We start from the raw sequence: 57,671 nt of genomic DNA, 5'->3' as shown, positions 1-57,671 counted from the left end.
GGCGTGGATATTCAGGAGATGGATATCACAGATGCGGCCAGCGTGGAAAAGGTGATCGGAGAGGCAGCACCGGACGCTGTGGTACACTGTGCAGCCTATACCGCAGTGGATGCAGCGGAGGACAACGTGGAAATCTGCCGTAAGGTCAATGCGGACGGCACACAGAACATTGCGAATGTCTGCAAGAAGCTGGACTGCAAGATGGTCTATATCAGTACCGATTATGTGTTTGACGGCGAGGGCACCAGACCCTGGGAGCCGGAGGACGAGCGTCATCCGCTGAATGTATATGGACAGACTAAATACGAAGGAGAACTGGCAGTACAGAATACACTGGAGAAATATTTTATCGTAAGAATCTCCTGGGTATTCGGAGTCAACGGCAAGAACTTCATCAAGACCATGCTGAATCTGGGCAAGACCCATGATCATCTCACAGTGGTGAATGACCAGTTCGGATCTCCTACCTATACTTATGATCTGGCAAGACTTCTGGTGGATATGGTCCTGACGGATAAATACGGTATCTATCATGCTACCAACGAAGGTATCTGTAACTGGTATGAATTTGCCTGCGAGATATTCCGCCAGGCTGGCATGAAAGTGGATGTGGCTCCTGTACCGGCTTCCGAGTATCCGACGAAAGCCAAGCGACCGGAGAACAGCCGCATGAGCAAAGCCAAGCTGACAGAGAACGGATTCGTAAGGCTTCCTTCCTGGAAGGATGCGTTAGAGAGATATCTGAAAGAAATCCTGTAAACAGACTTTGTGTAAGCAGGAAAATAACGGGAAATACTTCAGGGAGCGGTATCGGAAACGGTACGGCTCCCATTTTGGCGAATGTACATCATCGAGCTTTTAAGCGAGATGGTGTACAAAGTATACAAATCGAGTAGGAGCCAGCCTGCTCGACTTATAATATATGAAAAAGTCATGAAAAACCCTGTAAATTTCACGAAAAACCTGTTGACAACGGAAGTCGGAACAAGTATACTGTTAAAGCGTGCCAGAAAAGGTGCGTCTATTATACTATTAAGAAAGAGGTGAAACAGAATGCCAACATTTAACCAGTTAGTAAGAAAAGGACGTCAGACTTCTGTTAAGAAGTCTACTGCACCTGCTCTCCAGAAGGGTTACAACTCTCTTCACAAGAAAGCAACAGACGTTTCTGCTCCCCAGAAGCGTGGTGTATGTACCGCTGTTAAGACAGCAACTCCTAAAAAGCCTAACTCTGCTCTTAGAAAGATCGCCAGAGTACGTCTTTCCAACGGAATCGAAGTTACCAGCTACATTCCCGGTGAAGGTCACAATCTGCAGGAGCACAGCGTTGTTTTGATCCGTGGTGGTCGTGTTAAGGACCTGCCCGGTACCAGATACCACATCATCCGTGGTACCCTTGATACTGCCGGTGTCGCTAACAGAAAACAGGCTCGTTCCAAGTACGGCGCTAAGAGACCTAAGGATGCTAAGAAATAAGTAGTATCCGGGGCGTTTTGAACGTCGGACCGAGAGGCCGATGAAAATCCGCAAGGATTTTTGGAGATGTCAGTGAGACATCTTTGTACCACAAAAACGAAACTAAGAAAAGTGTTGGAATTCTGTGATACAGATATAACAGCGCGAACACTTGGGGAAACACATGTGAGTACCGATGATTTAACGTAACTAGTGAGAAGGCAAGACCGACATGAAAAGAGAGCGTAAGCTTGCTTACGAGCGAACTTTTTATGGAGGGATTGGTCGGCGAACAGCCGACATCGAGGCATCTTTGATGCCGAGATAACGTAATCTCACGAGAACAATTTGTTAAGGAGGGAAGAACCGTGCCACGTAAAGGACATATTCAGAAAAGAGATGTATTAGCAGATCCTTTATACAACAACAAAGTGGTTACCAAGCTTGTCAACAACATCATGCTGGATGGCAAGAAGGGTGTAGCCCAGAAGATCGTATACGGAGCATTTGCTAAGGTTGAAGAGAAGAGCGGCAAGCCTGCTCTGGAAGTATTCGAAGAGGCTATGAACAACATCATGCCTGTTCTGGAAGTAAAAGCAAGACGTATCGGTGGTGCTACCTATCAGGTACCTATCGAGGTCAGACCTGAGAGACGTCAGGCTCTGGGCCTTCGTTGGTTGACCATGTTCTCTCGTAAGAGAAGTGAGAAGACCATGGAAGACAGACTTGCTAACGAAATTCTTGACGCAGCCAACAATACCGGATCTGCAGTTAAGAGAAAAGAAGACATGCACAAGATGGCAGAGGCAAACAAGGCTTTTGCTCATTACAGATTCTAGTAGGAGGGAAAAATCTTGGCTGGAAGAGAATATCCATTAGAGAGAACCAGAAATATTGGTATTATGGCTCATATCGATGCGGGTAAGACCACACTGACCGAGCGTATCCTGTATTACACTGGTGTTAACTACAAGATTGGTGATACTCACGAAGGTACTGCTACCATGGACTGGATGGAGCAGGAACAGGAGAGAGGTATTACCATCACCTCTGCTGCTACTACCTGTCACTGGACTCTTGAAAAAGAGACCAAACCCATGCCCGGAGCTCTGGAGCATCGTATCAACATCATTGATACCCCGGGTCACGTAGACTTCACCGTTGAGGTTGAGCGTTCCCTTCGTGTACTGGATGGCGCTGTCGGCGTCTTCTGTGCAAAGGGTGGTGTAGAGCCTCAGTCCGAGAACGTATGGCGTCAGGCTGACACCTATAACGTACCTCGTATGGCGTTCATCAACAAGATGGACATCCTGGGTGCTAACTTCTACGGCGCAGTAGAGCAGATCAAGACCAGACTTGGTAAAAATGCTATCGTTCTTCAGCTGCCTATCGGCAAAGAAGACGATTTCAAGGGAATCATCGATCTGTTCGAGATGAAAGCTTACATCTACAATGACGATAAAGGTGATAACATCACTGTTACCGATGATCTTGGCGATATGAAGGATGATGCAGAACTGTATCGTTCCGAGCTGATCGAGAAGATCTGTGAGCTGGATGACGATCTGATGATGATGTACCTGGAAGGTGAAGAGCCTTCTGTAGAAGAGATGAAGAAGGTACTGCGTAAGGCAACCTGCGAGTGTACAGCAATTCCTGTATGCTGCGGTTCCGCATATCGTAACAAGGGCGTTCAGAAGCTTCTGGATGCAATCGTTGAGTATATGCCCGCTCCTACCGACATTCCTCCCATCAAGGGTACCGATCTGGATGGCAACGAAGTTGTAAGACATTCTTCCGATGAAGAGCCTTTTGCAGCTCTGGCATTCAAGATCATGGCTGACCCGTTCGTAGGTAAGCTTGCATTCTTCCGTGTATATTCCGGTACCATGAATGCTGGTTCCTATATTTTAAATGCTACTAAGGATAAGAAGGAGCGTGTTGGACGTATCCTGCAGATGCATGCTAACAAGCGTGCAGAGCTGGATAAGGTTTACTCCGGTGATATCGCAGCAGCAGTTGGTTTCAAGTTCACCACTACCGGTGATACCATCTGTGATGAGCAGCACCCTGTAATCCTGGAGTCCATGGAGTTCCCTGAGCCCGTTATCGAGCTGGCTATCGAGCCTAAGACCAAAGCTGGTCAGGGCAAGATGGGTGAAGCTCTTGCAAAACTGGCAGAAGAAGATCCTACCTTCCGTGCTCATACCAATCAGGAGACCGGTCAGACCATCATTGCTGGTATGGGTGAGTTGCATCTGGAGATCATCGTTGACCGTCTGCTTCGTGAGTTCCATGTAGAAGCTAACGTAGGTGCTCCTCAGGTTGCTTATAAGGAAGCGTTCACCAAGGCTGTTGAAGTTGATTCCAAGTACGCTAAGCAGTCCGGTGGTCGTGGACAGTACGGACATTGTAAAGTTAAGTTTGAGCCCCTGGAGGCTAACTGTGAGAAGTTCGACTTCGATCCGAAGGCAAACATTCTGATCAACGATCCTCCTACCCTGTTATTCGAATCTACTGTTGTCGGTGGTGCTATTCCTAAGGAATACATCCCTGCAGTAGGTGAAGGTATCCAGGAAGCAGCTCAGGCTGGTATTTTGGGTGGATTCCCTGTACTGGGTGTTCATGCGAACGTATATGATGGATCCTATCATGAGGTCGATTCCTCCGAGATGGCATTCCACATTGCAGGTTCCATGGCATTTAAGGAAGCAATGCAGAAGGCAGCTCCTGTACTGCTTGAGCCGATCATGAAGGTTGAGGTTACCATGCCTGAGGAATACATGGGCGATGTAATCGGTGACCTGAACTCCCGTCGTGGTCGTGTAGAAGGTATGGAAGACATCGGCGGTGGTAAGATGGTTAAGGCCTTCGTTCCCCTTGCTGAGATGTTCGGTTACTCCACAGACCTGCGTTCCAAGACCCAGGGTCGTGGTAACTACTCCATGTTCTTCGATAAGTACGAGCCCGTTCCTAAGAACGTTCAGGAAAAGGTTCTTGCTGCAAAGGCGAAATAAGCGCTAAATCAATAAAAATAACTTGAAAAACCTCTGATTATTTAATATAATCAGAGGTAGCGAGTTAAAAAAATAAAACTACGAAACTGTTTAATTATTTTAAGGAGGACTTAAATAATGGCTAAAGCTAAATTTGACAGAACAAAGCCCCATTGTAACATTGGTACCATCGGTCACGTTGACCATGGTAAAACTACTCTGACCGCTGCAATCTCCAAGGTTCTTTCTGAGAGAGTACCTGGTAACGAGAAGGTTGACTTCGATAACATCGATAAGGCTCCCGAAGAGAGAGAGCGTGGTATCACCATTTCTACCGCTCACATCGAGTACCAGACCGAGAAGAGACACTATGCACACGTTGACTGCCCGGGCCATGCTGACTACGTTAAGAACATGATCACCGGTGCTGCACAGATGGATGGTGCTATCCTCGTTGTAGCTGCTACTGATGGTGTTATGGCTCAGACCAAGGAGCACATCCTTCTGTCCCGTCAGGTAGGCGTTCCTTACATCATCGTATTCCTGAACAAGTGTGATATGGTTGACGATCCCGAGCTGATCGAGCTGGTTGAGATGGAAGTAACCGAGCAGCTGGAAGAGTACGACTTCAATGACTGCCCTATCATCAAGGGTTCCGCTCTGAAGGCTCTGGAAGATCCCAGCAGCGAGTGGGGCGACAAGATCATGGAACTGATGGATACTGTAGATTCTTATATCCCTGATCCTCAGCGTGATACTGATAAGCCTTTCCTGATGCCCGTCGAGGACGTATTCACCATTACCGGTCGTGGTACCGTTGCTACCGGTCGTGTAGAGCGTGGTGTTCTGCATCTGAATGATGAAGTTGAAATCGTTGGTATCAAAGAAGAGACCAAGAAGACTGTTGTAACCGGTATCGAAATGTTCCGTAAGATGCTGGATGAGGCACAGGCTGGTGATAACATCGGTGCTCTGCTTCGTGGTATCCAGAGAACTGAAATCGAAAGAGGACAGGTTCTGGCTAAGCCCGGTACTGTTACCTGCCACAGAAAGTTTACCGCTCAGGTTTACGTTCTGACCAAGGATGAAGGTGGACGTCATACTCCTTTCTTCAACAACTATCGTCCTCAGTTCTACTTCAGAACCACCGACGTTACCGGCGTTTGCGAACTGCCCGCTGGTGTTGAGATGTGCATGCCTGGTGATAACGTAGAAATGACCATCGAACTGATCCATCCTATCGCTATGGAGCAGGGTCTTACCTTCGCTATCCGTGAAGGTGGTAGAACCGTAGGTTCTGGCCGTGTAGCTACCATCATTGAGTAATTTCGAGTGATTGTTCACAAAACTAGTATTTAAAAGGCTTCCGAGGTTTTCCTCGGGAGCCTTTTTACGTCTGTGTAACAGTGAAAGTGTAGTCAGCGGTGCCAAAACAGTGCCAAAAACTACGCAAGTAAATTTTAAAGTAAATACTACAACTGTAATGGAATAGACCATATGTTCCGACTGTTCAAAAATGCAACGGAGATGTAAAATAACAATATCATATTTTACGGAGGTGTATTATGGGGTCTTCTGGTAATGGAATGTTTGGAACGTATCGTGGTGGTGGAGCAGGTTCAATTGTTAGAGGAGGAAATAATGGAGGCGATGAATGTCCATTAGCTATTGAAAATATTCTATTGGAGGATGTGGCTATATCAGAATATTTTCAGAATCATAAAGATGTGCCTTCCACTGGACAAGCAGTTGAATTATCAATGCAGTTAGTTAACAAGAGATTGGCTGTTGTTTTGTCCAGTACTCAAGAGGTTATTGGAAATCTGCCAGTATCTTATAACTATTTGAATTTGTGTATAAAAAAGGGAAAAAGATATTCAGGAGAAATTAAGTCGTCTGGATTATCACCTGTTCCTTTTATTGTGGTAAATTTGTATGCATAACAGAAAAATATTGATAATTGGAGAGGTATATGTAGACCAGCATCTTGATATTATAGAGAATGGATACAGTACATCAAGACTTGGCGGGATTTTTCATGCCGCAAGAAGTTGTGATGCGCTGAATATAGAATATGCATTGGCATATTATGCACCAGATTATCTTGTAAAGGATGTTGAAAAGTTTGGGATTGATGTGTTAAGAGCAAGTAGTATATTTCGTTTAGGTAAAGTGGATAAGGCACCCAACGTAATGTTAATTGGTCAGTCGGATGAGAGTGGTAATCAGCTATATGAGAACATATTAGGTAGGCAAGCAGAATATGTCAGCATGTTACCATTTATGCAGGTATTAGACGATTTCGATCCGACAGATATAATTATCTTTCCGGGAAGGTATGGGAATGCAGGAATTTTAAGTAACCTTTCAAATTATGAAGGAAAAATTCATATAGATATGAATTATGACTGTGATGATATTTTGGATTTAGATACAATAAAAATTCAGACTGTATTCTTATCGACATCATCCACCTCATTTGAAGAGTTTTTTAAAGAAATTAGTTATGATAATTTAATAAAATATTTTGACAAAAAGAATGTCAGTCAGTTATTAATAAAGGAAAATAGAGGTGGTTCATGGCTTTATGATTTCAAGGAAAAAACAAGTTATGAGGCACCTGCTCATATCGGAGAGATTATTCATTCTGTGGGAGTAGGAGATGTATATGATATAGCATTTATGTCTGAAATGGTTGGAACTAATATTGCAGGTAATATGGCATTTGCAGCGTGGATGTCAAGTTTATATGCACAAACAATTCAACAAGAAAAATTTAAAGAAAATGTAGAGCTCATTGTTCAGAATATTGAAGATTTTGTTGAAATGGAAGGAATAAGAGTTCCATGGAATGAAAGAGTAAACTATCCAATTTATATGGCAGCTCCAGATTTTGATTATGTAGATACAGAGAAATTGGATATTTTAGAGGATTCTCTTTTATATCATAATTTTAAACCTCGGAGACCAATCCAAGAAAATGGACAAGTGAATAAAGAGATGGACATGAATGAAGAACGTGCTATATTTGCTAAAGATATGGAATTGTTATCGGAATGCAAGATAATGATAGCAACATTACTCTACAACGACCAAGGAACGTTGGTAGAAATCGGGAATTATCAAGCAAATGGAAAACCAATAATACTTTATGATCCGTATCTCAAACTGGATAATATGTTTTTAAAGAATTCATGTACATATTATTGCAAGACGAAGAGTCAAGTAATTGATGCAGTATTTACTGTGGTTAGTAGGATGGTGAAAAATGGAGAATAATTTTGATTGTCTTTTGCTTGCTTCTGGTGGAATGGATTCTACCGTTTTGGCATATAAGCTTGCTAAAGAAAATAAAAATGTAGTAATTTTATTTATTGATTACGGTCAACACTGTAAGGATAAGGAATATCAAACACTTTTACAAGTACTTCCTGAAGAATATGTAGATAATGTGCGTGTTATAAAAATTGGTGATGTTTATAAGGAATCAAATTCGAGAATGATAATAGAAGCCAATTTGTGGGAAGATAATGTTGTGGCAGAGGATATGTATCTCCCGTATAGAAATATTTTGTTTATTTCATTGGCATCTGCATATGCGCAATCTATGGGAATAAAAGATGTGTATACCGCATTTATTAATAGCAACCATGCAAAAGAGATAGATTGTTCTATGGAATTTTTTACAAAATTGGAAAGTTTGTTATATGAATATGGCTCTATTAGGATTAATATGCCATTTCGTGAAATGACAAAAACAGAGGTGGCAAAGTTAGGATTAGAACTAAATGCTCCTATTGAGATAACGTATTCATGTCAGGTAAATTCAGATATGCCATGTGGAGCGTGTCCAAACTGTGTTGATCGCATTAATGCGATAAATAATATACTAGAGGAAAAGATTAATGGATAATATAGATAACTCAGTTCAAAAGGTTATAGACCTTTTGGAAAGAATTCCCCATAATTATGCTGAAATTACACAAAGAACACCATATTATAATATGGCAGCAACATTGACAGATTCAGTATTGCAAGCAGGAATGAATTACAAAAGTGTGGTGTATCCAAGAGTTTATAATATTCTGAGCAAATATTCGGATTATAGGACAACATGTGATTTTATAATACTATTTCAGACAATACCAATTGAGGAAATAATACAATGGAAAAATAAAAGAAAGCAAAACACAATCTGTAATTTGGCTTTGTATTTGTATAATTGTAATATAAATACAGAAGATGATTTGGCGGAGTGGATTTTGGATGATGGGAATGCGGAGAGCTTATTAGAAATTAATGGAGTAGGAAGAAAGACTATTGATTATATGAAATTACTATCTGGTCAGCAAGCGATTCCGATTGACAGGCATATGTTTCAATTTCTTGAAATAGCAGGTGTTTTGACAGCCGATTATAAGGAAGCAAGTAGAATATTGCGAAAGACTGCATCTGTATTAGAAGTGGGTGAAAGTGTGTTAGATAAAACTATATGGAATTATATGTCACAAAAAAAGTCAGATGGACAGATGTCGATTTTTGATATATTCGGAGATATTATGGTATAATATTTCGGAAAGCTTAAATTACCAAACAGAAAGCATGAGATTGACCTTGAAAATTATGAATAGACGTGATATAATGTGCATAGAATAAAGCTGTAATGCATTACAGTTTGGGCTGGTCGAAAGACCCGGGTCCATCAGCGGATGGGGAGGTTCCCCATTATTGGCGGGTATATACCCGCCATTTTTTTTACAGAATTTGAAGTAAGAAGGCGCTATATGAAAGAACTAAGTATTTTTATTGATGAGTCTGGGGATTTTGGTGAATATGATTATCATTCTCCTTGGTATATAGTTACAATGGTATTTCATGAACAAGAAGCATCCATTCAAGAGCCAATGGAATATTTAAATAGAGAATTATCACTTTTGGGATTAGAAAATCATTGTATACATACAGGCCCTATTATTCGAAAAGAGGAAGAATACTCTGAAATGGATTATATAGAACGTAGAAAGATATTTAATAAGATGGTTACGTTTATGAGACAGAGTGGGGTAAAATATAAAGCTTTCCATATAGAGAAAAAGCATATTGAAGATATTGTTGAAGCAACGGGTAAACTTTCAAAGCAAATATCTGTTTTTATTAGGGAGCACTATGACTTCTTGCTTTCGTTCGACTTGGTTAAAATATACTATGATAATGGACAAGTAGAGTTAAACAAAATATTATCGACCTTGTTTAATGCATTTTTGCCAAGAGTGGAGTTTCGAAAAGTAAAACCATCGGATTATAGGTTGTTTCAGGTGGCTGATATGATATGCACTTTTGAACTGTTAAAGCTAAAAATACAGAATCATTCCTTTTCGAAATCAGAGCAAATATTCTTTGGCTCAGTAAATGATTTAAAGAGAAACTACTTGAAGATTGTCAAAAGACAGGATATTGATCATTAGGCAATAACTCCAGTGAATTCAACGATTCACTGGAGTTATTTTTACCATCCCTTAATCTGTTTAATCTGTTCTGCCCGTTCGGGATCTCTGTGATACTGCAGCTTGAATTGTATCGTTTCCACCACTTCTTTCCTAGCTTCATCATCCAACTGGTAAAAGGAAGTCAGCAAATTATCCACATCAGGCATACTGTTTTTCCCGAAAAGATACATAAGCGGGTACATGGAATTTTTTAAATACGTTTTTACCCGATTTCCGTCAAGAGCGCCATTCAATCCATTCGGTAATGTAGGATATATTTCTTCTTCTGTGATTGCACCCGAAAAGGGACTGGCAGAGCATATCTCATTCACGTCAATTTCTAATTCATTTGCCAGTCTAAGTGCAAAGTCAAATCGGATATTAGAATCCTTTTGAATAATTGAATAAAGTGTTGTGGCACTGATACCAGTTGCTTTTGCAATCTGGCGGACATTCGTGCCTTTACTGTCTAATATTTCTTTCAGTTTCTTACCGTCTCCCATTGAAACCTCCTGTTTTCATAAATTTAAAATTTACGAATTGCATAAATATAATTATTATCATAGCACAAATACGAAAGACATAAAAGAATAATTTTCAAAAATAGCATATACGAATATCGTAAAAATATAATTACGAAATCTTGACAAGGGAAATGTGTAGTGATAATATGAATGTACGAAAATCATACACAAAACAAATACTAGAAATGTAACGAGATTCAAAGTATAGAAGGGAGGACGAATGTATGGCGAATTATCAATATATGATGAGTGCCGATGATGTAGCCCGAGAATTGAATTGTTCCAAATCTCATGCGTACAAGCTGGTAAAAAGCATGAATGAAGAGTTGGCTTCGCAAGGATATATCACAATGGCTGGAAGAATTCCAAGAGCGTATTGGGCGAAAAAAATGTATGGCTACGAATTATCAGTAGGATAGGAAAGGAGAGCAGTATGGCATACAAAGAAAAAGACACTAAGAAATGGACAGCCCAATGGTTTGAAACAAATGCCAGGGGTGAAAAGAAAAAGCGAAGAAAAAGAGGTTTTGAGACAAAGCGAGAGGCTCTTGAGTATGAGCGACAGAAGAAATTGAATAACAGCAGAAGTATGGATATGAAGCTAAGTGAATTTATGGAAGTTTATTTTGAAGATAAGCAGAATGAGCTGAAGGAACGCACCATGAAGAACAAACGATATATGATGGAGCAACACATCATTCCGTATTTTGGTAATCAGATGATGAGTGAGATAACTGCAGGGCAGATTATTCAGTGGCAGAATGAAATGCAGACCAAAGGATTTTCGGAAGCCTACTTAAGAATGATACAAAATCAGCTAACTAGCTTATTCACTCACGCTTCACGAATTTACGATTTACACACAAATCCTTGTAAAAAAGTTAAGCGTATGGGAAGCTCGGATAACAGAAGTCTGGATTTCTGGACAGTAGATGAGTACCAAAAGTTCATACAGACGATGGAACCGGGAAGCAGATACTATCTTATCTTTGAAATACTCTTTTGGACGGGGTGTAGAATTGGAGAAATGCTTGCCCTTACAAAGTCAGACATTGATTTTACGGAAAACAGAATCAGTATTAGCAAAACCTATTACCGGACAGAAAGAAAAGATGTTATTACTACACCTAAAACGGAGCAATCGGTCAGAGTGATTGATATTCCGCAATTTCTGACACAGGAGATAAAGGATTATGTGGATAAGCTCTATGAACTGCCGGACGATGAGAGGATATTTCCGATAGTGGCAGAGGCAGTACAGCACAAGTTGAAGCATAACTGTGAAAAGACTGGGGTTAAGAAAATCAGAGTTCATGATATTCGACACAGTCATGTTGCTTATCTCATCAATCAGGGAGTGCAGCCACTCATTATTAAAGAGCGGTTAGGGCATAGGGATATAAAAATCACATTGAACACTTATGGGCACTTGTACCCGAATCAGCAGAGGCAGGTGGCTGATATGCTGAATCAACAGAGAACTGAAAAAGTCCCAACAGCGGCAACTGTCAGGACTTAAGATAACCGGATAAACCTCTGTTATCCTATGTATTCACAAGACAAGTATAGCAGAGGTTTTCTCCGGTAGCAATCACTAAATGAAATTTGGAGGAAAAGATGACAGAACAGAAGATTAAGTTAAAGATGATTAGAATGTCGGAGGTACAGTCGCAGGAGATTGAGTGGCTGTGGTATCCGTTCATTCCTTATGGAAAGCTGACAATTATCCAAGGTGATCCGGGGGATGGAAAGACAACAATGGTGTTGAATCTGGCAGCAAAGCTGTCAAAGGGCGAAGCACTGGATGAAAATATGAAGGTCACAGAGCCGGTCAATGTAATATACCAGACTGCGGAAGATGGTCTTGCAGATACGGTAAAACCGAGACTGGAACTTGCAGGGGCAGACTGTGAGAGAATTATTGTTATTGATGAGAGCGACAAATCGCTGTCTATGGTAGATGAACGATTGGAACAAGCGATTGTAAGGACTGGTGCAAGGCTCTTGATTTTAGACCCGATACAGGCATATTTGGGCGGTGGCATGGATATGAACCGGGCGAACGAAGCAAGGGATATGACAAAGAAATTAGGAGCATTGGCAGAGAAAACAAAGTGTGCAATTATCCTTATCGGTCATATGAATAAGGCTTCCGGCAATAAAGCGGCATACCGGGGCATGGGTTCCATAGATTTCTTCGCCGTGGCAAGAAGCGTGTTACTGGTCGGACGGGTAGAGGGAGAACCGAATACCAGAGCTGTTGTTCAGATAAAAAATAACCTTGCGGCATTCGGGCACCCGAAGGCATTTGCCTTATCAGAGGACGGGTTCAAGTGGATCGGAGATTATGAGATTACTGTGGATGAGGTGCTTGGAGGTATTACACCAAAGGCAAATAAAATGGAGCAGGCAAAGCAGATGTTACGTGAACTTGCGGAAACACAGAGTGCGGTTCTGAGTAATGAGATATTTGACCGGGCAGATGAACTGGGAATTTCCAAACGAACACTGGAAAATGCAAAGAAAGAGCTGGGTATCCGGGCAAGAAAAATCAATAACGCATGGTACTGGGAACTGGATAAAGTAAAGCAGCAATAAGGCAAGAACGCAACAATGCAGAGTATACAGAAATGCGGTCTTGAACATTGCAAGGTTGCAAAATATATAGACATTGCGTTGTTGCGGTCTTGCAGAAAGGATTGGTCGATTGAAATGAAGAATGTGCAGATTTCGCAGGAACTGTTCTTTTTGCTCGTGAGATATTTTCTCATAGGGCAGGAAGAAACGGAGCCGGAGATAGTTAAGGCATTGGAGAAAAAGATGGATGCCCTGGTAATGAGAGAGCTGTATACGCAGTATAAAACTGCACCGACAGAGGAAGAAAAGGAAAAGGCACGCAGGGAATATCTGGACAAGCGTGGTGTGCCGGACAGCTTCCGATGGTAAGTTTTTCTTAAACGATTAAAACGGGAGCGTGGCACGCACCCGTAGGATACGGTTAAGAAAAAATGGTGGGGTGGCAGCGATGATGATGTGACCGGAACGGGCACAACTGCCGCAGGCATAAAAGCTCCCGGCAGGGCGCAAAACCTGACTTGTCAGGTTGCATTTTTGATGGCGGTAGCTGTCAAAAGTGCTTTTGCGTTACTTTCGACGAAAGTAACAAAGCCTGTGCCGTATCCGGCACTAAAAGATACAGATAAAAAAAGATGCGAGGTGGTTTTTATTGGAGAGAACGATTAGCGGAATGATGGGGAAAGGCTCTGTGAATCACAATACAAGAGCATTTTCAGCAAAGAATGTAGATAAAGAAAGAAGCCAGGACAATGTGGAATTTTGCCACAAGGATATAAAGGCAGTGTATCATGAACTGTTTGACGAAGCTCTGGAAAGGTACAATGCGAAGCAGAAGCGGAGTGATAGAAAGATTGATAACTATTATGAGAAAATCCGGCAGGGGAAGCAGGAAAAGCTGTTTCATGAAGTGATTTTCCAGATAGGCAATAAGGACGATATGAATGTGCGGAGTGAGGAGGGGCAGTTGGCAAAGCAGATACTTTCGGATTTCATGGCAGACTTTCAAAGCCGGAATCCGAATCTTCATGTATTCTCGGCACATCTGCACATGGATGAGGAAACACCGCATATTCACATTGATTTTGTCCCTGTTATTACCGGGAGCAAGCGAGGACTTGATACCAGAGTTTCATTAAAGGGAGCATTAGCAGAGCAGGGATTTGAGGGAGGCACCAGAGGAGCAACGGAATGGAATCAGTGGATAGAATCGGAGAAAAAGGAACTTGCGGCAGTCATGGAGCGGTATGGTGTCGAATGGCTGCAGAAGGGTACGCACAATAAACATCTTTCGGTGTTGGATTATGAGAAGCAGGAGAGAGCAAAAGAGGTTGCGGAGCTTGACAGTCAGCTTGCACAATCAGAACGGGCATTGCAGACAGCAAGTAAAATGGTAGACAATCAGTTTGCTCGTGTGGAAGAATTGGCAGAGATGGGCGATAAGTTTCAAAGACGGAACGAGGAAATCAAGGCAGATAATGCAGAACTGGAAAAAACGTATGTAGATACAAAGCAGAGTTATAACAGTTTGTTGGCAAAAAACAGTCAGTTGATTTTCGAGAATGAGGATTTGGAGCTGGAAAAGGAAAGGCGGTTGTCCGGCAACCGGGAATTAGAAAAGCAACAGCAGAAGCTTCAAAAAGAACTGGAAGCTATGGCAGGTTCTAAGGTCGCTCTGGAGCGTAATGTGAGAGCCTATGACGAGGACAGACAATGGCAGCTTCCGGAGCCGGGAGTGGTGCAGTCGGCAAAAGCCTATCGTGAAAAGGTGGCACTACCATTGATTACAAGGTTAAAGGAGATTGTAAAAAGCCTGACAATCAAGTGTGTTGGTCTGATGGAGCAGGTTAGAAAACTGACTGAAAAGGTAAATCAGCAGGAAGATGACATCGCATGGTACAAGAATAAAATCAAGGAACAGAATGGCACAATGGAGCACTTGCAGGAGAAAGCAGAGGATTTGGAACGAGTGAAGCAGTATGTCGGTACAGATAAGGTGCAGGGTATTATTGACAGCATGAAAGAAGTGGAACGGTTACAGGCAGAGCAGAACCGACTGCAGAGAAGCTACCAGAACAGAATGAGCAGATAAAGGAGATTGATGGATATGACAGATAAAATTAAGAAAACAGAAGTATTGGAAAAGCACATTGTAGGAGAAAACGAAATCAGTTACACTTTGGGAGAGGATGGTCTGTATTACCCAGATCTCCGGCTCCCGGAGGGAACGCATTATGAAATTGGCAGATACGGAAGAATGAGAGCAGAGTATCTGAAAGAACATCACCGAGCATTGTATCTGGAACTGTTACTAAGTGGAGAATTCAATGAATATCTGCACCAGACGGATGAGGAATGTTATCAGATGATGGAACGGTTGGTGGAGCAGATGAAAGCATCTGAGGGCGTGACAGAGGAATTGAAAGCTACTGACCAAATGGCATGGCTGGGAGCTATGAATAGTATCCGGAACCGTGCAGAAGAAATTATCATAAATGAATTGATTTATAGCTAACTCCAAGGGGGAGCTTGTACACATCATGCATACAAGTTCTCTCTTTTCACTTGCTTGAGTCCAAGTTTGACAGGTTTTTACTTCGTCATTCCCAAGTTTGAATTATCGGATGAGGTAAGATAAAATGAATACGATTTCAGGATAAAATACCTTTCACAAAAAAAATTTAAGTGTTTTTTGTGCTTTTTCCGTACTATATATGACCGGTTAATCTACATGGAAAGAGGTGACATTGTTGAATGACGAAAAAATTATAATTGCAATTAGAAACAGAAGTGAGGGTGCAATCAATGAGACTATCGACAAATACTCTAAACTTCTGTGGTCTATTATAGGAAAGGTTCTAAATAATATTGGCTCTGTTCAAGACATAGAGGAATGTGTTGCTGATACATTTATCTACTTATGGGAAAATCCTCATAAATTCGATCCCTCTCGAGGCAAGTTAAAATCATGGCTCTCCATTATTGCTCGAACAAAAGCCATTGACCGTTGCCGAGAAATTGCAAAGACACGCACAATTTCATTAGAAAGCACTATTCTTGTTAGTGACCTCGGTATTGTTGACGATATGATTCAAGAAGAAACTCGGAGAGTGCTTATTGCAGCAGTTAATGCACTCGGAGAACCTGACCGTGAAATTCTGGTGCGACGATACTATTACGAACAGAAGCCAAAAGAAATTGCTCTTGCGCTGAACTTGAGTGTGAAGCAGGTGAATAATCGCCTGTATCAAACAAAACAGAAATTGCGTGAAGCGCTTTCGAATTGAATAGGAGGAATAACATGAACTCATTTCGCAAATCTAATTTGCAAAATATAAAAAATATTTTTGAAGAAAAAACCGGAGTTGAATTGGAGAGCGCTCCTGTATGGCGTTATCCGATTAAAAAATATGTGGTAATTGCCGCTGTGTTGGTATGTAGCTTCACTATGACGGCATTCGCAGCAAGCTTGTTTTCTTCACTGTCGGGTGACGATCTAAGCCTCTCTTCTACCTATGAAGGAAATGGAATTGTGTCTATCCAAGTTGAAAACAAATCTGATAAAGATTTGAATTTTCAAAAACAACTCAAACTGATGCGCTGGTCTACCAGTGAAGAAATTGCCCCACTGTCCGACAACATCATCTTTGAGAATACGGAAATTAAAGCAAATACCAGCGGCACGATGACCATTGACCTATCTGCCGCATATGATTTTTCTGTATTAGAACAGCCGCTGGTTGATGACCATTACTATTTTGTGTTGACCAATAATAATTTCCTGTTTGGGCAGGATTGGATGTGCAGTATCGAATTTACCGAGCCTATCATTACTCCTATACAGGAACCCACCCCAATAAATCCCGTTGAAGCAGATAAAGTGTCTGTATCTAAAGTTACAGAAAAACTCCAGCACTATTTTGATACCTACATTGCTGACCCGCTTGAGTGGCAAGCGAGGAACGAGGAATACCTGTCCGATTGTGCGCAGCTTCTCAACGATCTGGATGGGAATGTTGTTCCTTCCGTTGCACCACATCTTCTTGTCGATATGTTGAACCCCGGGGTTATTTTTGACGAAACAGTTCCGGCAGATAAACAGCATTGGCTTACTGGCGAACACCATAAACCCATTGATGGATACAATCTGCCGATTGGTTCTACTTTAGATGAAAAGGCATTGGTGTTGAGTGCCTATGTTCCTCAGCACAGGGGAGAATTTGATGGTGGTGTAGATGTTCCGTTGGTCTATATCATGACATATGAAGTGGATTCCATTCAAAGTTCTGAAGATTACGCATTTATCCGTGGGCAACTTCTGACATTTGCTGAAATGGAGCAGTACAAGGTATACGAAGATGAAAAATATATTTGCTTCAATGTAACAGAACTATTCTATACCGATTTGCGAACTCATGTAGAAAGCATGATTTCTCAGCGAAGCGATGTATATTTCGATGAACAGATCTGGGAGCGTGTGCAAAACATTTACAACTACTGTATGGATAAAGAGAATCTTGAAGGGTCTTTTTATTACATTGATGATGGCGAACCATCCACGCAAGGGCTAAGTAGTATGAAGCTGGATTCACGAGGGGAAAATGGTGAGAATTCATTAGCTTATCTTGATACACTTCGTGATAATATTTCGCAGGCCATTCTTAATAAAGAATTAAATTTTGTTTCTTCTTGTTGGGTAGATGAAGCATCACGAACTGTAAAGGTAGGTATCACTGAAATGAAGGAGGAGTATATACAAAGATTAAAAGAATTTGAGAACATGGGACCAGCATTAGATATTTTTCAGCAAGATTTACCAGTGGATGAATAAACATTAGTTTGTACATGCGTGGTTCTACTATGGTTCTAAAAAATTTCAAAACCTCAAATAAGAGGGCATATTTGGAATAATACAGATAAAAAAGTGCCTGAAATACACCTAAAAGTAATAGGATTTTATATCCAACGAAGCGTGAGGGTGGTAGAACCGTTGGTTCCGGCCGTGTTGCTACCATCATCGAGTAATCTTTGATAGATAGTATATAGCTCTTATTCTGGGGAAGTACTTGTACTTCCCCATTTTTTTACACAATAACGCAGAATAGTAACGCAGAATAATAATTCAAAAAATTAATTCAAAGATCAGTTTTTCTTTTAACCATTTAATGACACAGCTCTGTGTCGGATATTTCAAGATATTTATTTCAATTATTACTTTAATAACATTATTTTTTTAGAGGTTAGTTTGTGAAAATTATACATGTATAGGAAATATATGAGGAGCAACGTGTAAAATACATGCGAGGGAGGGGAGAATTATGGATTAGGTATGTGCCAGAAGCAAAGGAATACATGCGAAATAAGAAAAAAGATGAAATAGGTATGTGCCAGAAGTAAAGAAATACATGCGGAAACAGAAAAAAGATGAAATAGGTATGTGCCAGAAGCAAAGGAATACATGCGAAATAAGGAAAAAGATGAAATAGGTATGTGCCAGAGGCAAAGGAATACATGCGGAAACAGAAAAAAGATGAAATAGGTATGTGCCAGAGGCAAGAGAATACATGCGAGAAAGAGAAAAATACAGATTAAATGAAAAGCAATAAATGAAAAAAATGTACAACGGGAGGAAAAGGCTATAAAGGACTTTCTATATGAACAATTGCTAAAAAGAGAACATTGGCTAAGGGATTTGAAACAAAATTTGGAAACGAGTATACAGAATGCACCTTTAGGCAATCTGAAAATAATTAACTGCAGAGGAGTTGAGCAATATTATTTGGACTCTGCTGAAACTAGAACATCCTATCCAAATGGAAAATATCTGCGAAAATCTGATTTTGAATTGGCAGGTAAGCTTGCACAACGAAATTATGATGAAAAATTGCTGTCAGAGGTAGAAAAGCAATTAAAGAATATACAAAATATTATTAAAAAATATGAAAAACAAGAAATAGTACAGGTAGAAGAACTATATAGTGTCTATGACAGAATGAGTCCATCTAGGAAAAAAATGGTGGATGCGAGGATAATATCGGATAAGGAATATGTGAATCAGTGGTCAGCAAAAATATATTCAGGTAAAGATTTTGCAGAAGGACAGGCGGAAATCTACACAGAAAAGAAAGAAAGAGTCAGATCAAAGTCAGAAAAGATCATTGCAGATATGTTGTACCATAAAAATATCCCATACAAGTATGAATGTCCTATAAACCTAAAGGGATTGGGAATGATATATCCGGATTTTACATGCCTGCGGTTAGCAGATCGTAAAACGATTTTATGGGAGCATTTGGGAATGATGACAGATCCGATTTACTGTCAGAAAGCTATGAAAAAAATAGACATTTACGCCAAGAATGGGTTTATACAAGGTAGAGACATTATATATACATTTGAATCAGAAAAATACAGTCTAAACACAATGAGTGTGGAAAATCTCATCAATCAAATATTTAGTACATAAAAGATGTCTGAAAAAGGAAGCAAATCAATCCCATATAATCAAACAGTTTCTGATCATATATGCTGATAATCCCACGATATGCGAATAGAGGGTAGGGTGCTATGTGCCAGTGGCACATGTTTAGCACGGACCGAAGCGGAGCGGAGACGTGGGAGTGCATAGCACGGAGCAATCCGTAGGCATCAAAGTCGGGGGCTTTTGACCCCGAAATCATAGGTATGTTATAATGGGACATAGTAAGAAGAAAAAAATACAGAAAAATCAGTGAAAAGGTAGAAAAATGGCAGATAGAAGATTTTTGACTTTAAGAAAAACAATAATGTTTTATATTTGTATAGGGAACTTTTTTTTATTGTTCGGCTGTGCGAAGACTGAGATGGTGTCTGAGGACAATACAGTAACGAATGAAAATATTGTCAGTACAACAGGAACTATTGTAATAGAAACAGGAACGCAGGATGCAATCCAGCCATCTACTGATCAACCGCCGGAAGCCACCTCAGAGTACAAAATCATCATGGTAGGGGATGTACTGCTTCACACTCCGGTGGAGGAAAGCTGTCTGCAGCCGGATGGAAGTTACGACTATGATTCGCTGTTTTCCAACACAAAAGAGGAGATCGCGGCGGCAGATCTAGCCCTGGTGAACCAGGAGGTGATCATAGGCGGTGCGGATCTTGGAATCTCCGGGTATCCCTGCTTCAATGCGGATTACAGTCTCTGCGATTCACTGGTGGGAGCAGGATTCGATGTCATCTGTCATGCCACGAACCATGCTATGGACAAGGGACGTGCGGGCTTGGTAAACTGTGCGGAGTACTGGAGGGACGAATACCCGCAGATCACTGTTCTTGGCATTCATGATACTGCGGATACCTCCACTTCCTGCGGTGCAGACCCTGCGATCATTGAGTTGGGAGACATGCGGATTGCAGTCCTGAACTACACTTACGGAACCAACGGAATTTCTCTGCCGGCGGATATGCCCTATGCGGTGGATCTTTTGAATGAGGAACAGGTGGCGGCAGATATTCAGAGGGCAGAGGAACTGGCGGATTTCACCATCGTATGTCCGCACTGGGGAACGGAGTACAGGCTGACATCAGATGCTTCGCAGGAGAAATGGACCAAGATATTCGCGGAAAACGGTGCGGATCTGATCCTGGGTACCCACCCGCATGTCATTGAACCCATAGAATGGGTGACAGATGAAGCGAGCGAGCATGAAATGCTTGTGTATTATTCGCTGGGAAATTTCGTGAACTGGACCTCCGGCACCGGAGAGGGAGTCGCTAACCGCATGGTGGGCGGCATGGCAGAGGTAACGATTACGAAAAATGATCATGGAGAGGTGGAGATCGCAGACTATGGGGTGAAACCGATGATCAGTCATGTGGCTTCCGGTCCCGAAGGTGTGACAACATATTTTCTGGAGGATTATCCGGAAGAACTGGCAGAGGAAAATGAGATCGTTTCGCAGGATCCGGAGTTTTCCAGAGAATACTGTGTCAATTTGTGTGATTCCATATGGGGAGATCTCTGGAAGGCAGAGTAGACAAACTGTAACATGTTTGTTACAATAAAGAAGTTGTTGACAACGCAACAAAACATGAGGGAAGTTTACAGGAGAAGAACGAAATGATGTTCTGAAATTTTGAAGCGTATGCAGAACGGTCGTTAAATGGATAGCAGTACATTCTGGTTCATGCAGGGCATTTGTCTGGAAACCGGTGAAGAATTTTATTCCAGGGAATGAGTTATCAGGGGAATACTATTAAAATGTGTTATTATAAGATTGTGTAATGGGGTAAGCAAGAGAGAAGGCAAAGGAGGAGTTACAATGAAACAACAGTTGGAACCGTTGTTTACGCCGTGGAAGATCGGAAACTGCGAGATTAAGAACCGCATTGTTCTGACATCCATGGGTGGCACAAACCTGTTGGGATGGATGGAAGTGAACCATTTTGACAAGGATGGTGCGAAATTTATTCTGGAGGTAGCGAAAAATAATTGTGGTCTGGTGCTTCCGGGATGTCAGCCGGTATACAATCCCATGTACGGACAGTGGCTATATAAGAAGAAAAAAATGTATGAGGATCTGGCAAAGTGGATGCCGGAGTTCCACAAGACGGGAGCCAAACTGTTCGTCCAGCTGACGGCAGGTTTCGGCAGATCGTTTACCATCAGTGAAATGATGGAGACCCTGTACACCAATAAGGCATTGCGGGTACTGGCGAAACCTTTTATGGATCTCGACAAGATTACAGCCGCACCCAGCCCGTCTCCGAACCGCTGGTCAGATAAAGTGCCTTCCCGGGAGATGACCGTGGAGGAGATTCAGGAGTTCATCACTGCATTCGGCAAGACAGCAAAATTATTAAAGGATGCCGGTGTGGACGGTGTGGAGATCCATGCGGTACATGAAGGCTATCTGCTGGACCAGTTTACTTTAAAATATGTGAATCAGCGAACCGATGAATATGGTGGATCTTTTGAAAACAGATATCGTTTTGCTGTAGAGATCGTAAAAGAGATCAAGAAAGTCTGCGGGCAGGATTTCCCTGTGTCTCTTAGGTACAGCGTGGAATCCAAGACCAAGGGGTTCCGTGAGGGAGCTCTTCCCGGAGAAAGCTTCACAGAAGCAGGCCGTGATATGGCAGAATCCGAAAAAGCAGCGAAGTATCTGCAGGATGCCGGTTACGATATGTTAAACTGCGATAACGGCACTTACGATGCCTGGTACTGGGCACATCCCCCTATCTATATGCCGGAGAACTGCAATCTGGAGGATGTGGCGCATATCCGTAAATTTGTGGATATCCCTGTGGTATGCGCCGGACGTATGGATCCGGAGACGGCAGCGGCTGCTATTGCAGACGGACAAATCGACGGTGCCGGATTCGCAAGACAGTTCCTGGCAGACCAGGAATGGGTGACCAAGCTGATGAATGATAAGGAGGACGACATCCGTCCCTGTATTCTGTGCCACAACGGCTGCTTCAACATGTGTCACTATAAGGGAGTTCCAAATGATCAGGCATTATCCGATTCCCTGCATCTGGCACGCTGTGCGGTAAATGCCGAGACCATGCAGTGGGAGAAGCACAAGATCGTACCCACTACTAGCCCGAAGAAAGTACATATTATCGGTGGCGGTATCGGCGGCATGGAAGCTGCCAGAGTGCTAAAGCTGCGTGGTCATGAACCTGTGATCCATGAGCAGACGGATCATCTGGGTGGTACTTTCATTGCGGCCAGTGCGGAAAGCTATAAGGGAAAACTGCGGGATCTGTTAACCTGGTATCGGAAGCAGATGGCAGATCTGAAGATTGAGATCCATTATAATGAAAAAGTGGAAAATATCGAGCAGTTTGCAGGAAGTCCTGTGATCGTTGCCACTGGTTCCGTGCCCAGAGTACTGAAAAAAGTGCCCGGTCATGAGAAGATGGTTGAGGCATGCGAATACCTTACCGGTACTCCCGTAGGAGAAAAGGTTGCCGTCATCGGTGGTGGACTCACCGGCTGCGAGATTGCTTATGAACTGGCGTTGCAGGGCAAACAGCCTGTAATCGTAGAGATGAAAAACGATCTCATCGCCCAGACCGGAGTATGCCTGGCCAACAGTTCCTATCTGAGAGAGTGGTTCGCCTGGAAGAAAGTACCCGTATATCTGGAGACTACGCTGCAGGAAGTAAAGGATGACAGCATCGTATGCAAGAATGCTTCCGGAAAAGAGATCACGATTCCCTGTGACAGCGTGATCAGCTCCGCAGGATACATTCCCAATCCACTGGCACCGAAGGGCAGCAATGTAAGCCTCGTAGGCGACTGCAATGGTGTAGGTAATCTGCGAAGTGTCATATGGCGCGCTTATGAAGTTGCCATGAAGATTTAAGGGGGAGGGAAATCAATGAACTTAACAAAAGAACAACAGGAAATATATGATGGAAAACAGGGAGCGACTCTGGCGAAGGTCATGCAGACACTGGTGCGTTACGGCGAGCTGTTCGGCGCGGACAGTATGGTGCCTGTGACCAGTAAATACAACCATCTGGTAACCTCTTTCGGATTGAAAGCACTGGCGCCGGTGTATGAACTGATGAATCAGCTGATCGAATCCGGCAATGTATCCAAACAGAAATTTTCCGCCGATCCGAGACCACTGGATCCCAATGTGCCCAGTTCTTTTTTACAGGATTTTGTGTTCAAGAATTTCATGTACTCCAAGCAGGATGACTACGAGAAACAGCTGACCCAGCTGGGCATCATGGAAAAAGATGCATATACCTGCACCTGTTACATGGATGAAGTGGGAAATACCCCGGCCATGGGAGAGGTGCTGTCATGGTCTGAATCTTCTGCAGTGGTCTATGCCAACTCCGTATTGGGAGCAAGATGCAATCGTAATTCCGGTATCATTGACCTCATGGGTTCGGTAGTGGGCTATGTGCCCCGTTTCGGCCTGTTAACGGATGAAGGCAGAAAAGCCACCTGGATCGTGAAGATCGAGACAACGAAGAAGCCGGAAGCACAGCTGCTTGGATCTGCCATTGGTATGAAAGTCATGGCGGATGTTCCCTATATCGTAGGACTGGACAAATGGCTGGGCGGTGAGCTGGATGATGCAGCGAAAACCTATCTGAAGGATTTCGGCGCAGCGACTGCTTCCAACGGTGCGGTAGGTCTGTACCATGTGGAAAATATCACTCCGGAGGCTGTAAAATACGGAAAAGATCTGATCGCGGAGAATGCAAAGGTCTATGTGGTAGATGATGCGGAACTTCAGAGGGTCTATGAGAGCTATCCGGTGATCTGGAAAAAGAAGGATGCCAAACCGAAGCTGTGTTTCATGGGATGTCCCCATATGAGTTTACAGCAGCTCATCGACTGGACGGAAAAAGTCTCTCAGAGCCTGAAAGAAGCCGGTAGAACCAGAGTATGTATTCCTACCGTATTCACGGCGGCACCCGCGGTACTGAAAAAATTTCAGGAGACTCCTTATGCGGAGACGTTAAAGGCAACGGGAGTCATTACTTCCTATATCTGCCCGTTAATGTATATGAACAATCCTCTCAGCGAGAAGATGCCGGTCATTACTTCCAGCAACAAGCTGCGGACCTACACCAGCGCAAGATATTATACCGATGCTGAGATCTTAGAGCAGATCACGAAGGGAGGAGCGGACAAATGAAAGAATTTAAAGGAAGAATCGTAGCCTCCGGAACCGTAACAGCCAAGGCACTGGTATCTCACGGGGGTCTGAACACACTGGCATCTTTCCAGAAGGCATTGCAGTTCGGCGATAAAAAAGCAACCTGCGGAGATCAGAATAACCCCGACCTCTATGGTAAACAGATGGCGGGCAAAGCCCTTTGCCTGCCGACGACCATAGGATCTACCACCGGCGGACTGGTACTTTACTGTGCCTGCTCCATGAACAGGCAGCCGGCATGTATGCTGTTTTCCGAACCTATTGATTCCCTGGCAGCAGCCGGAGCTATTTTGGCAGATGTGTGGCTTGACAATGTGCAGATGCCTGTTATTGACAGCCTGGGGGAAGAGTTCCTGGAATATGTGAAGGATGACATGAATATTACCGTAAAAGAAGACGGTACGGTAGTAGTGGAATAATGCTTTAGATAACAAACGGCTTTCGGAGATCTCCCGGAAGCCGTTTGTTGATGGATTTCAAAATCCGCAAATTTATGCTTTTGCATATAATATCATGATTCGCACCTACGGTGCTTACTGTTGCTTCGCAACGATCATGATCAAATTCGCCGTTCGCCAATTATGCAAGCATATTGGCTCACTTGCGCTCATTATATCTTAAGATACAGGGTGGTGTTTGCTCGCTGATAATGACCGCACATTTTATTTGGTCAGTTCAGCAACGACCTGATTGATGACCTTGCCGTCAGCCTTGCCCTTCAGCTCGCCCATAACTGCCTTCATGATCTGACCCTTATTTTTCGTAGCCAGAACATCTGCGAATTTCTCTTCTAGAATTGCCTTGACTTCCTCAGCGGAGAGCATCTTTGGAGCAAATTCACTCATGATCTCATAGCGCTTCTTGTATTCTTCCAGCAGCTCGGTACGGTCTGCGGGGCAGGTATCGATCTGCTCCTTCACGGATTTGATCTCTTTTAAGATGGCTTCGTTGGCCATCTCATCGGGAATGTTGTCACGGCAGCCGTTGTCGATTCCTTTTTTCTTTACAGCGGATACCAGTGCGGAGATGGCATCCTTTCTGAATTTATCCTTTGCCTTCATGGCAGCGATCATAGCGTCCTGTAATTCTTTTAATTTCATTGTGGTCTCCTCTCTGGAACAAAATCTCCAAATGCTTTCTGTGTTTTATTATACTCTCATAGATGAAAACTGAAAAGAAGAAAATGTGAATGCCTGTCAGCTTATATCCGGCTTGTTTACCCAGATATTACATGTTGTTTACCTGCCCGGGATAGTGTTGCTGCAACAGTTTTGGTAACATATAATGCGCCTTGGAGAAAAAAGTAACTGCGAAACAGGATGTAGCGTATCGTAGCACGAATTTGCAGGCGGATGGTACAATGAACACGAAATAAGATGTATATAAAAACACAGGAATTAACACAGGATGGAAGGAAAGAAGTAGAAGAATGACATATAGTGAAATCAGAAAAAATGAAGAAGTGCTGACATTTATTAAAAAAGGAAATGCGAATCTGGGTGCCATGGGATTCACCGATCATTCGGAGGCGCATTCGGGACTGGTGGCAGAGCGGGCAGCAGAGATTCTGAAAAAATTTGGGTATCCGGAAAAAGATATTGAACTTGTGAAGATCGCCGGATTCATGCACGATATCGGAAATGCGGTGAATCGCAGCCATCATGCAGAGTACGGGGCGTTGCTTGCAAATGACATTCTGAAGAAGACAGATCTGCCCCTGGAGGACCGGGTGCAGATCGTGTCCGCTATCGGATTGCATGACGAATCTACCGGCGGTGCTACCGATCCCATCTCAGCGGCGCTGATCATTGCAGATAAGACCGATGTCCGCAGGAGCAGAGTCCGGGAGAAGAATAAGGCAACCTTCGATAAACATGACCGCGTCAATTATGCGGTTACGGATACAAAGCTTAAGATCAATGTGGAGAAGAGAGTGATTTCACTGAATCTGCAGATTGATCCGAAGATCTGCAGCATGTATGAGTATTTTGAGATATTCCTTGGACGTATGATGATGTGTAAGCGCGCAGCGGAAGTGTTGGAGGCATCCTTTAAGCTGACCGTGAATGGGGCAAAGGTATTGTAAATAGAAAGTTAGCCTAGCTACGAGCCATGCAAAAATAGAGTGGAACACCTCGATGGGCGCTTGCGCACAAGCGAGGCTGGTTCACTCTATTTTTATACGGCGACAGCCGTCTATGAAATAAGATTGACAGCGTTCTTTGCTGACAATCTTATGAATAGGCATGGTTCGTAGCGGAGGGAGCCTTAGACCAGACGAACTCCCGAAGCGGCAGAAAGCCCTCAGGCAGATATCGGTCTCCGAGTGTGAATTTTCTAAAGCAGTGGATAAAGTGTATCTCATCCGAACGGGCACGGCTCTAGGCGACATCCATGTCGCCGGCCGCCTGTCGCAAACATCGTGTTTGCTCCACCCTGATGGCTCACCACTGCTTAAGAAAATATCAACACGCTCCGACAGACATCTGCCTGAGGACCTTCTGCTACTCCGGGAGTTCTGTTTGTATTTAAAACGCCAATTTCTGCGAAAAAAATACAAAAATATGAAATTTTGATATGTAAAAAGTCTCTATTTTCGCTACATAAGCAAAATAAAGAAATTCCGTACAAAAATTCCTGATTTAGGAACTTTTTTTGTACGGAATTCATCGTTTTTGGACTATTTACACCAAACTAACTTTCCAGTTACATGCATGACTGTTTTGCATATACATATAGCTTGTGTTACAATAAACAGAAAAGCAGGAATTGGGGAGAGAATTGTATGAAAGCACAGGGATTATTGTTTCAAGTGCAAGATAAAGGTTACCGTGATTTTCAGAGCAAGCTGATCCCGACGATCCCGGCGGAGACGATTATTGGCGTCCGCACGCCGGCTATACGGAAGCTAGCAAAAGAATATGCCAAGGATCCGGAGAGTGCAGCGTTTTTGATGCAACTGCCGCATACTTATTACGATGAGAATATTCTGCATGCCTTGCTGGTGGCGGAGATAAAAGATTACGACACCTGTGTAAAAGAGGTGGAACGTTTCCTGCCCCATGTGGATAACTGGGCAGTGTGTGATATTTTTTCTCCGAAGGTGTTTAAGAAAAACAGAGACAGATTAATCAAAAAAATAAAAGAATGGGCAGCTTCGGACCACCCCTACACCTGCCGTTTTGGAATGGAAATGCTGATGACGCATTTCTTGGATGAGGATTTCCGGGTGGAATATCTGGAGATCCCGGCAGCGGTGCATTCCGAAGAATATTATGTGAACATGATGATTGCCTGGTTCTATGCCACGGCACTGGCAAAACAGTGGGATGCTGCCGTCAGCTATATCGAAGAGAAGCGCCTGAATCCATGGACGCATAATAAGACCATACAAAAAGCACGGGAAAGTTACCGGATCACACCGGAGCAGAAGGAATATTTGAAGACACTGAAGGTGTAAACGGAGGATAGGACAGCATGAATGATAAAATGGAATTTCGCAAGGCAAAACGAGAAGAAGCGGAAGAAATTCTGCAATTATACCAGTCACTGATCGGAACCGAATATTGTGTCTGGACAGAAAATTATCCAACGGAACGGGAAGTGGAATTTGACCTGTCCAGGGATGCACTGTTCTGTCTGCGGGAGAAGCCCTCGGGACGCTTAATAGGCACAATCTCCATAGACGATGACCCGGAAGTGGAGGCACTGTCCTGTTGGTCAGAGGACCTTACCCCGGTGGCAGAACTGTCCAGACTGGGAGTGGCAGCAGAATATCAGAATCGCGGTATTGCCAGGATCCTGTTGCGGGAAGCTATGGCGGAATTGAAATCACAGGGTTATAAGGCGGCACACATATTAGTGGCAAAGGACAACGTGAAAGCCCTGCGTTCTTATGAAAAATTGCATTTTACCACAGCAGGGGAATGTGAGCTTTTCGGACATTCCTACTGGTGTTATGAGAAAGAATTATAGAAGTGATCACTATGCAAATCAATGAAACAGAGAGGAAAGACGATATATGGTAATGATCGATCTGATCACGGGCTTTTTGGGATCCGGAAAGACCACTTTTCTGAAAAAATACGCAGAGTACCTGATGGATCAGGGACTGCATATCGGCATTCTGGAAAATGATTTCGGTGCCATCAACGTGGATATGCTGATGCTCCATGAACTGCGGGGAGACCAGTGTGAACTGGAAATGATCGCCGGAGGATGTGATGCGGAGAGCCACAGAAGACGTTTCCGCACGAAGCTGATTTCCATGCGGATGTGCGGTTACGACAGAGTACTGGTGGAGCCGTCTGGAATCTACGATGTAGATGAATTTTTTGATGTGCTGCGGGAGGAGCCGCTGGACCAATGGTACGAGATCGGCAATGTCATCGCCATACTGGATGCAAGACTGGAGAATAATCTTTCACAGCAGGCGGACTATCTGCTGGCATCGGAGGCTGCCAATGCCGGAAAAGTGATCCTGAGCCATGCGGATGCAGCCACCAGGGAACAGTGTGAGGACACGGTGGCACATCTCAACCGGGCACTGGAACAGATCCGCTGCGACCGGAGAATCGACCCTGAGAAAGATATTTTACAGAAAAATCTCACGGATCTGACAAAAGAAGATTTAGAGGAAGTATCCAAATGCGGTTATCGTCTGGAAAGTTATCGGAAAATGGATCTGGAAAACGACCAGACATTTGATTCCTTATTTTTTATGGAAGAGAAGATTACCTCGGAAGCTCTGGAGCGGGCGGTCCCCAGGCTGTTTGCCGACAAGTCCTGTGGGGAAGTATTCCGTATTAAGGGTTTTGTGAAAAATAAGGACGGACAATGGATGGAATTAAATGCAACCCATGACAGCAGAACATTAGAACCCATCGCAGTGGGGCAGGAGGTGCTGATCGTCATCGGAGAGCATTTACAGGAAGATAAAATCAGAGAGATTCTGAAGGAGGAAGAGACATGTCAATCTTAAGCCAGTTAAACAGTGTACCGATGTACCTGATCTGTGGAGGCATCATTGCTTTTGTGGCGGTGGTCTGTGTGATTTTTCTGGTGAGGGCTTACTGCGCCGGGCAGGCACTCGGTATGGATACCACGAAAATGAAGCGTACGATTATCTCCAGTGCGACCTTTTCCCTGTTGCCCAGTGTGGGGATTCTGTTAGGTGTCATCGCCCTGTCGGGAAGTCTGGGAACGCCCTGGCCGTGGCTTCGATTATCCGTGATCGGTGCCCTGCATTATGAGACCCAGGTGGCACAGGCAGCAGCGGAGCAGGTGGGAATGGATACATTGTCTGCTGCGGAAATGACACCGCAGGCATTTTCCACGATTGCACTGCTCATGAGTATCTGCATTATCTGGGGAATGACATTGTCCATTTTCCTGAATAAAAAATATACACAGAAGCTGACCTCGAATAAAAAATCCGGCAAGCCGGGCTTCGGAGATCTGGCAATGACTGCCATGTTCATCGGACTGGTCAGCACCTACATCGGAAGATATCTCGGCGGTTTTGTATCGGAGAACGGATTGTTTACGTTTCACGGAGATTACATTCCGTTAGTGGTAATGGCGGTATCGGCACTGGTGATGGCAGGATTTGTATACCTCATTGAGAAAAAAGGAAAAGCCTGGGTGGACAGCTTTTCCATTGCCGGAAGCATGATCATCGGCATGACAGCAGCCGTACTGGTGGGATTGCTGTAAAGGCTGACGTGACAACCTTAAAATTTGATTCGCAATTCCTCCAACGGAAGGAATCGTCTGCGGAATGGAGCTTAATATGAAAACGAATAGCATGACAATAGATAATAAGGAACTGAATAATGTAGAAGCAACAAAGGAGCAGACCGGGCAGACTTCGGATACCTGGCAGATCTATACGAAGAAAACACATATCATCGGACGGACAGTCAGCATTGTCACATTAGTAATGTTAGTGGGAGCACCGTTTCTCATCGGTAAGCTTTTAGGTGCGTATCCGGATCTGGGGGCTGTCGGCAAGGGGTTTCTCTCTGTGGGAATCGTATGGCTGGTCAGCAGCATCGCGGAGTTTTTGATCTACACACCGATGCTGGGAGCCGGCGGCGGATACCTGGCATTTATCACCGGTAACCTGATCAATATGAAGATCCCCTGTGCGGTCAATGCGAGAGACATGGTAGGAGCGAAGACAGGAACCCCGGAAAATGAGATCATCTCCACGATCTCCATCGCCACATCTTCTCTGGTGACAATCCTCGTTCTGGCACTGGGCGTGTTGTTGATGGTGCCGCTGCAGCCCGTGCTGCAGAGTGAGGTGTTGCAGCCGGCCTTTGAAAATGTGGTTCCGGCGCTGTTCGGAGCCATGGCTTATAAATATTACCGCAAAAATATGAAGATCGCCGCATTGCCGCTGATCCTTATGAGTCTGCTGTTTATTCTGGTGCCGTCACTGATCGGCTCTACCAGCTTTATGATCGTTCCGTCCGGTGCCATTGCCATCGGTGTGGCATATCTGATGTTCCGGAAAAAGAATATGCAGAGCCCGGAACAGACAAAAGCTGATCCCGACAGGGCAAATACCGGGGATGAATAGTCAGAAGGCTATACGAACAGAAAACAGATGAATGGAAAAAGGGCCAAACCTGTCAGGTTATGTGAGTAATAGAAGGAAGCGCCCGGAAAAGAGGAAATATGAAATATATAGGTTTCATTTTACTGGCAGTGATCATCGCAATTATATTGTTGTTACTGATCGCGGTGATCCGTACCTTACTGATGCCTGGGAAGACTTCTTCCTACGTGGCAGAGGAACCGGAGGAGGAATCCCTGGCACTGGCACAGAAACTTTCCAAAATGATCCAGTATGATACCACCTCCCATGCCAATGTGGCAGAGGTGGAGAAGTTCCTGGGGTTCCACAAAGTGTTGGAAGAATTGTTTCCTTTGGTACATGAGAAACTGGAAAAGACAGAGATTGACGGCAACCTGTTATTTTACTGGAAGGGAAAAAGCTCTGAGAAGCCGATCCTGCTCATGAGCCATCAGGACGTAGTGCCGGCGGAGGGTGAGTGGATCCATGCACCTTTTTCCGGAGATATTGCGGAAGGAAAGGTATGGGGGCGAGGCGCGTCCGATACCAAATGCTCTGTGATGGCATTTTTCCAGGCAGTGGAAGAATTGTTGGCAGAGGGCTTCGTACCACCCACTGATGTCTATCTGGCAAGTTCCTGTACGGAAGAGTGGGGTGGGGACGGTGCACCGAAGATCGTAGCGGAGCTGCAGCGCAGGGGGATTGAACTGTTCCTGGTATGTGATGAGGGCGGTGGTATCATCACGGAGCCCATCGGTGGAATCCACGGTAATTTTGCCATGGTGGGAGTATTTGAAAAAGGCAAGGCGGATGTGAAATTTACCGCAAGGAGCAACGGCGGCCATGCCAGCACACCGGTAAAGGGAACCCCTATCGCCAGATTGTCGGCATTCGTCAATGAAGTGGAGACGCATTCACCGTTCCGGAAAAAGATGCTGCCGGAGGTATCCGCCATGTTCACAGCACTGGCGCCTTATGCCGGGTTTGGAATGAAACTGGTATTTGGAAATCTGTGGCTGTTTGGCCCCTTATTAAAAGCGGTGATGCCATCACTCAGTGCACAGGCAGGAGCGATGTTAAAGACCACGATAGCGTTTACGGTACAGAAGGGATCCGATGCCTATAATGTGCTGCCCCAGGAGGCTTATGTGGGTGCCAACATGCGTTTTATTCCCCATCAGGGAGAGAAAGAGAGCCTGGAGATCATCAAAAAAGTGGCAGACAAATACGGTCTGGAGACCGAAGTGCTGCATGCCAATGATTATACGCCGCCTGTGGATATTCACGGAGAAGCATTTCATCTGGTGGAGCAGACCATCGCAGATACTTTCCCGGGACTGCCTTCCAGCCCTTATGTTATGACAGGCGCGACCGATGCACAGTTCTATCAGCCTATCTGTAAGAGCTGTATCCGTTTTGCACCGGTGATCTATGGACCGGAGCAGATGAAGGGGATGCATGGATTGAACGAAAATATTGAGTATAACTGTCTGCCCGGAGCTGTCAGATTCTATAAGAACCTGATCCGCGCGGAGAAATAAGGAGCGACACTTATGAACACCATGACTACATATTCTGGCAGAAAGTTTGATCCCATGCAGATGACACCGGGGGATGTATATATTGAGGATATCGCTCATGCGCTGAGCTTACTGTGCCGGGGCGGTGGACAGCTGACCTATTTTTATTCGGTGGGACAGCATTCGCTCAACTGTGCTACGGAAGCGAAAGCCAGAGGGTGGTCGGAGAGGCAGCAGCTCGCCTGTCTGCTCCATGATGCCAGCGAGGGATATATTTCGGATATCATTCGCCCAGTGAAAATCTATCTGACCAATTATCTGGAGATCGAAAGTAAGATTATGGGAACGATCCTCACGCATTTCGGACTGGATGATCTGACGGAAGAGGAGAACCTCCGCTGGAAACAGATCGATGATGAGATCCTGGAACTGGAACTGAAGACATTGCTTCATGGCGAAGAGAACAGAGCAGTGCCGCCGCTTTTTTCCGTACCGGATCTGGCGGAGCATACACCGGGAGAGATCGAGATCCGGTTCTTGCAGGAGGCAGAACGGCTGGGGGTGTACGGAAGTGATCGTTGACAAGAAGCCAAAGCACAGTTCAGTCACAATGATGTGTGTCCTGGCATATCTGGATCGTTATGTCTATCCGGTACTGATTCTGCTGGCTGGACTGCTGGCGGAACTGTTCCGGGATAGAAATACCATGCTGTGCGTTCTGGCACTGGGTATATTGCTGGATGGCATCTATAATCTGGTGGGCTACCTGTGCCGTTGGAAACATATTTACCTCTGCTATCAGAGCATGAGCCATACGAAGATGACCCCCACACGTATCGAGTGGGAGCGGCTGGCAAAAAAAGATGCTTACGGTGTGCCGGCTGCGCTGATTATTGGCGGAATCGTGGGGATATTGGTGAGTATTTTTCTCAAGTAGTGGGAATAAATACTGAATATGTGAAAAAAGTTGTGGAAAAGTCTGACAAGTGTGCTATAATAAATGTAAGTGCTTACATGGACTTGTATCATAAATAGAAATCAATGACATATGTTCCGGAAGGCATGGTATATTTTAGAATAGCAGATCGTCAGATTGGAAAGGGAGGTTATTTATGGGATTTTTAACAGGAAAGACAGCAATCATCACCGGTGGAGGAAGAGCGGTATTGAGTAACGGAGAGTGCGGATCCATTGGTTACGGTATTGCAACCGCTTATGCAAAGGAAGGTGCCAATCTGGTGCTGACCGGACGTAATGTTCAGAAGCTGACCGACGCGAAGGAAGAACTGGAGAAAAAGTATGGGATCAAAGTACTTCCCGTACAGGCAGATGTCAGCGCCGGTTCGGACAATGAAGCGATCGTACAGAATGTGGTGAAGCAGGCCATTGATACTTTTGGCAGAATTGATGTACTGATCAACAATGCGCAGGCTTCCGCTTCTGGCGTAACCATCGCAGATCATACCACCGAGCAGTTTGATCTGGCGGTATATTCCGGTCTGTATGCAGCATTCTACTATATGAAGGCTTGCTATCCTTATCTGAAGGAGACCAAGGGTTCTGTTATTAACTTTGCCTCCGGAGCAGGTCTCTTCGGTAATTTCGGACAGTGCGCTTATGCGGCAGCCAAGGAAGGTATCCGCGGACTGACCAGAGTCGCAGCTACCGAGTGGGGTCCCGATGGCATCAATGTCAACGTTGTATGTCCTCTGGCATGGACCGCACAGCTGGAGAAATTCGAGCAGGCATATCCCGATGCTTTCAAGGCAAATGTCAAGATGCCTCCTATGGGACATTACGGCGACGTGGAGAAGGAGATCGGCCGCGTCTGCGTACAGCTGGCTTCTCCCGACTTCAAGTATATGAGCGGTGAGACCCTGACACTGGAAGGCGCTATGGGACAGAGACCGTAAGTGGTGAGAAAATAATTTTTAAAACTAAGGCTTGAAAGAAAGAAAGAAAGATATTATAATCAAGACATAAAGAGAAGCAACCGCCCACAAGTGGTTAGCCTCCCGGTAATTGTTTAGTAAACCTACCTGTACTGGCCAAGTGACAAGGTAGGTTTATTTATTTTCGCTTGTTTATCCTACTGTCTATGTAGGCAAGCAGCGCAATGAGAAATGTACCACCTAAAAATAACAGGTTTAATACTTCATACATATTCATTAGCACCACCTCCCTTCTCATTAAAAGCTATAAGCCGGGAGGCTACCACCTTGTAACACGGTTGCTTCTCAAGAAGTGTATCATGCGTGTGAAGGCGTTTCAATTCTAATATTTCGTATATAATTCCACAACAAAAAAGTGCACAATACCATATTTAGTAGTCAGAGGAATAAAAAGAAAATTATACGGACTATATGTAGCAAAAAAAGAGCTTTGACTCGTAACAGGCTGAAAAGTTTTTTCTAAAGTAGGAATTTGATTTGATTTTGGTATTTATCCCCGGGACATTTTCACAGACTCTTCCGTCTAATAGTCATAAGACGTATACTTATGAGGAAGAAAGGACGAGGCACATGGGAGAGATAGAACAATTGGTGCGCAGGGCAAAAAAACGGGATCCAGATGCTTTCACGGAGCTGATGCAGCTTCATGAGAAGGACATGTACCGGACAGCCAGCGCAATCCTACCGCAGGATGCGGATATTGCGGATGCCATACAGGAGACGATTCTCACCGTTTGGGAGAAAATAGATACATTACAGAAAAACCGATATTTCAAGACCTGGATGATCCGTATTCTGATCAATAAATGCAAGGATATCCTGCGCTCAGGGAGACGGATGATCTGTGTGGAAGAACTGCCGGAACAGGCAGCGAAGGATACAGTGGAGGCAGAGGCAAATTTGGAATGGAAGGAAGCCCTGTGGGGACTGGATGAAAAATATCGCCTGATCGTAGTACTGTTCTATGCGGAAGGACTGCGGACAGCAGAGATCGGAAAATTACTGCAGCTGCCCGACAGTACGGTGCGCACAAGGCTCGCCAGAGGGCGGGAGCAGTTGGCGAGATATTATGCGGAGACAGAGGAAGGAGGCGGAAGAAAATGAGACCGATGAATGAAATAGAGATAGAACTTCCACAGATCGTACTGGATAGGGCGGAGGCAGCCTATGCACAGATCAGACAACAGGCAGCGCAGGAGAGTCCTGCAGGCAGGAGAGTCAAAAGCTTTCCCCGGGTAGCAGGCATCCTGTTGGCGGTAGTAATACTTTCCGCCACAGCTGTCTCTGCCGCTGCCGTCGGAATCGTTGGTTACCGTAGGTACATGGCGGAGCGCATGACAGACATTGGTACCGAGGAGTTGGGGCATTTGGAGATGGTAGCGGAGCAGGGCAATGTCACAGCAGAATTCAGTAGAGAGTTGACAGCGAGAGAACGGAGCATTTATGAGCAGCTGACAAGAGAATACGAAGCGGACGGCAAATATCCGGCGGGACAGATCTGGGAACTAGCCGAAGACGAGAACTATTCCGGCACTGGTGTGGCAGTCCGAAGTACTCCCGGAGAAGAATACGGTTGTCTGATCTATCTGCCGGATACTGTGCTCACAGAGGAAGAGTGGCTGGAGATTATAGAGTATCTGCATAAACTGGACTACAGCCTTCGGGAAAAACTATGGCAGCAGAAGTATTCCGAGGTTTCCTATTTTGACAGATATGAACAGATGACGGATGCGGAGATTGATGAATTATATGCCTTACTGGCTTCTGCACCAGTAGATGTATGGGGAACAGACAGTCGTAACCTGACAGCAGAGGAACAGAGCCGCTATGAGCAATGGACGGAAAAGTATGAAGTGGAAAATGCCTATACAGAGTCACCCATTAAGGTCATAACTGATCCGGAAGAATACGATGGACAGGAGCTTGCCTATTGCATCAGTGATGCGAGGTTCTATGAGCCGGAGCGTGAGCTGACGGATGAGGAAATGCTGCAGCTGATCGATCTGGAGCACAAAAACCAATATATCTTTGAAAGGATCGGCCGGGAGATCGAGTGCGGAAAACGGGCAGGATGGCCACAGACATATCATTTGCAATAGAAAAGATACTTGACAATAGAGACCACATGTTGTAGTCTGTAGTTAGACCACAACATGTGGTCTCTATACTTTTGCAAAAGTAAACGTGAAATATCAAAATTGATGTCATCAGGAAAACAGTAGTAGGAGGAAACAACATGGCAGAGATTCAGTTAGGTGTGGTCGAGGCGCGGTATGCGGATATCATCTGGGAGCACGAACCGGTGTCTTCTTCGGAGCTGGTGAAGCTGACGGAGGAAGCATTTCACTGGAAGCGCACCACGGCGCATAATGTGCTGCGCAGACTGTGCGATAAGGGGCTGTTTCGCAATGACAACGGAACGGTGACTTCCCTGATCTCCAGGGATGAGTTCTATGCAATGCAGAGCAGACAGTTTGTGGAAGACACCTTTGAGGGGTCATTGCCTGCGTTCCTTGCCGCATTTACGAAAGATCGTGCGCTGACCGCAGAAGAAGCTGCGAAGATCCGTAGGATGATCGATGAGGCAGAAGGGGGAAAAGAATGAGCCGCATATTTTCGGGTGTATTACAGATGAGTATTGCCGCGGCATGGATGATCCCTGTCGTAATGGTGCTCAGACGCTTGCTGAAACGGGCACCGAAGTGGGTGAATCTTGTGCTGTGGGGGCTTGTGGGACTGCGGCTGGTGTGCCCTTTTGTGCCGGAGAGCCGGTTCAGTCTGATGCCGAAGCTGCCGATATTGTCGGGCTATTTGTACGGAAATATGATAGGCAGTCCGGCAGGGAATGCGTTCCGGGCTGATACGCTGCAAAACGGAACTAATTTTTCCGACAATATTTCCCAGGCAGCTTTAGACGGCAGCATGGGCGCAGCCGGATCCGGCATGGGCGGAGCTTTCGGAATTACCGGAAGTGGCATCGGAGCATTTGGAGCAGGAGTATGGAGAATACCGGAACGGCTATTATCTGCATTCTCGATTCTCTGGCTGGCAGGTGTGATTCTTTTTGCAGGCTATGCGGTATACAGTTACGTCAGGGTGCGGAGGCAGGTAGCGGAAGCTATGTGGCTGCGGGAGAACCTGTGGATCTGTGATGAGGTAAAATCTCCTTTTATCCTGGGACTGCATAAGCCGAAGATCTATCTGTCCTCCAGTATGGATGAAGCGCAGTACCCTTACGTCATCGCTCATGAGCAGGCGCATCTGAAACGGGGCGACCAGTGGTGGAAGCCGCTTGGATTTCTGATCTTAGCGATTCATTGGTTCAATCCTTTTGTCTGGGCAGCGTACATCCTGTTCTGCAACGATCTGGAACTGGCATGCGATGAGAGCGCGGTGAAGAAGCTGAATCCTCAGGAGCGAAAAGACTATTCCTATGCACTGCTTTCCTGTAGTATGCAAAGGCGGCTGGTGACGGTATGCCCGTTGGCCTTTGGAGAAGTTGGGGTGAAAAAGAGAGTGAAAGAGATATTGAATTATAAGAAGCCGACCTTTTGGGTGGTGCTTGCCGCGGTGGCGGTCTGTGTGATCGTAGCGGTATGTTTTCTGACGAATCCAAAGCAGGGGACGACAACCACAATCCTGCTGACGAATGAGACCGGAAAGAGCGAAAACGGTGTGGATGCCGGGAATGTCGCAAGCGCAGACGAAGTCAATGCACAACAGGAGACGGACGCCGCATTGCAGGAGGCGCTGGATAAACAGAGAGAACGGGCAGAGGCGGTGAAGGAAGCAAGTGCGGCAGAGCAGGAGAAACAGGCAGCGGAGAATCCTGCCGGCTGGATCCCAATGCAGAATGGTAATACTACTACATGGATGAATATGCAGGACGGTGCAACCGCCGGTTTTGTAACAGGAAAGGGAGATGCAGCGTATGCGCAGGTAAAGCTTGGTGATACGACTCTGTTGTTATTGTCGGACGGGATTTATCAGGACGGAGAGCATACCTATGCCATGTACTGTGATGTCTACGGCGTCGGAGAGGATGGAACACCGGTGCAGATCGGCGAGCTCCTAAGTGAGGGAACCGCATATCCGATCTGCGTCGGAATGTCTGGGTTCTACGTGACCTCCGGACACAGCATCGAAGTGTACAACCTTGATACTGCGACCGGACAGCTGGTACTGACCGGTTCCAATACAGAAAACTTTGACGGGAACGGCAATGAAACCTATTATCGTCTGGACAGCCGGGGACAGAGTGTGGAAAGTACTGCGGAGGAGTATCTGCAGGCATGGGATGCGTATGGAAAAGATGCGCAGCCGATAGAATTCACAACACCATAACAAAAAACTTATACACTTCTGAAAAACAAAATAAAATCATATACACTAAAAAGAATCCGAATGATCCTTCATTCGGATTCTTTTTATGGTTCTGTAAAAAAGTACCAAAAAATCATAATAAAAATCATGAAAATCAATGAATAAATATATTTTTTATGACAAAAACAGATACACAACTTCTTTTGACGAAATATTCGGAAAATGATAGATTGCATATTGTATAGAGTGTATAATTTTCTTTGGATATACACATAGATGCAAACGTTGAAAAGGAGATGCACCCTATGAAATCAAACAAAGAAAAGGTATATGACTTTATCAGACTTCATGCAGATGAAAAGGCAGACAGAGGAATATCCACCGCATACATAGCGGATGCCATGGAACTACAGCGAACGAATGTAAGCAGCATACTGAATCTTCTGGTACAGGAAGGCAGGATACAAAAATGTAACGGCAGACCGGTTCTCTATAAGGTTGGAAGAGAAGAAAGCACATTGGAAGAATGCTTTTCTGATTTGATCGGAGCGGACGGAAGTCTGAGGCAGACCATTCAGCTGGCAAAGGCAGCAGTACTCTATCCACAGCGAAGTCTCAATACGTTATTGGTGGGAGCCCGTGGAACCGGTAAGAGCCGCTTGGCACAAAGAATGTACCGTTTTGCGGTGGAACAGAAGATTCTGCCGGAAAATGCTCCGTTTCTTCACATCGATTGCCACGATTATGCAGCAGGCGGAGAAGTCAGTGCTGAGTCGGATGACAGCTGGAAACAGTCGGAGCAGGGCTTTGTATTTTTCGATAATATTCAGTTTTTAAGCCCGAGAGCCAGAAAAAGGGTGCTGGAGTATCTGCAGTCACCATCCAGAAAATATGCGGTGGCGGTAAGCTGTACAGACAAAGAACAGCTGTCGGATGAGTTCCTGGCAGAATTTTCAGTACAGTTACAGTTACCGACATTGTCGGAGCGGCCGCTGAGGGAACGGATGGAAATGATAAAACACCTTTTTTCCAAAGAGGCTGTGCGGATACAGAGACCGCTGATCGTCAGAGGAGATTTGATGACATGCCTGCTTTTCTATGAGTGTGAAGCAAATTATTATCAGCTCAAAGGAGATATCAAGATCGGCTGCGCCAATGCCTATGTGAGAGAATATGGGAAAACAGGAGATATTTCATTATTTATCAGCGATTTTTCCAATAATGTGCGCAAAGGCATGTTAAAGTACCGGAGAGAAGCAGAGGAGTTGATCGATTTTGAACAGAGATTCACGTTCAGCGGAAAAGAAATCCGGGTCAGCAGGCCGGAAGACGGAACACTATATGACAGAATCAGCCGGAAGGCAGCAGCATTAAAGGAGACAGGAATAGAGGAGGAAGAGATCAATCTTTTGCTGAGCATGGAGGTAGAAAGGACTTTTGATAAATATCGGAAAGCCCTGATACAGGATGTGACGGATAAAAAACAGTTGGAAATCCTGGTGGAAGAAAAGCTGATCAATATTGTGGAAGCATTTTTGCAAAAGGCAAAGGAACAGCTGAAACGTAATTTCTCTCCGTCTGTACTATATGGGCTGTGCCTTCATCTCAATGCAGTGATTACGGGAAAAAGAGAAAAAAGTGCTCCGGACAAAGAAAGTATTGCAGAAATACTGGTATATCACAGAGCAGAATATCTGCTAAGCGAAGAACTTGCAGAACAGATCAAAGCAGAATACGCAGTGGAATTGTCCATGGAAGAAATCTTACTTCTCACAATGTTTTTGTGCTATCAAAATGAGGAAAAGACGGAAAATGCAAGACCGGTATTGATATTTGCATTCTACGGTGTGGGAATAGCTTCCTCCATAGCACAGACGGTCAGTAACATGACAAAGCTGGATAATATTTTTTCTTATGAAATTACCAGTGAGAGAGCCTCCGCAGAGGTATATGGGACACTGAGAAATTTCCTGAAAAAAGTGCAGCAGGGCAAGGGAATTCTGGTCATCTATGATAGTAGTTTTTTGGGAGAAATGCTTCTGGAGATAGAAAATGAACTGGAAATTCCAATCCGGCAGGTCAGAGTTCCGGTAACTACACTTGGAATTGAGCTTGCAAGGCGGACCCTTACAGAAAATGATCCCGACAAGATATTGCAAAGCACAGTGGAGAGTATAGATGGTCTGGACTGTTACAGAAAATACATTGTAACGCTCTGTACCACCGGGAAAGGCGGGGCAGAGGAACTGAAACGTTACATCGAAAAATATGGACAGTTGGAAGATACAGAGGTGATCCCGATGTCGGTTACAGACAAAGAACTGTTGCGTGATAACCTGAAACACCTGATGACCACGGGAGTGGTTCAGTGCATTGTGGGAACCTATGATCCGGGAATGTTTGCAATTCCCTTCCTGCCGATCAGTGAAGTATTCGGAGCCAGAAAAGAGAGTCTTCCAAGATTGCTCCGACTGGAAAAAGAGGCAAAAGCAAAGATAGATTATGATGCAATGTTTGCATATCTGGGAGAACAGCTGACACACACCGATATTGAAAAGCTGAGAAAAATACTGCCGGATATTATGAAAGAAATCAATGCGGCGCTTAGGGAGTTATCTTTGGATGCGGAAGCCGGCTTGTTGATTCATATTTCCTGTTGTATTGACAGGCTGCTTGCAAAACAGGAAGTTGCCACAAATCCCAGAAAAGCAGCAATATTGCTTCAATATGACAAGGAATTTAAAAAACTGCTTAAAATAGTAAAACCGTTGGAAAAGACATTTCATGTCATTATCAATGATGATGAGATAGCAAATATTCTGACGATCATATATCAGCTCTAGAGAGATGAGCAAAACGAATTGATTTAACAGTTGGATTTGGCAGTTAGCTTTTGCAAATCGGAAAGAATGGGAATTTATGACATAGCAAAGCTGACGTAAGTCCAGAACCTACGCAAATGGGGAGATATGAATAGCTCTTTATTATGCGATCCGCTTTACAGCTTTAAGCTTACGATAGGATTGCCCTGTGCCGGTGGTGATTGCCGCAACAGCAACCGCTAACAGACTTATATGGGCAATTGTATTCAAGTTGGTAACAGATGATTTATTTCTTACCCACATACGTTCCTGCCCTGTATTTTTGAAACGTGAATTGTATCTTTCACATTCTGTACGAAGAGAGTAATTACTTTTGAAATATTTGCTGTCTCTGTCGACGGAGAGTCTTAAATCATCGGGAATGGTGATGTATTTTGTACAGCCGCGATGCTTCTTGCCGTTGTAAAAATTTTTGTGATGGCAGGGACAATCAGCGTCTTTGCTTGATTTTAGTGGGCAGCAGAATTTTTGGCGTGTACGTCCATTATCAGAAAATTTACCATCCTTCCACATGGCAAGCCCGGCATCGCAGACAGGATTTCCCTGTGGAAGAAGTTTTGGATTTTTGGTGGATCGTTTGTTTAATGGAATAATACATTCGCCTTGGTAGAGTTCCTGTACCTGATTATAGATATTTTTAACATCATAGCCTTTATCAGCAAGGAAGGTACATTCGGTTATCGGCAGAAAGGTATGTGTGTCAGCCAAAATATCAAGCGCAACAGTGGAATCATGGACATTGGCGGTAGTGGTCAGTTCATAAATGGGAAGACCTGAAATACAGTCAACAAGGACGTGGTTTTTGTACCCCCAGTAGAATTCATACTTTTTCTCGTTTGTTTGGTTAGAAGCAGTATGTACGCCAAGTTTGCAATCAGTATCTGCTTTGGGCTGGTTATCAGGCTTAAATTTGTTGGATAGAAAAGATTTAGGATTATTCTGTGAAGTGTTTGCAGCAATCGGAGTAGAGTCCAAACCAATAAAAGATGTATCAACAATACCTTGTTTTGAAAGATAAAGAACTTGGGATTTCATAATGGATGAAAGTACACCGTTATCAAGCTGTTTTAGAAAACGATCAAACGTCCAGTAAGAAGGCAACGGAGCAGAAATATCAAAACCGCAGTAATGGGCGATTAGAAGGTTGTTGTTAAGATAATCAACAAGATCCGTAATCATTGAAAAGCCTTCACATTTCATAACGATAAACGAACAAATCATGGCATGATTGGAAAAGCCTTTTCGTCCGGTTTTAGGGAATTCAGGGACAAAGGATAAATCGAGATTCAGAAAAAGTGAATCGTAAAACTTTGCAACTGGTTGTGAAGTGAAAAGACGGATGTCTTTCAAAATTTCTTGACGATAGATAACAATCAGCTCCTCTCGGTGAATTGATTTTGACAACTTAATTATACCATTTGGAGCTGGTTGTTACTATAAATTTGGAGTGATAAAAGAGGTTGCCATGCCTCGCAAACATGCATAAATACTGAGTATGTGGAGTTTTGCTCATGGCTACAGCTCTAAGAATAGGAGGTTACAAAATGGAAGAAAATATGCAGGAAAAGCTGGAAGAAATCGCGATGATGATCATAGCCAATTCCGGACAGGCAAGATCAGATGCCTTCGCTGCACTGCAGGAGGCGAAAAAAGGAAATTTCGAAGACGCAGAGAAACTTCTGAAGGAGGCAGAAGAGAGTCTTCAAACAGCACATGAATCTCACAGAGAACTGTTGAAAATGGATGCGTCCGGAGAAGTGACGCAGGTAAGTATTTTATTGTGTCATGCGCAGGATCATCTGATGGGAAGTGCACTGGCACTGGATTTGATCCGGGAAATGATCGTTTTATATCAAAAGTAGGGAAAAGCAAGGAGGAATCGTATGGAACGAAAAGTATTATTGATCTGCGCAGGTGGGATGTCTACCGGAATTCTGATGCGTAAGATGGAAAAATATGCAGAGGAACAGGGAATTTCTCTGAAGATCGAAGCAGTGGGAATGTCAGCATATGAAGATGTGTACAAAAATTATGATGTCATTCTGTTGGGACCGCAGGTATCTTATAAAAAGGGTGAGATCGAGCAAAATACGCAAAAACCTATTGCGGTGATTCCGGCATATGATTATGCAATCGGTAATGTGGCCAATATTATGAAGCAGGTGGAAGACTTGTATCAATAAGTCTGCAAAACGTAAAAAGAAGGTATTTCAACAGGGAAGGAGTAAAGGTATGGCAAATTTTTATGAAAGCAAGCCCATGCAATGGGTGAAAAAAGCAGGGGAAAAAGTAGTGGGAAATAAGGGAATACAGGCGATTTCCTCCGGTATGATGATGGTAATGGGTGTAATATTGTTGGGAGCGGTATTCCAATTACTGGCAGTCATATTACAGACGATCGGTATTATCGATCAGAGTTCCGGAATCTATAGTGCACTTATGGTGCCGTATAAGGTGTCTATGGGATTTATTTCGCTGTATGTAGCTTTTACCATTGCCTATTCTTATGCAAAGTCTTTAAAAATGCAGGCGCTGATGGCAGGACTGAATTCGATTCTGATCTTTTTGATTGCAGCCGCGCCGATCAAAACAGTAGATCTGGCCGGGGAAGCGGGCGGAACTTTTACCGGAATGGATACCATGGCGCTTGATGCGAAGGGTATGTTTGTAGCCATTATTGTAGCGCTGACCAGCGTACAATTGACACATTTTTTTGAAAAGCATCATCTGGTTATCAAGATGCCGGATGCGGTTCCGGAATTTCTGCAGGATACCTTCCGTTCTCTGATCCCTCTGGTAGTAAATGCGATTATCTGGACGGTATTGGGTTATGGCTGTGTGGCATTGACACAGACAGCGCTTCCGGTACTTATTACCGGTCTGCTGGGAATGCCGCTGGCAGCACTGACAAGTGTTCCCGGAATTATTATTATCGTAATCATTGCCAGTCTGTTATGGACAATGGGTGTACATGGAACAGTGGCGGTATATGCGGCAATCGCAGCACCGTTAATGCAGTATTATGCAACCAACTATGCCAATCATGAGGCCGGTCAGGCGCTTGTATTTATGCCAATCGCGTTATTCGGTATTATCAATTGCTGTGGCGGAACCGGCAATACACTGGCGCTCTGCGTGATGGGATTATTCTCGAAATCCGAACAGCTGAAAGCAGTCAGCAAGGCAGCAATCGTGCCCGGTCTGTTTAATATTAACGAGCCTGTGATCTTCGGTTATCCTATTATGTATAATCCGATCATGTGCATTCCCTTTATCCTGAACCCTGTAATTACCATGATCATCTGTTATTTTGGATATATGATAGGATTTTTCAAACCGGCTTACATTTCCATTACGGCGAACCTTCCGGTTGGATTTGCACAGTATCTGACGACTTTGTCCTGGACCAATATCTTTATTCCGGTGATTGCATTTGCGGTAGCGTTTGCATGCTATTGGCCGTTCTTCAAAGTATATGAAAAGGAACTGGTAGCAAAAGAAGCACAGGCAAAGGAAGAAAAATAATGGAAGAAAAGCAGAAAATATTTCCACCGGGATTTCTATGGGGCGGTGCCGTGGCAGCCAATCAGGCAGAAGGTGCCTGGCAGGCGGACGGGAAAGGAGATTCTGTAGCGGATCACATTACTGCGGGGACAAAAACGTCCCCGCGGCGATTCACGGAACAGATCCGCCCTGAGGAGAACTATCCAAGTCACGAAGCTATAGATTTCTATCACAGATATGAGGAGGACATTGCACTATTTGCGGAAATGGGATTTAAAGTATTCCGGATTTCGATTGCATGGACCCGTATTTTTCCCAAAGGTGATGAGATATCGCCCAATCGTGCCGGGATTGCGTATTACAGGAAAGTATTTGAAACCTGTAAAAAATACGGAATAGAACCGTTAGTTACCTTGTCTCATTATGAAATGCCTTATTATCTGTGCGAACATTACGGCGGCTGGACCAACCGACAGACGATTGCATTTTTCCTGCGGTATTGTGAGACGGTATTCAGAGAGTATCAGGATCTGGTTCATTACTGGCTGACATTTAATGAAATGAATACACTGGTCAGCCGTTTCGGAACGCTCCTTGCAGGGGGCATTTTACCCGAGGACGGAGAAGACTTGTTCGGGAGAAAACGACTGGGATCCCCCGAGACCGCGGCAGAAAAGAGTTGCAGATTTACTGCATTGCATCATCAGTTTCTGGCCGGTGCACAGGCAGTAAAAATGGCACACGAGATCAATCCCGAAAATAAAGTGGGATGTATGCTGTCTGCGGCCGGTGTATATCCATATACTTGTAGTCCGGAAGATGTAGTGGAAGCACAGGCACAGATGGAACGCAGCAACTGGTTGTGCGGAGATGTGTGCGTAAGAGGAGCATATCCTTATTTTGCGGAACGCTTTTTTAGGGAAAATGGGGTACAGATCCGAAAAGAGGCCGGGGATGATGAAATATTGAAGAATGGAAAAGTGGATTTCTTAAGCTTCAGTTATTACAGTTCCCGTTGTGCCACGGCAGATCCGAAAGTGATACAGACGGCGGGGAATATGATGCTTGGTGTGCCGAATCCCTATCTGGAAGCAAGCGAATGGGGATGGATCATTGATCCTAAGGGATTACGTTACCTCCTGAATGAACTGTACGGCAGATATCAGATTCCGCTGATGGTCGTAGAGAACGGACTGGGAGCGGTGGATCGTGTGACAGAAGACGGACAGATTCATGATGATTACCGGATTGCTTATTTAAGCGAACATATCAGACAGATGTGGGAAGCAGTAAATGATGGTGTGGAGTTACTGGGATACACTCCGTGGGGATGTATCGATTTGATCAGTGCAAGCACCGGTGAAATGAAAAAACGCTATGGCTTTATCTATGTGGACAAAGACGATGAAGGAAAAGGAACCTTGGAACGAAAGAAAAAAGATTCCTTTGCCTGGTATCGGGAGTGCATCAGGACGAACGGAGCCAGCGTACTTTCCACGAATAAAAAAGAGGATAAATTATGACAAAAAAACAGGTTGAGATTGTGAATAAGACAGGACTGCATGCCAGACCGGCTTCTGATTTTGTACTGGAAGCCAAAAAATATGAAAGCAAGATTACGATTTGCAGGGAAAACGGAGTACCGGTGAATGCAAAATCCGTTGTACGGATTCTGGCGGAAGGAATCGGACAGGGAACCAAAATAGAGATTGCTGCGGAAGGCACAGATGAAGAGCAGGCGGCAGCGTCTCTTGCAGCCTTGGTGGAAAGCGGATTTGGAGAATAAAGGCGGTAAATGTGTATGGAAGAAAGATTACAGGGAAATCCGGTATCTGAGGGAATTGCTTATGCGAAATCTTATATCTACATTCCCGGTACACTGACAAAGGCTCCGGATTTTTTTCCCAAGGGTCAGGAAGAGGAAAAATATCGGGAATTCAGGGAATCCTGTGAAAAGGCAGACAGTGAACTGGTGACATTGTACAACGGTATGTGTAAAGAGGATCCGGATAAGGCAAAAATCTTCAGTGCACATCGGGAATTACTTCAGGATGAAGAAATCCTTGATGAGATCCGGGAGACAATCTGTGAGGAAAACATGAATCCGGACAGCGCGGTCAGTAAGGTGTATACAGAATTTGCAGAATTGTTGGCCGGTGTGGAGGATCCGTTGATTGCCGAGCGCGCGGCGGATCTTAGAGATGTCAGAGACCGGCTGCTCCGGATTCTGTCGGGGCAGGAAACGTCTAAGCTGTCTTCGTTTTCGGAAGATGTAATTCTGGTAGCCCATGACCTATTACCCAGTGATACGGCCACCATGGACAGAAAACATATCAAAGGAATCCTGACGGAGGTTGGCGGAGTGAATTCACATTCCGCAATCCTGGCAAGAAGTTACGGAATTCCTGCAATTCTGGGAGTTCCGAATGTTACGGAAAAAATTCCTACAGATACTATGCTTGCCATGGATGGTTTGACCGGAGAAATATTTGTCACACCGGGAGAAGAATGTATTTGCGATATCAGGGAAAAACAGACATCTTTTTTCCGCAAAAAAGAAGCAGAAAAAAATTTTTTAAACAAACCTGCAATTATGAAGGACGGAACAGAAATAAAGATAGGAATCAATATCGGCTCGCAGGAATTTGATGTTCCGACAGACCGGTACGATTTCATCGGCTTGTTCCGTACAGAATTTCTTTATATGGAAGGGAAGGAACTTCCGGGGGAAGAAACACAATTTGAAGCCTATAGGCAGGTTGTGCAAAAGGCAAAAGGACATCCGATTACTTTGCGGACACTGGATATCGGCGGAGATAAGACATTGCCCTACATGGAATTGCCAAAAGAGGACAATCCTTTTTTGGGGAAAAGAGCAATCAGGCTTTGTTTTGCGGAAAAAGAGTTATTTTTAACGCAACTGCGTGCGGCACTGCGTGCTTCTGCTTACGGACCTCTGCAAATCATGTTTCCGATGGTCGGGAGTCTGGAAGATATTCGCAAGGCAAAAGAGTACCTGAATCTGGCAAAAGAGCAGCTGAAAGAGAGAAAGCAGCAGTTTGATGAACAGATCCGAATCGGTATTATGATAGAGATTCCCGCGATTGCCTTGATTGCAGATCTGGCGGCGGAAGAGGTGGATTTTGCAAGCATAGGATCCAATGACCTGACGCAGTATTTGTCGGCTGCGGATCGGATGAATCCGGAGGTGGCCGCTTATTACAAAAGCGATTCTACGGCAATGCTTCGGCTACTTGGGTTTGTATTCCGGGAGTTTTCCAAACGGGAAAAGGAGATATCTGTCTGCGGAGAAATGGCAGGAAATCCGGAGACCGCCCGATTGCTGGTGGGACTGGGAGCGAGAAAGCTGTCTATGAGCAGTGGAAATATCGCCGGTGTAAAGGCAAAACTGGCTGAATGTACATTACAGGAGCTGACAGCTTTGGCAGAGAAAAAACTATGATCCCTCTTGACAAAAAAATGAAATGTGTTTATATTCATAACAGTGTTATATAACACTGTTATGAATATTTTTTTGGAGGAAAAAGTGACAAAACCAATCGAAGGAGTTTCAGAGAGAATTCTCGTCTGTGCCAGAGAAGAATTCCTGGAGAAGGGCTATTCCGAAGCGTCGCTTCGTACGATCGCAGCCAAGGCAGACACTACTACCGGATCCATCTATTCCCGGTTCGGGGACAAGGAAGGATTGTTTTGTGCGATTGTGGAACCGGCGGCGGAAGGGCTGACGCAGATATTCCTTAAGACCCAGGAGGCGTTTCATGCCAGAGAGGCAGAGGAACAGCCGAAGGTAATGGAGGATTATGTGGTAGGCGGTATGGATGAAATGCTTGACTATGTCTATGATCGGTTCGATGATTTCCGGTTACTGCTGGATGCCTCTTACGGTACCAAGTATCAGGATTTCGTGGAACATCTGGTGGACATTGAGACGGAGTATACCTACAAGTATATGGAAGCCACACAATTCCTACAGGAAGGCAGCATGATCACCGAGGAGTTCCTACATATCATGTCGAGAGCCATGTTTGACAGTATGTTCGAAGTCGTCAGACACCGCATGGACAGGGATACTGCCAGAAAATATCTGCATATGCTGGAGAAGTATCACTACGGCGGATGGGGAGCCATCATCAAGCTGGGGTGAAGCATAAGATAAGACTGCTATGGAAGATTACGGTAGCAGTCTATCTTAAAAACCGACGGTTAGTTGAAACTAATTACCAATAAGCGGTGTTAGATAGGAAAGACAATAGAGCCTCAAATGTCCGGAAAAGAGAAATGATGAAAAGCAGGGCAAAATGAAAAGAAATTCTAGAAATTAAAGAGTTACATTAAATCCAAAAAATTAATTTAAATCAAAGGGAAAGAGGGAAAGATCACATGAAAAAAGAAAGCTCTATGCAGAAGCTGTTCGCTCATGCGGGCAACTACAAGTACCTGACCATTGCGTCATGGATTCTGTCCGCGGTCAGTGCACTGATTGCATTACTGCCGTTTTATGATATCTGGCGGATCATGCAGGAGGTTGTACTGGCAGCGCCGGATTACAGCAAGGCGCAGAATCTGTCGGGGCTTGGATGGAGTGCCGTGGGATTTGCACTGCTTTCCATGATCATTTATATCTGCGCACTGTTGTGCTCCCACATTGCAGCCTTTCACGTGCAGGCGAATATGCGAAGCACACTGATGCGTCATATTCTGACGCTGCCCATGGGATTCATGGACAGTGAGGGCAGCGGTAAGATCCGTAAGATCGTCAACGAATCCACCGCAGCCACCGAGACTTATCTGGCACACCAGATGCCGGATAAGGCAGGGGCAATGGCAACGCCTGTGGGATTGTTGGTATTGCTGGTGGCATTTGACTGGAAACTGGGGCTGTTAAGTCTCGTGCCCGTCGTCCTTGCGTTCCTCATTATGGGTGCCATGACCGGACAGCGCATGAAAGATAAAATGACAGAATACCAGAATGCGTTAGAGGAGATGTCCAGTGAAGCAGTGGAATATGTCCGCGGTATTCCGGTAGTGAAGACCTTCGGACAGTCGGTATTTTCTTTCAAGCGTTTCCAGACCTCTATTAAAAAATATGAAAAATGGACCATCGCTTATACCAAAGAACTGATGTGGCCCATGGTAGGCTTTACCACACTGATCAATGCGATCTTCGCCGTTCTGATCGGTGCCGCATATTGGTTCGGTGGAGCAGGCGGGGATCCTGAGGTGCTGATCAACCTTCTGTTCTACATCATTATCACTCCGGTACTGACCGTTACATTAGGCAAGATCATGTACGGCGGAGAGAATCAGATGATCGTGGAGGATGCTCTGAAAAGAACTGATGGTATCTTAAGCCGTAATCCTCTGCCGGAAGCAGAAAAAGAGCAGAACATCAAGGATCATTCCATTGCGTTACAAAATGTATCCTTCCGCTATGAAAATGCGGGAAGAGATGCTCTGCATCAGATCAATCTCGATATCAAAGAAGGAGAGCATGTGGCATTTGTCGGTCCCTCCGGCGGCGGTAAGACCACGCTGGCAAGTCTCATTGCCCGTTTCTATGATACCACAGAAGGTAAGGTATGCATCGGCGGCGTGGATGTGAAGGATATTCCTTCCGCACAGTTGATGAATATGGTGTCCTTCGTATTTCAGGACAGCAAATTGCTTAAGATGTCCATTTACGATAATGTCCGCATGGGCAAAAAGGATGCCACCAGAGAAGAAGTCATGGAAGCTCTGAAAAATGCCCAGTGTGAGGACATTATTGCAAAGCTGCCGGACGGTGTGGATACCGTCATCGGAAGCCAGGGTACTTATGTATCCGGAGGTGAGGCACAGCGCCTGTCCGTTGCGAGAGCGATGTTAAAAAATGCACCGATCCTGATCCTGGATGAAGCTACCGCTTTTGCTGATCCGGATAATGAGGCGAAGGTACGGCAGGCATTTACGAAGCTTTCCGCAGGCAAGACCGTGATCATGATCGCACACAGATTGTCCTCGGTTGTGGATGCCGACCGCATCTGTGTGTTGAAGGATGGCGGAATTGTGGAACAGGGAAACCATGAAATATTGCTGGGACAAAACGGACTGTATGCCCATATGTGGGAAGAGTACAATAAATCCGTCAGCTGGAAAGTAGGAAAGGGGGAGAAATAGAATGAGTAGCTTACAGGCAAAATTGCAGCATAAATACGCGCTTTCCGAAAAAGGTGCGAAGGATATGATAAAGGCATTTGTATCCGTAACATGTTCCGATCTGGTGTTGATGTTCCCGGTATGGATGCTGTATTTTCTGGTAAGAGATTATTTACAGGGCACCATGGCAGGCAGAGGTGTTTTCTACATTGTGGGCTGCGTACTCTGTCTTCTTCTGATCGCGCTGACAACGTTGGTGCAGTATCGTGCCACGTTCCTGGCAACTTATGTGGAGAGCGGTGTGCGCAGAATTGCTCTGGCAGAGCAGCTGCGTAAGATCCCGTTATCCTTCTTCGGAAAAAAAGATCTGTCCGATCTGACAAGTACCATTATGGCGGACTGTGCCACCATGGAGACTGCATCCTCCCATTTCATTCCGGAACTGGTTGGTTCCTGTATCTCCACCACACTGATCGCTGTGGGTACCTTTTTCATGAACTGGAGAATGGCAATCGCAGCACTGTGGGTACTGCCTGTGTCTTTCCTCATTGTGGGATGTTCCGGCAGGGTACAGAAGAGCTTAAGTAAGAAGCAGATGAAATTAAAAATGGACTGTGCTGACGGCATTCAGGAATGCCTGGAGACCGTACGTGACCTTCGGGCCAACAATGCCCAGGCTGAGTACATGGAAGGCTTAGAGGGCAAGATCCGTGCCGTGGAAAAACATGCACTGGTGACGGAGCTTGGTACGGCAGTCTTTGTAGGCGGTGCCCAGATGATCTTAAAGCTTGGCATCGCTACCGTGGCATTGACCGGCGGTGTGTTGTTAGTAAAGGGAGAGATCGACATCCTGACCTTCTTCGTATTCCTCCTGTTGGTATCCAGAATGTATGATCCCCTGCAGGTGGCACTGCAGAATCTGGCAGCTATTATCAGTACCAGTGTGCAGTGTGACCGTCTCGACGAGATCCTGTCCCATGAGATCCAGACCGGTGCCAGCACCATGGATCCTAAGGGGTATGACATCGAATTTTCCCATGTGGGATTCTCCTATGACAGTCAGGATACCGTACTTCGCGATGTCACTTTCACGGCAAAACAAGGCGAAGTGACCGCATTGATCGGACCTTCCGGCGGCGGTAAGACCACCGTGTCCAGACTGGCTTCCCGGTTCTGGGATATCCATAAAGGTAAGATCACCGTGGGTGGCATGGACATCTCCACCATCGATCCGGAGACACTGATGTCTCTGTACGCTATCGTATTCCAGGATGTGACACTGTTCAATAATACGGTGATGGAAAATATCCGTATCGGCAGGCAGAATGCTACGGATGAAGAAGTGCTGGCTGCGGCAAAACTGGCGCATTGCGATGAGTTCGCGGAGAAACTTCCGAACGGCTGGCAGACCATGATCGGTGAGAACGGTTCGGAACTGTCCGGCGGTGAGAGACAGCGGATCTCCATTGCCAGAGCCTTTTTAAAGGATGCTCCCATCATCCTCATGGATGAGGCAACCGCTTCTCTGGATGTAGATAACGAGACACTGATTCAGGAATCCCTTTCCAGGCTGATCCGCAATAAGACCGTTATGATCATTGCGCACCGCATGCGTACCGTGGCGGACGCAGACAAGATTGTTGTATTGAAGGATGGCGTGGTGGCAGAGCAGGGAACGCCTGCCGAACTGGAAGCAAAAGACGGCATTTACCGGCATATGAAAGCCACTCAGATGGAGGCTGCCGGCTGGACATTATAATCAAACAGCCTTTTTAAAAGGAGCGGTCCGCTTGTTTACCGGCAGATCGCTCTTATGATATTGCGTATTTTCCGAGAACGACATATAATACAATCCAACGGCAAAATAGGAACCAATGGAGAGGAATACCATGAAATTAGCAGCAATGAAAAAAGACGATTTTTACCGGCAGATGTTCAAACTGACGCTTCCGATCATCATACAGAATCTGCTCAGTGCAGCAGTGAATTCCGCGGATGTTATTATGCTAAACTATGTGGGACAGTCCGCAATATCCGCAGTATCCCTGGCGTCAAATTTTTCGAATGTCCTGTTTATGGTATATTACGGACTGGGGACGGGAGCCACTCTCTTGTGCGCCCAATATTATGGAAAGGGGAACCTGGAAGCAATTCATACTGTAGAAGGAATCACACTTCGTTTCTCTATGGCAATTTCAGGTATAGTTGCGCTGATTGCATTTTTCCTCCCGCAGAAGATGATGCTTCTCTTTACCCCTGATCAGGAGCTGATCACTATCGGCGCCTCTTATCTGCGGATCATGGGCATCACATACCTGTGCTGGGGCATCACGGAAGTATATCTAGCCATTCTGCGAAGCGTAGGTCGTGTGACGGTCAGTATGGCGTTGAATATGCTGGCTTTCGTATTGAATGTCATTCTGAATGCCACATTTATCTTCGGACTGTTCGGCATGCCAAAGCTGGGAGCTACCGGTGTCGCCATTGCCACAGCCCTGTCCCGACTGGTGGAACTGGTGGCATGCGTCATTGTATCTTCCTTGAGCAAAAATGTAAAACTGCATCCGAAGTACCTGCTCGTTCACAGTAAGGTGCTGACACAAGATTTCATGCGTCTGTCTCTGCCCGCACTTTGCAATGATGTGTCCTGGAGTGTGGCGTTTTCCATGTATTCCGTGATCCTGGGGCATCTGGGAACAGATGCGGTGGTTGCTAATTCACTGGTCGTCGTAGTGCGCAATATCGGCACGGTATTCTGTTTTGCCATTGCCAGTGCAGGTGGTATATTGCTGGGAAATATTATGGGACAAGGCGATCTGGAGAAGTCGAAGAGTTACGCTTCCCGGATGTTGAAGATGACGGTAATCGCCGGAGCTATAGGCGGCCTGATCATACTGGCAATTACACCCTTTGTGTTACGGTTTGCTACATTGAATGACACAGCCATGCATTATCTGAAATACATGCTGCTTATCAATACTTATTATATTATGGGCGCTGCCGTGAATACGGCGCTGATCGCCGGAGTATTCCGTGCCGGCGGTGATACGAAGTTCGGACTGATCTGCGATACGATCGATATGTGGTGCTATGCGATCCCTCTGGGATTCTTCGCCGCATTTGTACTGAAACTCCCGGTGCTGTGGGTCTATTTCCTGTTATGCACCGATGAATTCGTCAAATGGCCCTGGGTCATTAAGCATTACCGAGAGGGTAAATGGGCGAAGAATATTACCAGAGAAGAAGTATGATTCTAAGTTAAATTACATGGCCTTTTCCTGTTCTTCCTGAATCTCTGGGAAGACAGATAACATGGGCTTTACGTCTTCTTTTTTAATGATACGTGCCACGTAATTTTGCGTGATCTTCATTACTACGGGAGACAGGGCTATGACACCGATCAGGTTGGGAATCGCCATCAATCCGTTGAAGGTGTCGGACAGATCCCAGGCCAGACCAAGGTTCATGGTGCAGCCGATGAAGATCATCAGTACGAACACTACCTTGTAGACAATGGTGGATTTCGTACCGAATAAATATTCACATGCCTTGGAGCCGTAGTGGCTCCAGCCCAGTACGGTAGAGAATGCAAACAGCAGGATCGCAATGGCGATGAAGGCAGGGCCGAAGCTGCCGAATACGGTAGCAAAAGCCTGACCTACCAGAGCGGAACCGGACACATCCACCAATACGGCACCGGTGTCCAGATCGATCAGTCCGGAGGACAGAACTGCGAAAGCCGTCAGTGTACATACGACCATAGTGTCAGCGAATACCTCGAAGATGCCCCACATCCCCTGACGCACGGGTTCTTTTACATTGGAACTGGAATGTACCATAACGGAGGAACCAAGACCGGCTTCGTTAGAGAATACACCACGCTTCATGCCCCAGGTCAGAGCCAGCTTCACTCCGGAGCCTACGATACCGCCGCCCACGGCGCGGAGACCGAATGCTCCTTTGAAAATAGCGGTAAATACGGCACCCACGTGGCTGATATTCGCAAAAAAGATTATCAAAGCACCGATGACATAGGCAATCGCCATGAAAGGAACCAGCTTCTCGGTGACAGCTGCGATTCTTTTTAATCCGCCGACAATGACCAGCGCACCGATGATCACCAGTACGATGCCGGTTACCGTAGCGGGAATGGAGAAGGCGGAAGTCATGTTGGCTGCAATGGAATTGACCTGACTCATGTTACCGATACCAAAGGAGGCTAACAGACAGAAAGCAGAGAAGAGCACAGCCAGTACGGCACCGATCTGTTTGCAGCCCTTATAGGAGCCGAGACCGTCCTTTAAGTAGTACATGGCACCTCCACTCCATTCCCCTTTGGAGTTCCGGCGGCGGTAGTAGATACCCAGAACATTTTCCGAGTAGTTGGTCATCATGCCAAAGAAAGCCACGACCCACATCCAGAAGATGGCACCGGGACCGCCGGCCACCAGGGCACTTGCCACACCGACGATATTACCGGTGCCGATGGTGGCAGCCAGTGCGGTGCACAGCGACTGGAACTGGGAAATGGACTGATCTCCGGCCTCCGTATGTTTCGTTACATGCTTGTCGTGAAAGATGCCGCCCACCGTGTTTTTGAACCAGTGTCCCAGATGGGATAACTGGAAAAATTTCGTCAGGATCGTCATCAGGATACCGGTACCTACCAGCAGTACCAGCATGGGGACACCCCATACGAATCCATTGACGGCACTGTTCACATTCGTAATGAACTCTACCATATACATTCTCCTCTCTGTTTTCAGGTAAAAGAAAAAGCGCAGACATCCGAAGATGTCCACGCTGACATTGCTACCTGATTTTTGTTTCGATTTATTTTTCATAGTATAACATACCATTTTCTGTGATGCAATTAAAAATTTATGACTATGCAGGAACAAATATTACCGACGTAGCAAAAAAGTATTGACCTAAAGTTAGCTCCAGGTATTATGATAAAATTGTCCGAAATGAAACATTATTATGCAGACAGGACATATGCAAGATTTCGGGCAGAATGAGCAAGATCGTCAAATAGAAAGATTATGGAAGGAGCAGAAGAAATGTATCAGAATGAATTAACTTTAAATAATGGTGTGAAGATTCCACAGCTGGGACTGGGAACATGGTTCATTGATGATGACAAGGCGGCAGATGCCGTGAAGGCAGCGGTAAAACTTGGTTACAGACATATTGATACCGCCCAGGCTTATGGCAATGAGCGCGGTATCGGGGAAGGTATCCGTACCTGCGGTGTACCCAGAGAGGAACTTTTTGTTGTATCAAAAGTTGCAGCAGAGCACAAGACCTACGAATCTGCTGCAAAGAGTATTGATGAGACACTGAGCAAAATGGGACTGGACTATCTGGATATGATGATCATTCATTCTCCCCAGCCCTGGGTTGAGGTAAATCGGAGTGAGGATCGTTATGTGGAGGGAAACAGAGCCGCATGGAGAGCTCTGGAAGATGCTTACAAAGCGGGTAAATTAAAGGTCATCGGTATCTCCAACTTCCAGATCGGTGACATCGAGAGTCTGCTTCAGACAGCAGAGATTAAGCCTATGGTGAACCAGATCCTGCTGCACATCAGCAATACACCGTTAGAACTGATGGAGTACTGCCAGAAGAATGGGATTGCCGTAGAGGCATATTCCCCCATCGCCCACGGTGAGATTTTAAATCAGCCAGAGATCAAAGCTATGGCAGAAAAGTATGGAGTAACGGTACCACAGCTTTGCATCCGCTATACATTGCAGCTTGGTGCAATTTCTCTTCCAAAGACAGCTAATCCTGAGCATATGAAGACAAATGCTGAGGTTGATTTTGAAATCAGTGCGCAGGATATGGAAGTATTAAAGAACTTCAAGAAGATTGAAAGTTATGGAGCAAGCAGTGGATTCCCTGTATATAGCGGAAAGATGTAATGATAACAGGAATCCGAATAGTGTTTTAAGAATGGAGTAGATGATTATTATACAACGCTTGCAACGGTGTACAAAGGGAACATAATAAAAAACTTAATAATGGACTGCCAA

54 protein-coding genes (1 of these 54 running past the window's edge) are annotated in these 57,671 nt (G+C 45.0%); 49 read left to right on the top strand and 5 right to left on the bottom strand.

Annotated features, from left to right (window positions below):
* The 10 genes from rfbD to ACLTOH_RS06565 form a co-directional block, all read left to right on the top strand.
* Nucleotides 1-759: the 3' portion of a dTDP-4-dehydrorhamnose reductase gene (rfbD, locus tag ACLTOH_RS06610; RefSeq protein WP_412223688.1), read on the top strand. It extends 84 nt beyond the left edge of the window; only the last 759 of its 843 coding nucleotides appear in the window; the start codon falls outside the window, past its left edge; it ends in the stop codon at nt 757-759.
* A 294-nt stretch (nt 760-1,053) separates the two neighbouring features.
* Entirely contained in the window at nt 1,054-1,476 is a 423-nt protein-coding gene (gene rpsL / locus ACLTOH_RS06605; RefSeq protein ID WP_022153693.1) for a 30S ribosomal protein S12, read from the top strand.
* Between the two features lie 347 nt (nt 1,477-1,823).
* Nucleotides 1,824-2,294: a 30S ribosomal protein S7 gene (gene rpsG, locus ACLTOH_RS06600; protein ID WP_118545676.1), complete on the top strand. Its 471-nt coding sequence runs from the start codon at nt 1,824-1,826 to the stop codon at nt 2,292-2,294.
* A 15-nt stretch (nt 2,295-2,309) separates the two neighbouring features.
* On the top strand, nt 2,310-4,472 hold the full coding sequence (fusA, locus tag ACLTOH_RS06595; RefSeq protein ID WP_337413102.1) for an elongation factor G: 2,163 nt from the start codon (nt 2,310-2,312) through the stop codon (nt 4,470-4,472).
* Between the two features lie 117 nt (nt 4,473-4,589).
* Complete coding sequence (tuf, locus tag ACLTOH_RS06590) at nt 4,590-5,777, top strand: elongation factor Tu (protein ID WP_117465564.1); 1,188 nt, start codon at nt 4,590-4,592, stop codon at nt 5,775-5,777.
* 239 nt (nt 5,778-6,016) lie between these two features.
* Nucleotides 6,017-6,394 (top strand): hypothetical protein, encoded by a 378-nt coding sequence (locus ACLTOH_RS06585; RefSeq protein WP_118669247.1) that lies wholly within the window; start codon nt 6,017-6,019, stop codon nt 6,392-6,394.
* Nucleotides 6,387-7,730 (top strand): nucleoside 2-deoxyribosyltransferase, encoded by a 1,344-nt coding sequence (locus ACLTOH_RS06580; RefSeq protein ID WP_118097650.1) that lies wholly within the window; start codon nt 6,387-6,389, stop codon nt 7,728-7,730. Before ACLTOH_RS06585 ends, ACLTOH_RS06580 begins: the two co-directional genes overlap by 8 nt.
* Nucleotides 7,720-8,364: a 7-cyano-7-deazaguanine synthase gene (locus ACLTOH_RS06575; protein ID WP_118097651.1), complete on the top strand. Its 645-nt coding sequence runs from the start codon at nt 7,720-7,722 to the stop codon at nt 8,362-8,364. Before ACLTOH_RS06580 ends, ACLTOH_RS06575 begins: the two co-directional genes overlap by 11 nt.
* Nucleotides 8,357-9,019 carry a hypothetical protein gene (locus ACLTOH_RS06570; RefSeq protein WP_118097652.1) on the top strand — a complete coding sequence of 221 codons (663 nt, stop codon included), beginning with the start codon at nt 8,357-8,359 and terminating at the stop codon, nt 9,017-9,019. The genes ACLTOH_RS06575 and ACLTOH_RS06570 overlap by 8 nt, the downstream gene beginning before the upstream one ends.
* A gap of 216 nt (nt 9,020-9,235) precedes the next feature.
* Entirely contained in the window at nt 9,236-9,916 is a 681-nt protein-coding gene (locus tag ACLTOH_RS06565) for a DUF3800 domain-containing protein (RefSeq protein ID WP_172594794.1), read from the top strand.
* Nucleotides 9,917-9,957: 41 nt separating this feature from the next.
* Here the strand turns inward: ACLTOH_RS06565 and ACLTOH_RS06560 are convergent, their stop codons facing one another.
* Nucleotides 9,958-10,440, bottom strand: a complete 483-nt coding sequence (locus ACLTOH_RS06560; RefSeq protein WP_005601262.1) for a helix-turn-helix domain-containing protein — start codon at nt 10,438-10,440, stop codon at nt 9,958-9,960.
* 245 nt (nt 10,441-10,685) lie between these two features.
* Between ACLTOH_RS06560 and ACLTOH_RS06555 the strand changes: the two genes are divergently transcribed.
* The 13 genes from ACLTOH_RS06555 to ACLTOH_RS06495 all read left to right on the top strand — a co-directional run bounded on the left by ACLTOH_RS06555 (nt 10,686) and on the right by ACLTOH_RS06495 (nt 25,132).
* On the top strand, nt 10,686-10,880 hold the full coding sequence (locus ACLTOH_RS06555; RefSeq protein WP_118669248.1) for a DNA-binding protein: 195 nt from the start codon (nt 10,686-10,688) through the stop codon (nt 10,878-10,880).
* Nucleotides 10,881-10,894: 14 nt separating this feature from the next.
* On the top strand, nt 10,895-11,980 hold the full coding sequence (locus tag ACLTOH_RS06550) for a tyrosine-type recombinase/integrase (protein WP_118669249.1): 1,086 nt from the start codon (nt 10,895-10,897) through the stop codon (nt 11,978-11,980).
* 98 nt (nt 11,981-12,078) lie between these two features.
* Nucleotides 12,079-13,059: an AAA family ATPase gene (locus ACLTOH_RS06545; protein WP_412223685.1), complete on the top strand. Its 981-nt coding sequence runs from the start codon at nt 12,079-12,081 to the stop codon at nt 13,057-13,059.
* A 114-nt stretch (nt 13,060-13,173) separates the two neighbouring features.
* Nucleotides 13,174-13,407, top strand: coding sequence for a hypothetical protein (locus tag ACLTOH_RS06540; RefSeq protein ID WP_044999533.1), 234 nt, complete (start codon nt 13,174-13,176; stop codon nt 13,405-13,407).
* Nucleotides 13,408-13,708: 301 nt separating this feature from the next.
* Nucleotides 13,709-15,127, top strand: coding sequence for a plasmid recombination protein (locus ACLTOH_RS06535; protein ID WP_412223735.1), 1,419 nt, complete (start codon nt 13,709-13,711; stop codon nt 15,125-15,127).
* Nucleotides 15,128-15,142: 15 nt separating this feature from the next.
* A complete protein-coding gene (locus ACLTOH_RS06530) occupies nt 15,143-15,550 on the top strand; it encodes a TnpV protein (RefSeq protein ID WP_118669256.1) in 408 nt (135 codons plus the stop codon).
* Between the two features lie 235 nt (nt 15,551-15,785).
* On the top strand, nt 15,786-16,322 hold the full coding sequence (locus tag ACLTOH_RS06525) for a sigma-70 family RNA polymerase sigma factor (RefSeq protein WP_172594793.1): 537 nt from the start codon (nt 15,786-15,788) through the stop codon (nt 16,320-16,322).
* 14 nt (nt 16,323-16,336) lie between these two features.
* On the top strand, nt 16,337-17,866 hold the full coding sequence (locus ACLTOH_RS06520) for a hypothetical protein (RefSeq protein ID WP_118669254.1): 1,530 nt from the start codon (nt 16,337-16,339) through the stop codon (nt 17,864-17,866).
* An 873-nt stretch (nt 17,867-18,739) separates the two neighbouring features.
* The gene (locus tag ACLTOH_RS06515) at nt 18,740-19,501 is read left to right on the top strand and encodes a hypothetical protein (RefSeq protein WP_145985617.1); all 762 of its coding nucleotides are present in this window, start codon (nt 18,740-18,742) and stop codon (nt 19,499-19,501) included.
* A 280-nt stretch (nt 19,502-19,781) separates the two neighbouring features.
* Complete coding sequence (locus ACLTOH_RS06510) at nt 19,782-21,056, top strand: CapA family protein (protein ID WP_337545757.1); 1,275 nt, start codon at nt 19,782-19,784, stop codon at nt 21,054-21,056.
* Nucleotides 21,057-21,341: 285 nt separating this feature from the next.
* Nucleotides 21,342-23,396: an FAD-dependent oxidoreductase gene (locus ACLTOH_RS06505; protein WP_412223681.1), complete on the top strand. Its 2,055-nt coding sequence runs from the start codon at nt 21,342-21,344 to the stop codon at nt 23,394-23,396.
* Between the two features lie 15 nt (nt 23,397-23,411).
* The gene (locus ACLTOH_RS06500; RefSeq protein ID WP_412223679.1) at nt 23,412-24,692 is read left to right on the top strand and encodes an aconitase X; all 1,281 of its coding nucleotides are present in this window, start codon (nt 23,412-23,414) and stop codon (nt 24,690-24,692) included.
* Complete coding sequence (locus ACLTOH_RS06495) at nt 24,689-25,132, top strand: aconitase X swivel domain-containing protein (protein ID WP_022154650.1); 444 nt, start codon at nt 24,689-24,691, stop codon at nt 25,130-25,132. Before ACLTOH_RS06500 ends, ACLTOH_RS06495 begins: the two co-directional genes overlap by 4 nt.
* 243 nt (nt 25,133-25,375) lie before the next feature.
* Here the strand turns inward: ACLTOH_RS06495 and ACLTOH_RS06490 are convergent, their stop codons facing one another.
* Complete coding sequence (locus ACLTOH_RS06490) at nt 25,376-25,813, bottom strand: GatB/YqeY domain-containing protein (RefSeq protein WP_022154647.1); 438 nt, start codon at nt 25,811-25,813, stop codon at nt 25,376-25,378.
* A gap of 329 nt (nt 25,814-26,142) precedes the next feature.
* Between ACLTOH_RS06490 and ACLTOH_RS06485 the strand changes: the two genes are divergently transcribed.
* From ACLTOH_RS06485 to ACLTOH_RS06440, 10 genes are all read left to right on the top strand, one after another.
* Nucleotides 26,143-26,799: an HD domain-containing protein gene (locus tag ACLTOH_RS06485; protein ID WP_337545762.1), complete on the top strand. Its 657-nt coding sequence runs from the start codon at nt 26,143-26,145 to the stop codon at nt 26,797-26,799.
* A gap of 699 nt (nt 26,800-27,498) precedes the next feature.
* Nucleotides 27,499-28,173, top strand: a complete 675-nt coding sequence (locus ACLTOH_RS06480) for a DNA alkylation repair protein (RefSeq protein WP_412223676.1) — start codon at nt 27,499-27,501, stop codon at nt 28,171-28,173.
* A gap of 17 nt (nt 28,174-28,190) precedes the next feature.
* Nucleotides 28,191-28,688, top strand: coding sequence for a GNAT family N-acetyltransferase (locus ACLTOH_RS06475; protein WP_412223674.1), 498 nt, complete (start codon nt 28,191-28,193; stop codon nt 28,686-28,688).
* A 46-nt stretch (nt 28,689-28,734) separates the two neighbouring features.
* Nucleotides 28,735-29,694, top strand: coding sequence for a GTP-binding protein (locus ACLTOH_RS06470; RefSeq protein WP_412223672.1), 960 nt, complete (start codon nt 28,735-28,737; stop codon nt 29,692-29,694).
* Entirely contained in the window at nt 29,682-30,428 is a 747-nt protein-coding gene (locus tag ACLTOH_RS06465; protein ID WP_412223670.1) for a DUF5058 family protein, read from the top strand. The genes ACLTOH_RS06470 and ACLTOH_RS06465 overlap by 13 nt, the downstream gene beginning before the upstream one ends.
* Before the next feature lie 76 nt (nt 30,429-30,504).
* Nucleotides 30,505-31,299, top strand: a complete 795-nt coding sequence (locus tag ACLTOH_RS06460) for a hypothetical protein (RefSeq protein WP_412223668.1) — start codon at nt 30,505-30,507, stop codon at nt 31,297-31,299.
* Nucleotides 31,300-31,397: 98 nt separating this feature from the next.
* On the top strand, nt 31,398-32,837 hold the full coding sequence (locus ACLTOH_RS06455; RefSeq protein WP_337544973.1) for a M20/M25/M40 family metallo-hydrolase: 1,440 nt from the start codon (nt 31,398-31,400) through the stop codon (nt 32,835-32,837).
* 12 nt (nt 32,838-32,849) lie between these two features.
* Nucleotides 32,850-33,398, top strand: coding sequence for a phosphohydrolase (locus ACLTOH_RS06450; protein ID WP_412223665.1), 549 nt, complete (start codon nt 32,850-32,852; stop codon nt 33,396-33,398).
* Nucleotides 33,388-33,753, top strand: a complete 366-nt coding sequence (locus ACLTOH_RS06445) for a hypothetical protein (protein WP_412223663.1) — start codon at nt 33,388-33,390, stop codon at nt 33,751-33,753. The genes ACLTOH_RS06450 and ACLTOH_RS06445 overlap by 11 nt, the downstream gene beginning before the upstream one ends.
* A 175-nt stretch (nt 33,754-33,928) precedes the next feature.
* The gene (locus tag ACLTOH_RS06440; protein WP_118503401.1) at nt 33,929-34,729 is read left to right on the top strand and encodes an SDR family NAD(P)-dependent oxidoreductase; all 801 of its coding nucleotides are present in this window, start codon (nt 33,929-33,931) and stop codon (nt 34,727-34,729) included.
* Nucleotides 34,730-34,886: 157 nt separating this feature from the next.
* Here ACLTOH_RS06440 and ACLTOH_RS06435 read toward each other — a convergent pair whose 3' ends face one another.
* The gene (locus ACLTOH_RS06435) at nt 34,887-34,979 is read right to left on the bottom strand and encodes a putative holin-like toxin (protein ID WP_227061454.1); all 93 of its coding nucleotides are present in this window, start codon (nt 34,977-34,979) and stop codon (nt 34,887-34,889) included.
* 359 nt (nt 34,980-35,338) lie between these two features.
* Between ACLTOH_RS06435 and ACLTOH_RS06430 the strand changes: the two genes are divergently transcribed.
* The 5 genes from ACLTOH_RS06430 to ACLTOH_RS06410 all read left to right on the top strand — a co-directional run bounded on the left by ACLTOH_RS06430 (nt 35,339) and on the right by ACLTOH_RS06410 (nt 41,934).
* Nucleotides 35,339-35,872 carry an RNA polymerase sigma factor gene (locus ACLTOH_RS06430; RefSeq protein WP_022154633.1) on the top strand — a complete coding sequence of 178 codons (534 nt, stop codon included), beginning with the start codon at nt 35,339-35,341 and terminating at the stop codon, nt 35,870-35,872.
* Nucleotides 35,869-36,867: a hypothetical protein gene (locus ACLTOH_RS06425; protein ID WP_412223661.1), complete on the top strand. Its 999-nt coding sequence runs from the start codon at nt 35,869-35,871 to the stop codon at nt 36,865-36,867. The genes ACLTOH_RS06430 and ACLTOH_RS06425 overlap by 4 nt, the downstream gene beginning before the upstream one ends.
* Before the next feature lie 137 nt (nt 36,868-37,004).
* Complete coding sequence (locus ACLTOH_RS06420; protein ID WP_117465546.1) at nt 37,005-37,373, top strand: BlaI/MecI/CopY family transcriptional regulator; 369 nt, start codon at nt 37,005-37,007, stop codon at nt 37,371-37,373.
* Complete coding sequence (locus tag ACLTOH_RS06415) at nt 37,370-39,112, top strand: M56 family metallopeptidase (protein WP_337413998.1); 1,743 nt, start codon at nt 37,370-37,372, stop codon at nt 39,110-39,112. The genes ACLTOH_RS06420 and ACLTOH_RS06415 overlap by 4 nt, the downstream gene beginning before the upstream one ends.
* A 284-nt stretch (nt 39,113-39,396) precedes the next feature.
* Entirely contained in the window at nt 39,397-41,934 is a 2,538-nt protein-coding gene (locus ACLTOH_RS06410; RefSeq protein ID WP_172594791.1) for a PRD domain-containing protein, read from the top strand.
* A gap of 141 nt (nt 41,935-42,075) precedes the next feature.
* Here the strand turns inward: ACLTOH_RS06410 and ACLTOH_RS06405 are convergent, their stop codons facing one another.
* Nucleotides 42,076-43,377, bottom strand: a complete 1,302-nt coding sequence (locus ACLTOH_RS06405) for a transposase (protein WP_412223507.1) — start codon at nt 43,375-43,377, stop codon at nt 42,076-42,078.
* A gap of 140 nt (nt 43,378-43,517) precedes the next feature.
* On the opposite strand from ACLTOH_RS06405, the gene ACLTOH_RS06400 reads away from it, so the two are divergent.
* The 10 genes from ACLTOH_RS06400 to ACLTOH_RS06355 all read left to right on the top strand — a co-directional run bounded on the left by ACLTOH_RS06400 (nt 43,518) and on the right by ACLTOH_RS06355 (nt 54,884).
* Nucleotides 43,518-43,835 carry a PTS lactose/cellobiose transporter subunit IIA gene (locus ACLTOH_RS06400; protein WP_118503411.1) on the top strand — a complete coding sequence of 106 codons (318 nt, stop codon included), beginning with the start codon at nt 43,518-43,520 and terminating at the stop codon, nt 43,833-43,835.
* Nucleotides 43,836-43,856: 21 nt separating this feature from the next.
* Nucleotides 43,857-44,156, top strand: coding sequence for a PTS sugar transporter subunit IIB (locus ACLTOH_RS06395; protein WP_118537803.1), 300 nt, complete (start codon nt 43,857-43,859; stop codon nt 44,154-44,156).
* Between the two features lie 49 nt (nt 44,157-44,205).
* Nucleotides 44,206-45,498, top strand: coding sequence for a PTS sugar transporter subunit IIC (locus ACLTOH_RS06390; protein WP_118537802.1), 1,293 nt, complete (start codon nt 44,206-44,208; stop codon nt 45,496-45,498).
* Nucleotides 45,498-47,000, top strand: coding sequence for a 6-phospho-beta-glucosidase (gene ascB / locus ACLTOH_RS06385; RefSeq protein WP_118730864.1), 1,503 nt, complete (start codon nt 45,498-45,500; stop codon nt 46,998-47,000). The genes ACLTOH_RS06390 and ascB overlap by 1 nt, the downstream gene beginning before the upstream one ends.
* A complete protein-coding gene (locus ACLTOH_RS06380) occupies nt 46,997-47,263 on the top strand; it encodes an HPr family phosphocarrier protein (protein ID WP_118537800.1) in 267 nt (88 codons plus the stop codon). Before ascB ends, ACLTOH_RS06380 begins: the two co-directional genes overlap by 4 nt.
* 15 nt (nt 47,264-47,278) lie before the next feature.
* Nucleotides 47,279-48,940, top strand: coding sequence for a phosphoenolpyruvate--protein phosphotransferase (gene ptsP / locus ACLTOH_RS06375; RefSeq protein ID WP_412223658.1), 1,662 nt, complete (start codon nt 47,279-47,281; stop codon nt 48,938-48,940).
* An 84-nt stretch (nt 48,941-49,024) separates the two neighbouring features.
* Entirely contained in the window at nt 49,025-49,642 is a 618-nt protein-coding gene (locus ACLTOH_RS06370; RefSeq protein WP_172594789.1) for a TetR/AcrR family transcriptional regulator, read from the top strand.
* Between the two features lie 236 nt (nt 49,643-49,878).
* Nucleotides 49,879-51,654, top strand: a complete 1,776-nt coding sequence (locus ACLTOH_RS06365; RefSeq protein ID WP_118730861.1) for an ABC transporter ATP-binding protein — start codon at nt 49,879-49,881, stop codon at nt 51,652-51,654.
* Nucleotide 51,655: 1 nt separating this feature from the next.
* A complete protein-coding gene (locus ACLTOH_RS06360; RefSeq protein ID WP_118730860.1) occupies nt 51,656-53,392 on the top strand; it encodes an ABC transporter ATP-binding protein in 1,737 nt (578 codons plus the stop codon).
* A 130-nt stretch (nt 53,393-53,522) separates the two neighbouring features.
* Entirely contained in the window at nt 53,523-54,884 is a 1,362-nt protein-coding gene (locus ACLTOH_RS06355) for an MATE family efflux transporter (protein ID WP_412223656.1), read from the top strand.
* Nucleotides 54,885-54,896: 12 nt separating this feature from the next.
* Here the strand turns inward: ACLTOH_RS06355 and ACLTOH_RS06350 are convergent, their stop codons facing one another.
* The gene (locus tag ACLTOH_RS06350; RefSeq protein WP_412223655.1) at nt 54,897-56,375 is read right to left on the bottom strand and encodes an alanine/glycine:cation symporter family protein; all 1,479 of its coding nucleotides are present in this window, start codon (nt 56,373-56,375) and stop codon (nt 54,897-54,899) included.
* A gap of 321 nt (nt 56,376-56,696) precedes the next feature.
* Here ACLTOH_RS06350 and ACLTOH_RS06345 point away from each other — a divergent pair, with 321 nt between their 5' ends.
* Nucleotides 56,697-57,560 (top strand): aldo/keto reductase, encoded by an 864-nt coding sequence (locus ACLTOH_RS06345; protein ID WP_118503501.1) that lies wholly within the window; start codon nt 56,697-56,699, stop codon nt 57,558-57,560.
* Nucleotides 57,561-57,671: the final 111 nt, after the last annotated feature.

Origin of the sequence: Waltera sp. (assembly GCF_046969025.1) — a bacterium.
Taxonomy (GTDB): Bacteria; Bacillota; Clostridia; order Lachnospirales; family Lachnospiraceae; genus Acetatifactor; species Acetatifactor acetigignens.
This window is presented reverse-complemented; position numbering and strand designations above follow the sequence as displayed.

Excerpts from the sequence above, each read along its gene's own strand:
- ACLTOH_RS06460 (WP_412223668.1), top strand. The coding sequence starts at position 30,505 with ATGAAAACGAATAGCATGACAATAGATAATAAGGAACTGAATAATGTA.
- ACLTOH_RS06560 (WP_005601262.1), bottom strand. The coding sequence starts at position 10,440 with ATGGGAGACGGTAAGAAACTGAAAGAAATATTAGACAGTAAAGGCACG.
- tuf (WP_117465564.1), top strand. The coding sequence starts at position 4,590 with ATGGCTAAAGCTAAATTTGACAGAACAAAGCCCCATTGTAACATTGGT.
- ACLTOH_RS06520 (WP_118669254.1), top strand. The coding sequence starts at position 16,337 with ATGAACTCATTTCGCAAATCTAATTTGCAAAATATAAAAAATATTTTT.
- ACLTOH_RS06550 (WP_118669249.1), top strand. The coding sequence starts at position 10,895 with ATGGCATACAAAGAAAAAGACACTAAGAAATGGACAGCCCAATGGTTT.
- ACLTOH_RS06490 (WP_022154647.1), bottom strand. The coding sequence starts at position 25,813 with ATGAAATTAAAAGAATTACAGGACGCTATGATCGCTGCCATGAAGGCA.
- ACLTOH_RS06360 (WP_118730860.1), top strand. The coding sequence starts at position 51,656 with ATGAGTAGCTTACAGGCAAAATTGCAGCATAAATACGCGCTTTCCGAA.
- ACLTOH_RS06510 (WP_337545757.1), top strand. The coding sequence starts at position 19,782 with ATGGCAGATAGAAGATTTTTGACTTTAAGAAAAACAATAATGTTTTAT.
- ACLTOH_RS06555 (WP_118669248.1), top strand. The coding sequence starts at position 10,686 with ATGGCGAATTATCAATATATGATGAGTGCCGATGATGTAGCCCGAGAA.
- ACLTOH_RS06475 (WP_412223674.1), top strand. The coding sequence starts at position 28,191 with ATGAATGATAAAATGGAATTTCGCAAGGCAAAACGAGAAGAAGCGGAA.
- ACLTOH_RS06395 (WP_118537803.1), top strand. The coding sequence starts at position 43,857 with ATGGAACGAAAAGTATTATTGATCTGCGCAGGTGGGATGTCTACCGGA.
- ptsP (WP_412223658.1), top strand. The coding sequence starts at position 47,279 with ATGGAAGAAAGATTACAGGGAAATCCGGTATCTGAGGGAATTGCTTAT.
- ACLTOH_RS06390 (WP_118537802.1), top strand. The coding sequence starts at position 44,206 with ATGGCAAATTTTTATGAAAGCAAGCCCATGCAATGGGTGAAAAAAGCA.
- ACLTOH_RS06530 (WP_118669256.1), top strand. The coding sequence starts at position 15,143 with ATGACAGATAAAATTAAGAAAACAGAAGTATTGGAAAAGCACATTGTA.
- ACLTOH_RS06440 (WP_118503401.1), top strand. The coding sequence starts at position 33,929 with ATGGGATTTTTAACAGGAAAGACAGCAATCATCACCGGTGGAGGAAGA.
- ACLTOH_RS06380 (WP_118537800.1), top strand. The coding sequence starts at position 46,997 with ATGACAAAAAAACAGGTTGAGATTGTGAATAAGACAGGACTGCATGCC.
- ACLTOH_RS06480 (WP_412223676.1), top strand. The coding sequence starts at position 27,499 with ATGAAAGCACAGGGATTATTGTTTCAAGTGCAAGATAAAGGTTACCGT.
- ACLTOH_RS06350 (WP_412223655.1), bottom strand. The coding sequence starts at position 56,375 with ATGGTAGAGTTCATTACGAATGTGAACAGTGCCGTCAATGGATTCGTA.
- ACLTOH_RS06420 (WP_117465546.1), top strand. The coding sequence starts at position 37,005 with ATGGCAGAGATTCAGTTAGGTGTGGTCGAGGCGCGGTATGCGGATATC.
- ACLTOH_RS06355 (WP_412223656.1), top strand. The coding sequence starts at position 53,523 with ATGAAATTAGCAGCAATGAAAAAAGACGATTTTTACCGGCAGATGTTC.
- ACLTOH_RS06450 (WP_412223665.1), top strand. The coding sequence starts at position 32,850 with ATGAACACCATGACTACATATTCTGGCAGAAAGTTTGATCCCATGCAG.
- ACLTOH_RS06455 (WP_337544973.1), top strand. The coding sequence starts at position 31,398 with ATGAAATATATAGGTTTCATTTTACTGGCAGTGATCATCGCAATTATA.
- rpsL (WP_022153693.1), top strand. The coding sequence starts at position 1,054 with ATGCCAACATTTAACCAGTTAGTAAGAAAAGGACGTCAGACTTCTGTT.
- ACLTOH_RS06345 (WP_118503501.1), top strand. The coding sequence starts at position 56,697 with ATGTATCAGAATGAATTAACTTTAAATAATGGTGTGAAGATTCCACAG.
- ACLTOH_RS06545 (WP_412223685.1), top strand. The coding sequence starts at position 12,079 with ATGACAGAACAGAAGATTAAGTTAAAGATGATTAGAATGTCGGAGGTA.
- ACLTOH_RS06575 (WP_118097651.1), top strand. The coding sequence starts at position 7,720 with ATGGAGAATAATTTTGATTGTCTTTTGCTTGCTTCTGGTGGAATGGAT.
- ACLTOH_RS06585 (WP_118669247.1), top strand. The coding sequence starts at position 6,017 with ATGGGGTCTTCTGGTAATGGAATGTTTGGAACGTATCGTGGTGGTGGA.
- ACLTOH_RS06430 (WP_022154633.1), top strand. The coding sequence starts at position 35,339 with ATGGGAGAGATAGAACAATTGGTGCGCAGGGCAAAAAAACGGGATCCA.
- ascB (WP_118730864.1), top strand. The coding sequence starts at position 45,498 with ATGGAAGAAAAGCAGAAAATATTTCCACCGGGATTTCTATGGGGCGGT.
- ACLTOH_RS06365 (WP_118730861.1), top strand. The coding sequence starts at position 49,879 with ATGAAAAAAGAAAGCTCTATGCAGAAGCTGTTCGCTCATGCGGGCAAC.
- ACLTOH_RS06505 (WP_412223681.1), top strand. The coding sequence starts at position 21,342 with ATGAAACAACAGTTGGAACCGTTGTTTACGCCGTGGAAGATCGGAAAC.
- ACLTOH_RS06485 (WP_337545762.1), top strand. The coding sequence starts at position 26,143 with ATGACATATAGTGAAATCAGAAAAAATGAAGAAGTGCTGACATTTATT.
- ACLTOH_RS06495 (WP_022154650.1), top strand. The coding sequence starts at position 24,689 with ATGAAAGAATTTAAAGGAAGAATCGTAGCCTCCGGAACCGTAACAGCC.
- ACLTOH_RS06535 (WP_412223735.1), top strand. The coding sequence starts at position 13,709 with ATGATGGGGAAAGGCTCTGTGAATCACAATACAAGAGCATTTTCAGCA.
- ACLTOH_RS06565 (WP_172594794.1), top strand. The coding sequence starts at position 9,236 with ATGAAAGAACTAAGTATTTTTATTGATGAGTCTGGGGATTTTGGTGAA.
- ACLTOH_RS06465 (WP_412223670.1), top strand. The coding sequence starts at position 29,682 with ATGTCAATCTTAAGCCAGTTAAACAGTGTACCGATGTACCTGATCTGT.
- ACLTOH_RS06470 (WP_412223672.1), top strand. The coding sequence starts at position 28,735 with ATGGTAATGATCGATCTGATCACGGGCTTTTTGGGATCCGGAAAGACC.
- ACLTOH_RS06400 (WP_118503411.1), top strand. The coding sequence starts at position 43,518 with ATGGAAGAAAATATGCAGGAAAAGCTGGAAGAAATCGCGATGATGATC.
- ACLTOH_RS06425 (WP_412223661.1), top strand. The coding sequence starts at position 35,869 with ATGAGACCGATGAATGAAATAGAGATAGAACTTCCACAGATCGTACTG.
- ACLTOH_RS06540 (WP_044999533.1), top strand. The coding sequence starts at position 13,174 with ATGAAGAATGTGCAGATTTCGCAGGAACTGTTCTTTTTGCTCGTGAGA.
- ACLTOH_RS06435 (WP_227061454.1), bottom strand. The coding sequence starts at position 34,979 with ATGTATGAAGTATTAAACCTGTTATTTTTAGGTGGTACATTTCTCATT.
- ACLTOH_RS06500 (WP_412223679.1), top strand. The coding sequence starts at position 23,412 with ATGAACTTAACAAAAGAACAACAGGAAATATATGATGGAAAACAGGGA.
- ACLTOH_RS06415 (WP_337413998.1), top strand. The coding sequence starts at position 37,370 with ATGAGCCGCATATTTTCGGGTGTATTACAGATGAGTATTGCCGCGGCA.
- ACLTOH_RS06570 (WP_118097652.1), top strand. The coding sequence starts at position 8,357 with ATGGATAATATAGATAACTCAGTTCAAAAGGTTATAGACCTTTTGGAA.
- ACLTOH_RS06410 (WP_172594791.1), top strand. The coding sequence starts at position 39,397 with ATGAAATCAAACAAAGAAAAGGTATATGACTTTATCAGACTTCATGCA.
- ACLTOH_RS06580 (WP_118097650.1), top strand. The coding sequence starts at position 6,387 with ATGCATAACAGAAAAATATTGATAATTGGAGAGGTATATGTAGACCAG.